This window comes from Mesorhizobium sp. M0037 (genome assembly GCF_040323635.1).
Taxonomy (GTDB): domain Bacteria; phylum Pseudomonadota; class Alphaproteobacteria; order Rhizobiales; family Rhizobiaceae; genus Mesorhizobium.
On the sequence record NZ_JAMYVB010000009.1, the window covers coordinates 1 to 54,748 of the forward strand.

A 54,748-nucleotide genomic window follows, 5' to 3' on the forward strand; every position below is an offset into this window, starting at 1 on the left:
CCTTACGTCAAGCCCTCCGAGACGTGTTTTTTTGCGCGTGTGCCGGCCGCCGCGTTGGCCGTCAAGGGGGTGTCTCTTTTCATCTGCGCCAATTTCCTCGTGCCGCCGGCGCCGGTCGAGGCCGCCCCCGCCAGGGCTGTGCCTTATTATGAGCGTGCCGCGGCGACAGGGCTTGCCGACGCCCAGTATGCGATGGCGCAGGTCTATGCCAATGGCGTCGGCGGCAAGACCCGCGACGATGGAAAGGCCCGCAGCTTGCTGGCACAGGCTGCCAGGCAGAACTACGACACCGCTCAGATCGATCTTGCCGCCTGGATGATCGAGGGCCGGGGCGGTGTTCGCGACCTGAAATCCGGCTTCAACTGGATGAAGCAGGCAGCTGAAGGCGGCAATGTCGCTGCCCAGAACCGGTTGGCAAAGCTCTATATGGGCGGCATCGGCACCGACCCCGACCTGATCCTGGCTGGGGCCTGGTATGTGGTCGCCCGCCGCGCCGGCCTTATCGATCCGGAGATGGACGATTTCCTGCAAGGGCTGACCGACGACCAGACAAAGCAAGCCTTGCAGAAGGCCAACCGCCTGCCCTGACACGCAACGTCACTGTGTATGATCCAGCACGACCTTGCCGAAGGGAGAGCCGTGTTCGAGATGGCGAAGGGCCTGTGCTGCCTCTGCCCAGGGGAAGACCCGGTCGATCACCGGCCGCAGCCGATGGACGGCGAGCGCCCGGTTCATCGCTTCGAAGGACTCGCGCGAGCCGACCGGTATGCCGCGTGCTTTCACCTGGCGGCGGAAGATGTCGAGCGGATTGATCACCCCTTCGCTGCCGCCGAGATAGCCGATGACGTTGATCTGGGCGCCGCGCGCCGACGCCTTGAGCGACTGCGCGAAACTTTGGGGACCACCGACTTCGATGATGTGGTCCGCGCCACGGCCATCGGTCAGCGCCAGCACGGCCGACGACCAGTCCGGATTGTCGCGGTAGTTGATGCCGTGATGCGCGCCGAGCTCTTTGGCCCGGACAAGTTTCTCATCGCTACTCGACGTAACGACGACCCGCGCGCCGGCCGCCTTCGCGAACTGCATGGCAAACAGCGATACGCCGCCCGTGCCGAGGCTGAGCACGGTCTCGCCCGGCTTGAGGTTGCCTTCCGTAAACAAGGCATGCCAAGCGGTGACGGCGGCGCAAGGCAATGTCGCCGCCTCTACGTCGCTGAGATGCGCCGGCGCGATGACAGCCGCCTGTTCGTCCAGCCGGGCGAATTCGCTCAGCAAACCGTCGATCGGGCCGCCGCGCTGGTAGGAAGGTTCGGCCATGGCGAAGCTGCCGCCGACCCATCGCTGCCAGAACGTGCCGCAGACCCGGTCGCCAACCTTGAAGCGGCTGACCTCGGGGCCAAGCCCGACGACCTCGCCGACGCCGTCGGAAAGCGGCACCAGCGGCAAGGGGAATGTCGTGTGATAGCTGCCGCGCGCGATCTCGACATCGCGATAGTTGAGCGCCGTCGCCTTGACGCGGACGATCATCTCCTGACGGCCGGGCTCCGGCATTGGTCGTTCGACAATCTTGAGATTGTCGATGCCGCCCGGCTTCTGCAGTTCGATTGCCTTCATTGTCGTCGTCCTTTCGTTTGAAAGGAAAATTGCTTGCCAGGCGATGGATTTCAAATTCATAATGTTTACAATGATTATGCTTACGAGACATGGTTCTAGCTATGCTTGAGGAATTGCGCACGCTCGCCCTGTTTGCCGAGGAGGGCTCGATCCAGAAGGTCGCCCGGCGCCTGCCGCTGACGCAGCCGGCTGTGACCCGGCAAATCCAGCGGCTGGAGGACATGCTTGGCACGACGCTGCTCGACCGCCGGCAAAAGCCGCCGCGACTGACGCCGACGGGGCTGGAAGTGCTGGCGCGCGGACGCGATATCATCGCTTCCGTAGAAGCGCTGAAATCCTTCGCCGGAAAGACCGAGCCGGAAGGACTGTTCCGCCTGGGTCTCGCCCATGGCCTCTCGGACCGCGATATCGCCGGGGCCATCGGCAACGCCGCGGCGGCGTTCCCGAAAGTGTCGCTACGGCTCAAGACCGGCTGGAGCGCCGAACTGATCGATCAATTCGAACGCGGCGAGCTCGATGTGACGATTGTTCTGCGATCGTCGGATAAGCCAGGCCCGGAAGCGCTTGGCACTGAACGTCTTGGCGTCATAGCTGCGTCCACCGTCCCCGATCCGGAAGACGGTGGCCGGACACCCATGCCGTGGGTGCTTAGTCCGGCCCCTTGCGACGCGCGCCAGAAACTCATGTCGGTTCTGGTCGGCGGAAGGCGTTGTTTCGAGATCGCGGCGGAGATACAGGATCCGGCCTTGCAGATGGAATGGGTCCGTCGGGGGCACGGCCTTGGGCTTGTGCCGTTGCGTCTTGCAAGGCGCGGACTTCCCGACCGCCTCATGCTGGTCAACACGGAAGATGTCGACCTTTCCTTGCAGGTCGCCGCACTTCGTTCGCCTCATCTCAACCGGCTGACTGAGGCTGCGGATGCCATAGTCGAGGCCGTCGGCAAAGTCATTGCAGCCCAGGTTTGAGGCTACCGGCCCTTGTCGGGCGATCTGGCATCCCTTGCCTCTCCTGCCGATTTGTGGTCTTGGGGGCCCGAAATCGCTTGTCCAGCGACCATCCCCATACCAACGGCCAAGCCGTTGGTAGCATCCCGGATCAATCTCATCATGGCCAAGATCAATGGCAACGAAATCCGTCCCGGCTATGTCATCGAGCACGATGGCGGCCTTTGGGTGGCGGTCAGGACCAACACCGTCAAGCCCGGCAAGGGCGGTGCCTACAACCAGGTCGAACTGAAGAACCTGATCAACGGCACCAAGCTCAACGAGCGCTTCCGCTCGGCCGAGACCGTCGAGCAGATCCGGCTCGACCTGAAGGATTTTTCCTTCCTCTACGCCCAGGACGACGCACTGGTGTTCATGGACACGCAGAGCTACGAGCAGCTCGAGCTGGCGAAGGATTTCGTCGGCGACCGCGCCGCCTTCCTGCAGGACGGCATGATGGTGACGGTCCAGCTCTATGAGGACAGGCCGATCGGCATTTCGCTGCCCGACCAGGTGACGCTGACTATCACCGAGGCCGACCCGGTGGTGAAGGGCCAGACGGCCGCGTCCTCGTACAAGCCGGCGGTCCTGGAAAACGGCATCCGCGTGCTGGTGCCGCCATTCATCGGCGCCGGCGAACGCATCGTCGTCGACACCAACGAACTCACCTACATGCGCCGCGCAGACTGACACGTAGGCAGGAACAGATACGATGGCACGCTCCGCACTTCTCAATGTCATGGTCCAGGCCGCCATGAAGGCCGGCCGCTCGCTGTCGCGCGACTTCGGCGAGGTGCAGAACCTGCAGGTGTCGATGAAGGGACCGGGCGACTATGTCAGCCAAGCCGACCGCAAGGCCGAGGACATCCTGTTTGCCGAACTGTCGAAGGCACGGCCGGGCTATGCCTTCCTGATGGAAGAGCGCGGCATGATCGCAGGGGACGACGACCAGCACCGTTGGATCGTCGACCCGCTCGACGGCACCACCAATTTCCTGCACGGCATTCCGATCTTTTCCATCTCGATCGCGCTGGAGCGACAGGGCCAGTTGGTCGCCGCCGTCATCTACAATCCGGCAATGGATGAGCTCTACACCGCCGAGCGCGGCGGCGGCGCCTTCATGAACGATCGCCGGCTGCGCGTTGCCGGCCGCAGCAAGCTCACCGACTGCGTCATCGGCTGCGGCGTGCCGCATCTCGGCCGCGGCCAGCACGGCAATTTCCTCGTCGAGTTGCGCAATGTGATGGCCGAGGTCTCGGGCGTGCGCCGCCTGGGTTCCGCGGCGCTCGATCTCGCTTATGTCGCGGCCGGCCGCATGGACGGCTTTTGGGAAACCGGCCTGTCGGCCTGGGACATTGCCGCCGGCCTGCTGCTGATCCGCGAGGCCGGTGGCTTCGTCTCCGACATGGATGGAGGCCAGGATATGCTCGAGGCGGGTTCGCTCGTCGCCGGCAACGAGGTCATCCAGCGCGCGCTGCTCAAGGCGGTGAAGAAGCCGCTTTCGGCGCGCTGATCACTTGGCATGCCGGCGCGGCGTGCTGAAGCGCCGCGGTCGCAAAACCGCAATCAAAGCTTGAAATACTGCCCGGCGGCCGCCCAGATAAGGGTGACGCAGGATTTTTTATGACGAGCATACCTTCACTATCCTCGCGAGAAGCGCAGCCAGACCAGCCAGTTGAAATCCCTTATGTCGGGCGTTGGCACTACTCGCGTGCGGAGATGATCGCCGATGGCATCGTCCATGCGGTCGGCATCGTGCTGGCGATAGCAGCCGGCTCGGCCTTGCTGGCACTGGCCGCCTTCCATGCCGGTCCCGGCGAATACATCGCCGCCGCCTTCTTTGTGGTGTCGCTGCTGACTGTGCTGTCGATTTCGCTGACCTACAATCTGTGGCCGGTGACGTCGCCGGCGAAGTGGATCTTGCGGCGCTTCGATCATGCGGCGATCTACCTCCTGATCGCCGCGACCTACACGCCCTTTCTGGCCCAGCTCGACGGCTCGCCGCTGGCGCTGCCGATGATTGTCCTTGTCTGGACCGCTGCTTTGACCGGCATTGCCATGAAAGTGTTCCTGCCCGGCCGCTTCGACCGTCTGGCCATTGTCTTCTATCTCGCCATCGGCTGGAGCGGCGTCGTCCTGGTCAAGCCGCTGGTGGCGACGTTGCCGACGACTTCGATCGCGCTGATTGTCGCCGGCGGCATCGTGTACTCCTGCGGCGTCATCTTCTTCGCCTGGAAACGCCTGCGCTTTCACAATGCCCTCTGGCACGGCTTTGTCGTCACCGGCGCCGGGCTGCATCTTGCCGCCATGGTCGACTGCCTGGTCGTCAACCGCCTCTGAACGGCGTGGTGCGGCCCGACAGTCGGGCAATATTGCCAAGCGCCATTCAATTTGGTCACAATTCCGTTTAGAGTCGCGAATTACGTGATCGGCGGCAATGGAGCGGTTCCAGGGAAGTATGAGCGGCTTCCCGTTCGGAATTGCGTCAAGGCAAATAGAGCATCGGAAACGGGGCACGAATGGCTTTTCTCAGATCCTTCGGCGTGGGCAGGCGTTCTGATGTCCTGATGTACGATCCGCACAAACTGTCGAGCCCGCAGGTCTTCCTCCTGACCATGGTCATCTTCCTGGTCATCGTCGCCTTCATCGCCGCCATCCTCACCCGCCAGATCTCGACCGCTTTCGGGAGCAATCCCGGCCTCAATGGCCTCATCGTCGGCGTCCTTGTGGTCGGCATCCTGCTTGCCTTCGCCCAGGTCGGACGACTGTTTCGCGAAGTGCGCTGGGTCAATTCCTTCCGCGCCGGTTCCGAAACCACCGAGCCGGTGCTGCTGGCGCCGATGAAGGCGATGATCGGCCGCTCCTCGACGGTCGCCTTCTCGACGTCTTCGATGCGCACCATGCTGGATTCGATCGCCACCCGCCTCGACGAAAGCCGCGACACCTCGCGCTATCTCGTCGGGTTGCTGGTGTTCCTCGGTCTGCTCGGCACCTTCTGGGGCCTGCTCAACACCATCGGCTCGATCCGCGAAACCATCGAATCGCTCGATCCCGGCACCGGCGACGCCGCCGCGGTGCTCGATTCGCTGAAGCAGGGGCTGTCGGCGCCGCTGGCCGGCATGGGTACGGCCTTTTCGTCCTCGCTGTTCGGCCTTTCCGGGTCGCTGGTGCTAGGCTTCCTCGACCTGCAGGCCGGCCGCGCGCAGACCCGCTTCTATACCGAGCTTGAAAACTGGCTGTCCTCGGTCACCGATCTCTCCTCCGACATCGCCGTCGCCGACCCGGCCAAGACTGAATCCTCCGACGAGATCCGGGTCCTGTCGGAACGGCTGCGCAGCATGCAGGAAAGCGGCGGCGGCTCCAATCCGCGCGTCGCCACCGCCATGGCCAATCTCGCCGACGGCATTTCCGGACTGGTCAAGAACATGCGCTCCGAGCAGCAGATCATGCGCGACTGGGTCGAGGCCCAATCGGACGAGCAGAAGGCGATGCGCAACACGCTGGAAAAGATCGCCGACGCGCTGAAGAAACCCGGGGTCCACTAGCATGGCTCTCGCCAGGGGCCGGCGCACCGATCGCCGGATCGACTATTGGCCGGGCTTCGTCGACGCGCTGTCGACGCTGCTGCTCGCCATCATGTTCCTGCTCACCGTTTTCGTGCTGGCGCAGTTCCTGCTCGGACGCGAACTCTCCGGCAAAGATACGGCGCTCACGCGCCTCAACTCGCAGATCAACGAACTGACGCAGTTGCTGGCGCTGGAGCGCTCGAGCGCGCAGGACAAGGACGATTCGCTGGCCAATCTGCAGGCGTCGCTGTCGGCCGCCGAAGCTGAGAAGAGCCGGCTCGAGCAGCTGCTGGCACAAGGTGCCGGCGCCGGCGACGCCGCCACCCAGCGCGCCGCGGAACTCGGCGGCGAACTCGACAGCCAGCGCCAGATCAGCCAGCAGGCGCTGAGCCAGGTCGAGATCCTGAACCAGCAGATCGCGGCACTGCGCAAGCAGATCGGCGCGCTCGAGGACGCCCTCAACGTGTCCGAAACGCGCGACCGCGATTCCAACACCAAGATCGCCGATCTCGGCCGTCGGCTCAACGTCGCGCTGGCGCAGCGCGTGCAGGAACTGAACCGGTACCGCTCCGACTTCTTCGGCCGCCTGCGCGAAATCCTCGCCGATCGCGAGAACATCCGCATCGTCGGCGACCGCTTCGTCTTCCAGTCGGAAGTTCTGTTCCCGACCGGCTCCGAAGTGATCAACGATGCCGGCAAGGTCGAGATGAAGAAGCTCGCCGACGCCATCATCGAGTTGCAAAAGGAAATCCCGCCCGAGATCAACTGGGTGCTGCGCGTCGACGGCCACACCGACAACAAGCCGCTGTCCGGCGCCGGCCGCTATCGCGACAATTGGGAATTGTCGACGGCGCGTTCGACCTCGGTGGTCAAGTTCCTGATCGAGAACGGCGTGCCCGCCAACCGGCTGGTTGCGGCCGGCTTCGGCGAATTCCAGCCGCTCGACCCCGCCGACACCGAAGACGCCCGCAACAAGAACCGACGCATTGAACTGAAACTCACCGAACGGTGATTTTCAGTCACGCGAAAATGTTTGCCAGCTCAACTCTAGGGCGAAACGCCAGGCCGGCAAGGCCTGAAAACATTATCTTTCTTTAATTACACTTCGCGTTTCCGGGCTCCTACTTTGACGCGCAGGGCCGAGAACCGCCGGCGATGCCTCCCATCGCGACGCGACGGAACCGGACGGCCCGCTTCCGGAAGGCGGAGCGAAAGCGCTTGCCCCTTCCATAGCAGGAGGAGACGCACATCATGCGCTCTTTGAAGACTCTCAGGACCGCAACCCTCACGACACTTCTGATCACTGTTCCACTCGCCGGCGCCTATGCCGCCGGACATCACAAGGGCGCCCTCGACGCCAGCGACCCGACCGACATGACCGGTCCGCGTGTGACCGGCCTGATCGAGCAGGTGCGGGGCGTCGAACAGGGCATCGCGGATGCGCGCGAAACCAAGGGCATCTCGACCTCGGAAGCGCAGTGGCTGCATCTGCGTGCGGCGCATATCGGCCAGGCCGCCGAACGGGTCGCCGCTTCGGACCATGGCCGGATCCCGGCCGCGCAATATCACGATCTGCTGCGCCGCCTCGACAATGTCGATCAGAGGCTGATGTCCGACACCGGCAGCGGCTTCATGATCGGTGATGGCTCCGACGGCGGGAATTATCCGAACGGCTGAGATCCGCTCTGATATCTCCAGGAATGAGGAAGGGACTGTCTGACGCCCCCGGATCTGGCTCCGAGGGCGTCTTTTTTGTCACCAGCCCAGCCACAGCGCAGCGAGGGCCAGCACCGCCGGCACGGTCTGAATATAGAGGATCTTCCGGCTGGCAGTCGCCGCGCCATAGAGGCCGGCGACGGCGATGCAAAGCAGGAAGAACACCTTGATCTGGAATCCCGCCGCGCCGAGATAGAGGCCCCAGATCAGCCCGGCGGCAAGGAAGCCGTTGTAGAGCCCCTGATTGGCGGCGAGCACCTTCGATGCGCTGGCGAAGTCCGGCTTGAGGTTGAACGCCCTGTGCCCGCGCGGTGTGTCCCACGCCACCATCTCCAGATAGACGATAAAGAGGTGGATCAGGGCCACCAGCCCGACCAGGATATTGCCGATCATCTTAGTCTCCCCTCCATGGCGGTGTTCCACCGTCAGCCAGCATTCCACGCACCAGCTCACCGGCGCAAGCTGCATAGCCACCTTTGAGGGTTGCCAATCCTGGCGCGTTGGTATCTTTTCCCGCGGTCCAAAACGCGGAACCTGTCATGTCTTTTCAGAAGCTCGATGATCTCGGCCACAAGCTCGAAGCGCTGGAACATGCGCTCGCTATCCTCGGCGCCGACGAGGCGACCCACATGGCCGTCGGCGGCGGCGAGAAGCGCGCCGAAGCCATGTCGTCCCTGGCCGGGATGCTGCATATCAGGGCAACGGCGCCGGAGATCGCCGACTGGCTCGCCGCCGCCGAACAGGAGGCGCTGAACGAGGAGCAGCAGGCGGCGGTCCGCGAACTGCGTCGCCAATACACCAACCTGACCTGCCTGCCGGTCGAATTCGTCGAGCGCCAGACGGTGGCGCGTATGCGCTCCGAGCAGCTCTGGCGCGACCTGCGCGGCAAGAATGACTGGGCCGGATTCCTGCCGGCGCTCGAAGGTGTCATCGCGCTGGTGCGCGAGGAAGCCGCCCTGCGCGCCGACGCGCTCGGCCTCGATCCCTACGACGCACTGATGGAGCAATACGATCCTGGCAACCGCGCCGCCGACTTCACGCCGGTCTTCACCGAGCTGAAGACATTCCTGAAGGGCTTCGTGCCGGAAGCGCTGGCCGTACAGGAAGCGCGACTGGCCAAGCGCCCGCTGAAGCCGCTCTCCGGCAGCTATGCGATCGACAAACAGCGCGAGCTTGGTCTCGCCATGATGGCTTCGGTCGGCTTCGACCTCACCCATGGTTCTCTGTCGGTATCGCACCATCCCTTCTGCGGCGGGGTGCCGAGCGACGTTCGCATCACCACCCGCTACAAAACGTCCGATTTCCTGTCGGCTTTGATGGGCGTGCTGCACGAGACCGGCCATGCGCTCTACGAGCAGAACCTACCGAAGGCCTGGGCGCACTGGCCGCTCGGCAAGGCGCGCGGCATGGCGGTGCATGAAAGCCAGAGCCTGTTCGTCGAAAAGCAGATCGGCCGCAACCCCGAATTCTGGCGCTGGGCGCTGCCGGTGGTGGAAAAGCATCTCGGCGAGGCCTGGTCGCTGGACGACATCCTGCCGCATGTGCACCGGGTCGAGCGCGGCCTGATCCGCGTCGACGCCGACGAGGTCACCTACCCGCTGCATGTCATCCTGCGCTACGAGTTGGAGCAGGAGCTGGTCTCGGGGCGGCTGCAGGCGGCCGACCTGCCCGAAGCCTGGGACGCCAAGATGCGGGAGTATCTTGGCCTTTCGACCATCGACAACCCAGCCGACGGACCGATGCAGGACGTGCATTGGCCGGGCGCCGCCTTCGGCTATTTCCCGTCCTATACGCTGGGCGCCATGATGGCGGCGCAGCAATGGGCTGCGCTGACGCGCGACCATCCTTCAGCCGACAGCGATCTCGCCAGGGGCAATTTCGCCGCCATCAATGACTGGCGCCGCGACAAGATCTGGTCGCAGGGATCGCGCTGGTCGACGCCCGAACTGCTTGAGCGCGCCACCGGCGAGAAACTGAATGCCGCGCATTTCACCGAGCATCTCCGCAAGCGGTATGGTCCCGCCTGATTGCGGGTTGCTACTCCGCGGCACCCCTGAAGGCGCTTGCTCCGGTTTCGAACTGCAGCTTGGCCAGCCTTGCATAGATTCCGCCCTTGGCGACCAGGCTCTGGTGCGTGCCTTCCTCGACGATGCGGCCGCCATCCATGACCAGGATGCGGTCGGCCTTCAGCACGGTCGCCAGCCGGTGGGCGATGACGATGGTGGTGCGGCCCTGCATCAGCCGTTCCAGCGCCGTCTGCACCAGCGTTTCGCTTTCGGCGTCGAGCGCCGACGTGGCCTCGTCGAGCAGCAGGATCGGCGCGTCGCGCAGGATGGCGCGGGCGATCGCCACGCGCTGGCGCTGGCCGCCGGACAAGGTGACGCCGCGCTCGCCGACCTGGCTGTCGTAGCCCTTGTCGAGCCTGAGGATGAACTCGTCGGCCAGCGCGTCCCTGGCGGCGGCCTCGATCTCGGCATTCGTCGCGCCCGGCCGGCCAAAGCCGATATTGTCGCGCGCGCTTGCCGCAAAGATGGTGACGTCCTGCGGCACGATCGCAATGCGCTCCCGCACTTCAGCCGGATCGGCTTCGCGCACGTCGACGCCGTCAATGGCGATGCGGCCGGTTTCTGGATCGTAGAAGCGCAGGATCAGCGAAAAGACGGTGCTCTTTCCGGCGCCCGACGGGCCGACGATCGCCACCGTCTCGCCGGGCTTGACCTGAAAACTCAAGCCGTGGACGGCGGCACGGTCCGGCCTTGCCGGGTAGGAGAAGGAGACGTCGTCGAAACTGATCGCGCCTGTCGCCTTGGCGGGCAGCGGCAGCGGATTGGCCGGCGGTTGAATCGCCGGCGTCTCGTCGAGTATCTCGGTCAGCCTTTCGGCCGCACCCGCCGCCTGGGCAAGCTCGCCCCAGACTTCCGACAGTGCGCCCAGCGCGCCTGCGGCAAACACGGAGTAAAGCAGGAACTGGCCGAGCGTGCCGGGCGACATCGTGCCGGCAAGCACGTCACGCGAGCCGAACCACAACACCGCCACGACCGAGGAAAAGATCATGAAGATGGCAAAGAAGGTGAGCAGCGAGCGGGAGAAGATCGACGAGCGCGCCGCCTGGAAGGCGGCTTCCACCGCGGCCGAGAACCGCCCGGTGACCAGCGTCTCGTTGGTGAACGCCTGCAGCGTGCGCACCGCGCCGATCTGCTCGCTGGCATAGGCGGTCGCTTGCGCCAGCGTGTCCTGCGCCTGCCGTGACCGGCGCCTCACCGAACGGCCGAACGCGACCAGCGGCAGCACGATGAGCGGAATGGCCGCGATCACCAGGCCCGACAGTTTCGGGCTGGTGACGACCATCATCGCCACCGCGCCAAGGCCGAGGATGACGTTGCGCAACGCCACGGAGGCGGTGGCGCCGACCGCGGATTTCACCTGCGTGGTGTCGGCGGCAAGCCGCGAGACGATCTCGCCCGATTGCGCGGTGTCGAAGAAGGACGGCGAAAGCGTCGTGACATGCGAAAACACGTCGCTGCGGATGTCGGCGACGACCCGCTCGCCGAGCGTGATGACGAAGTAGTAGCGTCCGGCCGACGCCGCCGCCAGAATGGCTGCCATCGCCACCAAAGCGGCGAAATATTCGGCGATGAAGACGGTGCCGGAAGCACTGAAACCGTGGTCGATCATGCGCCGCACGGCCAGCGGCAGCGCCAGCGTCGTCGCCGCGGCGATGGCGAGCGAAATGAGGGCGCCTATGACCAGTTTGCGGTAGCGGAATATATAGGGATACAGGCGCCTGAGCGGCCCGAGCGAGCGCCTGCGCCCGTCTTGCTCGCCGCTGATGTCCGCCATGACCGTTTCCTCTGGCCGCTTCCAGGTGGGCGCGTTCAATATGCGCCTGCCGTGGCCTTGTGATTCAATTCCGGCTGATGTATAGGCTCGCCGACCGTTTTAGAAGCCGTGGCTTTTCAATAGCTGCGGCTTCGAGTTTTAAAAAGGGGCGCATCGACGCAGGCCGCGGGCCAGTCTGTAGCGCCACAAGCCAGGAAGCACGACAATGAAGGCCGATATCCATCCCGACTACCACACCATCAAGGTCGTCATGACCGATGGCACCGAATACTCGACCCGTTCGACCTGGGGCAAGGAAGGCGATACGATGAACCTCGATATCGACCCGACCACGCACCCGGCCTGGACCGGCGGCCAGCAGACCCTGCTCGACCGCGGCGGCCGCCTGTCGAAGTTCAAGAAGCGCTTCGAAGGGTTCGGCCTTTAAAGTTTACCTGTATCGCTGAATCAAGAACCCGCCTTTGTGGCGGGTTTTTTGTTGCCGCCAAAGTCAGTCGCTTCAAGCTTACGCGCCGATACCGCCCGCTTGTGGGGAGGTCGGCCCAAGGGTCGGGTGCGGTCCGACGCCTCCACCCTGCTGCTTCGAAGCGACCCTTCCCAGAGTGGTGCGAGCCTACCCCTCCACCAATTCCCGCAGCGCCATGCGCTTGTAGGCGGCGACCAGCCTGTCGCCCTCCTGCCGGTCGACCGAGATCGCCAGCCGCACGGCAGCCTCGCCCATCTGCCAGACCAGAAACGCTGTGGTCTCCAGCGCCACCGGATCGGCGCCGGGATGCAGCCGCTTCAGCACCATGGTCAGGAATTCGGCATTTGCCCGGCTGTCGGCGAGTTCGAGCTGGCGCAGCGCCTTGTCGGCCTGCGTGCCCGACCAGATGTCGCGCATCACCGGCTCGGCCAGGAACAGCTGATAGTAGATATCCACCAGCTCCGAAAACGCCTGCCGCAGGCCCTCGGCGTCGACGACATCCTTGAGCGCCGAGGAGATGCAGGCCTGGCTTTCGGCGGTGTAGCGCTCGGCCAGCGCCCAGACGATCGCCCGCTTGTCGGGAAAGAACTGGTAGAGCGAGCCGATCGACACCGCGGCCCGTTCCGCCACCTCGCCCATGCGCATGGCGTCGCTGCCTTGCTCGGCAATCAGCGCCGAGGCTGCGGCCAGCATGCGCTCGACCCGCTCGCGGCTGCGCTGCTGGGTGGGCGCCCGTCGCGGCGATGCGACCTGCTCCTGGGCAGATGCGGGCGTTGCTGTGTCTTCCATGACGGCCTCCGGTCTCGACAAAATCTGCCAACAGACGGCTTGACTCCCAAAATACGAGGGTTTATCACGTTTTGCAAATGTGAGGATTACTCATATTTGTAAACAGAGGAAAACCACAATGACCGACACCAAACCAGTCCTGATCCTCGGTGGCACTGGCAAGACCGGCCGTCGCCTCGCCGGGCGGCTGACCTCACAGGGCATTCCCGTGCGCATCGGCTCGCGTTCCGGCAGCCCTCGCTTCGACTGGGAGGTTCCGGCGACCTGGGAGCCTGCCATGCAGGGCGTGGGCGCCGTCTACATCAGTTACTATCCCGACATCGCCGTGCCGGGCGCCGCCGAGACCGTCGGCGCCTTCGCCAGGCTTGCGGTGGCAAATGGCGTCACCCGCATGGTGCTGCTCTCCGGCCGCGGCGAGACCGAAGCCCAGCGCGCCGAAGAGATGGTCAAAGCCTCGGGCGCTGACTGGACCATCCTGCGTTGCGCTTGGTTTTCGCAGAATTTCAGTGAAGGTTTTCTCGTCGAGTCCTTGCGGCAAGGCGAAGTGGCTTTGCCTGTCGGCCCTGTTGGCGAGCCCTTCGTCGATGTCGACGACATCGCCGATGCTGCCTTCGTTGCGCTGACCGAACCGGGTCATGTCGGCCAGCTCTATGAGTTGACCGGGCCGCGGCTGCTAAGCTTCGCCGACGCGGTTGCCGAGATCGCCAAGGCGACCGGCCGCGACATCCGCTATATCAAGATCTCGCATGACGAATTCACCGCCGCGACGGCGGCATACGAACTGCCGCCCGAAATCGCCTGGCTGCTCAACGAGCTGTTCACCGAAGTGCTTGACGGCCGCAACGAGACGCTGACCGACGGCGTCCAGCGTGTGCTCGGCCGCGCGCCGAAAGACTTTTCCGCCTACGCAAATGAAACCGCTGCAACCGGCATCTGGAGCAACTGAGATGATCAAGCTTCTTCCCACCCTCACCATCATCGCCGCCATCGGCTCGGGCGTCGTCGGCGGCGTGTTCTTCGCCTTTTCCAACTTTATCATGGCGGCGCTTGCCCGGCTGCCGGTCCCCCAAGGCATCGCAGCGATGAATTCGATCAACATCACGGTGATCACGCCCACCTTCATGACGGCGCTGTTCGGCACCGGCCTGCTCTGTCTGGTGCTTATCGCCGCCGTTCTCATGGGGTGGCGCCAGTCCGGCTCATACTGGCTGCTTGCCGGCGCCGTGATCTATTTGATCGGCAACCCGATCGTGACCATGGTCTTCAATGTGCCGCTCAACGATGCGCTCGCCGCCGTCGACCCGGCCAGCGCCAATGGCGCAGCCGTGTGGGCGAACCATCTGAATCAATGGGTGATGTGGAACCACGTCCGCACCATCACCGCCATCGTGTCGATGGCCTGCTTCATGTTCGCATTGCTCTGAAAAATGACACTTCGCAAACGCAAGGACCTCGCCTCAAGCGGGGTCCTTTTGCGAGTGACCCTTGCGGTCGGAATGACCGAGATCGCGGCCCGGATCGATGACGTCGCCCACCAGCTGCTTGAGCTTGGCGGCATCGGGAAAGCCGCCGTCGCGCTTGCGGTCCCAGACCAGCACATCGTTGCAGGAAACGGTGAAGATGCCGCCTGTGCCCGGCACCAGCGTCACTTCACCAAGATCCGTGCCGAAGGTGGAGAGCAGTTCCTGCGCCATCCAGCCGGCCCGCAACAGCCACTGGCACTGCGTGCAATAGGTGATGACCACGCGGGGCCTCTCCGGCACACTCATGTCTGGGCCTCCTGTATGCGCACCGTGGTATTTGCGAATCGATCGTGTATCGGGTCGTCGCCCAGAGCTATGGATATCGCAATCCAGACCGGCCAGATCAGCACCAAAACGAGGGCAGCGGATGCAACCACTATTTCCAGGCTGGAGTAATCCTGCACGCCACCGGGAGCGGTGCCCCAAGCCTGAAAAGCATACCAGCTTCCCGTCAGGACGATCGGTAATGCGCCGAGAAACTTGATAAGTTGCCGCCGAACAGCCTTTCTCGCCGGCAGGCCGGCCCTATGTCTGTCGTCCTCATCATGTACAGTGAGCTCCGTGAGCCGCTTGCCGATTGATTGGCCGGACTTCAACTCCATAATGAGGAGATAAGACGCCAGAGCGATCAGCTCGAGGAAACCCAGGTCCAATGCTGCAGGCCTGAAATTCCCTTGCGAATCCAGATCGATCGAGATGGAGGAGGTTTCTCCAGGCTTTGAGCCCGGCGCCGTACCCACGCTCCATATGGCGACCGGCAAACCGAGTACTGATGTTCTACACACCTGCCAATCATAACGGGCAAGTGTCGGGGCACCGTGAACCGTACCCTCCTGGCATAGTTTCCAGTTCAGCCAAAAGCTGCCTTTTACGCCACCGTTGGTCAGCAGAAATAGAGCCCCTACGAGCAAATAGAGGGCGATCAGGATTACAAGGTAGTCGATGAGTGCAGCGAGAAACCGTCGCCATATGCCGGGCCGGCGAGGCCAGGCCACCGCATCGGCAAAACTTGCCTCTTTATAGTCGGTCATCGGCCCCCCCTGATAACTGACTAATCTATAGGCAGGCCGCCGTCATACAGCAATATTCGCATCCGACTGTATTGCACGGACCTACGCCGCGCTGAGCTTGGCCATGGTCTCGTCGTCGACCTCGAAATTGGCGTAGACGCTCTGCACGTCGTCATCGTCCTCGAGCGTTGCCACCAGTTTCATCAGCGATTGCGCCCGCTCTTCGTCGACCGGGACATTGTTCTGCGGCTGCCAGATCGGCTTCACCGATTCGGCCTCGCCAAGCGAGGCTTCCAGCGCCTTAGACACTTCGCCCATACTCTCGAACGCACAGTAGATGGTGTGGCCTTCCTCGTCGGACTCGACGTCATCGGCGCCGGCCTCGATCGCCGCGTCCATCACCTTGTCGGCGCTGCCGGCGGAGGCCGGATAGTAAATCTCGCCGGCGCGGTTCCACATGAACGACACCGAGCCGGTTTCACCAAGCGCACCGCCGGCTTTGGTGAAGGCGGCGCGCACATTCGAGGCCGAGCGGTTGCGGTTGTCGGTCAGCGCCTCGACGATCAGCGCCACGCCGCCCGGCCCATAGCCTTCATAGCGCACCGCTTCGTAATTCTCGGCATCGCCCATCGACGCCTTGTTAATGGCGCGCTGGATGTTGTCCTTCGGCATCGACACCGCCTTGGCGTTCTGAATGGCCAGGCGCAAACGCGGGTTCATCGACGGATCCGGTGTTCCGCTCTTGGCGGCGACGGTGATTTCGCGCGCCAGCTTGGAAAACATTTTCGACCGCACCGCATCCTGGCGGCCCTTGCGGTGCATGATGTTCTTGAACTGTGAATGGCCAGCCATGGCACCCCTGTCGTCTTAGGCTAAGAGCATCCCGAAACGAGGTGATCTCACCTCGTCTTCCGCGATACTCGAACTCAAATTTTCAGAGCCGTCCAAGGTGCAACGCGATGGATGCACGGCGTTCTCTGTCGGAATGGCCGGCTTATAGATAAATCGGCTCAATTCGTCCAGCCGCGCCGGTTCAGCCCTCCAGATCGGACTTCAGCCGGTCGATAATGCTGAGCGCATGGCCGGCATACTGGCTGATCCAGCGGTCGTGGATGTGCTTGATCGGCAGCGCGTTGAGATGGTTCCAGCGCTCGCGCCCTTGGCGCTTTGCCACCACCAGTTCGGCTTCTTCCAGCACCTTGAGATGCAGCATGACGGTGCAGCGATCGATGTCGGGAAACGCCTCGCACAACATGCCGGTCGTCTGCGGCGCATCCTTCAGCTGATCCAGCAATTCGCGACGGCGCGGATGCGCCAACGCCTTGAAAACGTGATCGTCCGCGGTTTGGCTTGACATGTTATGTTTATATAACATGTCGTCGAGCCAATCAAGGAAGGAGCTGTGGATATGTCTCTTGGATTCAGAGTTTCCGGACGCATCGGCAAACCGGTCGCAGAAGTCTTCGACGCAGTCGTCAATCCGGAGAAGCTCAGCGGCTATTTCACCACCATCGGCGGCGCCAGCGCGCCGCTGAAGGCCGGCACCGGGGTGGTCTGGTGGGGCAAGGTGCCCGTCGAAGTCGATGAGGTGATCAAGGACCGCCATATCGTGCTGCGCTGGGATGCCACCGATGCCGAAGGCAAGCCCGCCTACAAGACACGCATCGAGATGAACTTCGAGCCGCTGGACGATGGCGGCACCCTTGTGACCATTGCTGAATCCGGCTGGCCGGAAGGCGTGGTCGGCCTGCAGAAATCCTACCTCAATTGCGAGGGCTGGTCGCAGATGCTGGCCTGCATGAAGGCCTATGTCGAATACGGCATCAATCTGCGCGACGGCTACTACCGCGGCGAGATGAGGGGCGAGCCGGCCAACGAGACAAACAGATGAACCGCGCAACGGAGCCCGCAATGACCGCGAAGATCACCGGTGGCATCAACATCGCCATGAAGGTGCCGCCGCACCAGTACGAGGCGACGATCGCCTTCTATCGTGATGTCGTCGGCTTGAAGCCAGTCACCGCCAAGACGCCGGCCATCGGCTTCGAGCTTGGCCCAAACCGTCTGTGGATCGACGAGGCGCCGATGCTGAGCCAGGCCGAAGTCTGGCTTGAGCTTTTCACCGACGATTCTGCAGCCATTGCGGATCATCTCGCCAAGGCCGGCGTCGTCCGTTGCGACGCGGTCGAGCCCCTGGGCGAAGGCTTTCGCGGCTTCTGGATCGCCAACCCGGCCAGCATCGTTCACACGGTGCGCGAGCCTGACGCCTGGTGAGCGCAAACCGGACAAGAAGGAGCATCGATGGAAATTCACAAAACGCCGACTGCCGAAGCCGGCATGCTGATTAAGCGGCCGGTCGACGAGGTCTTCGAGGCGATCGTCAACCCGGCCATCACCACGAAATTCTGGTTTACCCACAGTAGCGGCCGGCTGGATAGCGGCAAAGAGGTTCGCTGGGAGTGGCGCATGTACGGCGCCTCGGCGATGGTCAATGTCAGCGAGATCGTCGAGAACAAGAAGATCGTCATGCAATGGAGCGATCCGCCGACCACTGTGGTGTGGACATTCACGGAGATGCCCGGCGCCGAAACGCCTGACGGTGCGACCTTTCTTGAGGTCAGCAATTTCGGCTTCGCCGGCACCGCCGACGAGCAGGTCAAGCAGGCGGTCGGCTCGACCGACGGCTTCGCACTGGTTCTTGCCGGCGCAAAGGCATGGCTGGAACAGGGCCTGTCGCTTGGCCTGATCGGCGACCGCTACCCAAACGGCATGCCGGGGCGCTAGGGCCGCCCCTGCGGCGCCAGCCTCAATGCCCGCCGCCGGATTTTTTGCGCCGCCGCGCCAGCATGTTCAGGCCCTCGACCAGGGCGGAAAAACCCATGGCGGCGTAGATGTAGCCCTTCGGCACATGATAGCTCATGCCGTCGGCGATCAGCGTCATGCCGATCATCAGCAGGAAGCCCAGCGCCAGCATGACGATGCTCGGGTTCTTGGCGATGAAGTTGGCCAGCGGCCCGGCCGCCAGCATCATCACGCTCACCGCCACGATCACGGCGATGTACATGATGGCAATCTCGTCGGTCATGCCGACGGCGGTGATGATCGAATCGATCGAAAAGACGAGATCGAGCAGCAGGATCTGGAAGATGGCGCCGGCAAGCGAGATCTGCAGCGTCTCGCCCATCATCGTATCCTTGTGGTCGTCGGGATCGACGGTGTGGTGGATTTCCTTGGTCGCCTTCCAGACCAGGAACAGGCCGCCGGCAATCAGGATCAGGTCGCGCCAGGAAAAGCCATGGCCGAACGCTGTGAACACCGGCGTCGTCAGCTGCACGATGATGGAGATGGTTGCGAGCAGCACCAGCCGCATGATCAGCGCCGCCGAGATGCCGAGACGGCGGGCGCGGGCGCGCTGCGCCTCAGGCAATTTGTTGGTCAGGATCGAGATGAAGATCAGATTGTCGATGCCGAGCACGACCTCGAGGACGATCAGCGTCAGCAACGCGACCCACGCGGTGGGGTCGGAAACAAATTGAAAATGCGGCGCCAGGAATTCAACGAGCTGCATGGAGGTCGTCCCCTCTACGATCTAGAGCAGTTTCGTCGCCAGTTAGGTACTATATTCCACCATATCAATGTCACGACCAGAAGGATGGCGCGGTTTCTTCAAGCCGCGGCCCGCGACGAAACGGCGCGATCTTTTCGGCCAGGCCCGTCCGGTCGGAAATGTCGACGCCGACGCCGCACAATGTCGCCGGTCCGGTGGCCGCCTCGAAGCGGCCTTTCGGAACTTTCGACAGGAAGCGGTTGAGCGGCTCTTCCTTGTCCATGCCGAGCGAGGAATCATAGTCTCCGCACATGCCGGCATCGGACATGTAGCCGGTGCCGCCATTGAGGATCTGGTGGTCCGCCGTCGGCTGGTGCGTATGGGTGCCGATGACGAGGCTGGCGCGGCCGTCGACGAAATGCGCGAAGCACATTTTCTCCGACGTCGCTTCGGCATGGAAGTCGATCACCACGGCATCGGCCTGCTCGCCCAGCGGACAGGCGGCAAGCTCGCGCTCGCCGGCCTGGAACGGATCGTCGAGCTCGGGATGCATGAACACCCGGCCCATGATGTTGGCGACCAGCACGCGCGCACCGTTTTTGGCGATATAGACGCCGGAACCGCGCCCCGGCGTGCCCTTGGGGAAGTTGGACGGGCGCAAGAAGCGCTCCTCGCGCGGCGCGAAGACCAGTGCGTCGCGCTGGTCCCAGACATGGTTGCCGGTGGTGACGACATCCGCACCGGCGGCGATGGTGTCGCGAAAAATGTCTTCGGTGATGCCGAAGCCGCCGGCGGCGTTCTCGCCATTGACGATGACGAAGTCGAGTTTGAAATCCGAGATCAGGCCGGGCAGTTGTTCCCACACCGCCGTACGTCCCGATTTGCCCACCATGTCGCCGAGGAAGAGAAGTCTCATGCCCACTTCTATCCAGAGGCACGGACGCTAGGCAAGCGCTACCCGGGCGATTGGCGCTAACGCCGGCCGAAAGTACCACGCTGCTGTTGAGGCGGCTTGGCGCTCGCGCCCGCAACGCGAACTGCCGAAGGCATCATCGGTGACGCCGGCGGTGCGGTGCGTCCGCGCAGCCAGAAGAACCACACGTAAAAAACAGTGAACCCACCAGTAGCGGCCAGGAGCAACAGCCCGCCGCGCCAGCCCTTCATCGCCGCGGTATCGAGGATCGATGGATTGGCAGGGTTGTAATACAACTTCACCGCGTCGCCTTTGGACGCCTTGTAGAGGCCGATGTCCTTTCCCTTGCCGGACCACGTCATCGGTGCATCGTTCGCGACATAGGTGACAGCGACGTTGATGCCTTTCGTGGTGAGGCCATTACCCTGGGCTTCGCTGTAGGAACTGACATCCGTCACTGTGGCAACCGTCTGATGCCAGGCGAACTGGTGGTGCAGGGCCGTTCCGGAAATGTGCAATGCCATCGCGAACAGCGTCACTGCTATGAGGACGAACGGCATCAGCAGGAAGCGTGCGAAGACAAACATGATGGCCGCCATCGGCTCGGACTGTGTTGCCGGAATACTATCCGGCACGTCTTGGAAACGCGTTAAGCGGGATCGCGGTCTTTTAAGCGATGTCGAAGCGGCGCAAACCGCTCTCGGTCAGTATTTCCGGGATGATGACGTCGTGCGCCTCATCCGGCACGAGACCCACCTCCTGGCAATCGAAAGCGATGCCGATCAGTCGTGGCGGCTGGCCCTTGTCGATCAGCCTGGCGATGGCGCGGTCGTAATAGCCGGCGCCATACCCGATGCGATGACCGCGGCTGTCGAAGGCCGCGAGCGGCACCAGCATCACCGCGGGATCGAGAACCTCGGCCTCCGCATGCGGACCGACCGTGCCAAAACCCATCTCGACCATCGGCGCGCCGCGCACCAGTTCGCGAAAGACGATGGTGGTCTTGTCGAGGATGGCCGGCAGGCAAAGCCTGGCCCCCTTCTCGCGCAAGGCGAACATCAGCGGCCTGATGTCGACTTCCGATCGCATCGGCCAGAAAGCTGAAACGATCTGACCCGGCTCGATGGCGAGGTGGTCGCGCGCCGTCTCGGCCATCTCAAGCGCGATCTCCACCCGCCACAGCGGATCGAGCGCATCGCGGCGGCCGAGTGCCTCGAGGCGCAGCTGCTTTTTCAGGGCTTTGGGAGATGTCATGCGCGGACGATAGAAAAGGTCGGATCTGGGTGACGTTTCATGAGCGACGTTTTCTACCACATCATCCGCCAAACTGGGCGGATACAGGTAAGTGACGATCCACACAACCGGTGGAGAGAGCGATCCCGGGAACCTACAAAGTAGGTGGGCGCCGTATGAGAAAACCCACGGGTCTTCCCAGGGACAGCTCCCTAAGGATCGTTAAGGCCCCGGGGAAAATGTTCTCCTGCCGGGAAGCGCAGACCGCCAAGCCCAATATAGGCGGCTGGTCGGTCAAGCGCTAGTGACATGAGCCGATGTTTCCATTTCGATCTCACACGCTTGCGTCGCAGCCGGCTCGCCCTTGCACAGGTCAAGCAGCGTCCTTACGGTCGCGCTCACCAACCGAGGAGCAAGTATGCGTTTCGAAGGCACGGCGGCCTATGTCGCCGACAAGGATCTGATGGTGGCGGTGAACGCCGCGATCGCGCTGGAGCGGCCATTGCTGGTCAAGGGCGAGCCGGGCACCGGCAAGACCGAGCTTGCCCGCCAGGTGGCATCGGCGCTCGGCCTCGACCTGATCGAATGGCACGTCAAGTCGACCACCCGTGCGCAGCAGGGACTGTATGAATATGATGCTGTCTCGCGGCTGCGCGACAGCCAGCTCGGCGATGCCAGGTTCAACGACATCAAAAACTACATCAAGCGCGGCAAGCTCTGGGACGCCTTCGCGGCCGGTAAGAAGGTCGTGCTGTTGATCGACGAGATCGACAAGGCCGATATCGAATTCCCCAACGACCTGCTGCAGGAACTCGATCGGATGGAGTTCTTCGTCTACGAAACCGGCGAAACGATCCGCGCCGCTGTGCGCCCCATCGTCATCATCACTTCCAACAATGAGAAGGAACTGCCCGACGCCTTTCTGCGCCGGTGCTTCTTCCACTACATCCGCTTTCCCGATGTCGACACGCTGCACAAAATCGTCGACGTGCACTATCCCGGCATAAAGCAGAATTTGGTGCGTGCTGCCCTGACCCAGTTCTACGAAATCCGCGACGTGCAGGGGTTGAAGAAGAAGCCGTCGACCTCCGAGGTGCTCGACTGGATCCGCCTGCTGGTCGCCGACGACATCGCACCCGAGGATCTGCGCGCCGACCCCAGGAACGCGCTGCCGAAACTGCACGGCGCGCTGCTGAAGAACGAGCAGGACGTGCATCTGTTTGAGCGCCTTGCTTTCATGGCCAGGCGGCAGGGATAAGGATCGGCGGGCGGGCTGAGCGCTATGAGCGGGCTTCGGCCGATCACTCGGCCGCCGCAAGCCCTGTCTCCTGCGGCGCGACGCGCTTCGGCCCGAAGATGACGAAGCCGATGACCGACAGGGCGAGAACGCCTATCCCGCAATAGAGCATGACCCAGCCGAAACCGTTGACCAGGGCGGCATACACGATGGCGCCGGACGGGTCGAGGGCTGCGAGCTTCGGCGTCCCCTGCGCAAGGCCGTCCAGATTGCCGGTGGCGATCCTTTCCGCCAGCGCCCGCAACTCATCCGGCTCCAAAGCCGCGCCGAGTGTGGTCCGCAGGTAGGAAACGATACCTTGCGTCAGCAGCAGGCCGAGCACCGCGATGTTGATAGCGAGCGTGATCAGGCGTGCGCTGATGTCGATGCCGGACGCCATGCCGGCGCGATCCGGCGATACCGCGCCGGTCGTGGTGTTTGTGGTCGGCGAATTGGTGAGACCGATGCCGATGCCAGCAATCAGGGTGCCCGGCAGCATGGTCAGCCAGGTGGCGCCCTCGAGCCTGGAGCCGATCCACATGGCGATGAAACCGATCGCTAGCGTCAGCAGACCGAGCGGGATGGCAATTCGCGCCTGATAGCGCGCGCGAATGCGCTCGGCGATCGGCGGCATCACCATGAACGGCAGCGTGTAGACGAGCAACAGCAGGCCGGTCGTCGTGCTGTCGTAGCCGAGAACGCCGGAATAATAGATCGGCAGATAGATGATGAACGGCCAGTAGCTGAAATTCATGCCGATGGCGCCCATGATCGCGCCGGAAAACTGGCGGATGCGGAACACGGAGAAATCGAACATCGGATAGGGATTGACCCTCTCGGCGACAAGGAAAGCGATGAACGCAGCCACGGAGGCTGATATCACGCCGATGCGGGCGCTGGTCCCGAGATCCGCACCCTGCGTGATCAGATAGGAGAAGCCGAACACAGAAGCCGACAGCGTCAGCATGCCGGCCCAGTCGAGTTTCTGGGCATTGTGATCGCGCGATTGCGTGACGCCGGCGCCGATAAAGGCGAGCGCCAGGAGCGCCAGCGGCACGTGGATGAGGAACACCCACTGCCAGTTCGACAGCGCCACGATCAGGCCGCCAATGGCGGGACCGAAACCAAGCCCGATGCCTGAGACGACGCTCCAGGCAACAAAAGCCTTGCCGCGTTCGCGGCCATCCTGGAACTGATGCGACAGCACGGCGACGCTGCAGGTCAGCATCGCGCCGCCGGCGAGACCTTGCAGGAAGCGGGCGGCGATCAGCAGCGCCGCACTCGGCGCCAGACCGCACAGCAGCGAGGAGAGGCCGAAGGCGACGGTGGTGATCACCATCACGCTCTTGCGGCCGAAACGGTCGGCCAATGTCCCTGTCGCCATCAGCACCGTGGTGCAGGCAATGGTGTAGGCGTTCATGATCCATTGCAGGTCTTTGAAATCGGCGGCGAGCACGCTTTCCAGTTTCGGCAGGATCACCGGCACGCTGGAGATTTCGAGCCCGAACAAGAGCGACGCCAAGCACACGCCGGTGAGCGCGATGGTGTTTCGTTGAATTGGCATATCGATCTCTTTCCATCGGAACATGCGGCGCTCTTCAAACCGCGACCAGTTTGACATAGAGGAGACTTGACCATGAAAAAAGACTATGCTCGGCTATATCAGAAATGACAAAATCGAATGGTTGGCCAATGGAGTGCTGCGATGACCAGTCTTGATGTGGACGCCGTACGAACCTTTGTGATGGTGGCCGATCTGCAGAGCTTCACCCAGGCGGCCACGGCGCTGGGCAGCACGCAGGCGACGATCAGCGTCAAGCTGCGCCGCCTTGAGGAGAAGCTGGGCGCGCGATTGATTGAAAGAACGCCGCGCCGCGTCAGCCTGTCGGCACGAGGCGCCGTCTTCCTCCCCGCCGCGCGCGACTTCCTTGCCGCGCACGAGCGCGCCATGGCGGAGTTTGCGTCAGCACCGTGCCGGCTTGCGCTCGGCTTTGTCGATCATGCCGCCGGTCCGGCGCTGTCCATTCTGATTGCCCAGCTCCATGCGCACGATCCATCGCTGACGCTCAGTTTGAGGATCGATACCAGCACGGTGCTCAAGGAAGCTTTCGATCACGGCGAGCTCGACGCGGTTATCGTGCACCGCGAAGGCGACAGCCGTCCTGGCCGGACCTTGTCGCGCAACCACTATGGCTGGTTCGCCGCACCTTCCTTCGAGTGGCAGCGCGGAACGCCGTTGCGCCTCGCGCTCTTAAGCACCGTGTGCAACTGTCCGGATCGTGTGCGGGCGGTCGAGGCGCTGGACAAAGCAGGCATCGCCTGGGAGGAGGCCTTCGTCGGCGGCGGCGGCGCGGCCGTCAACATTGCGATATCGGCGGGCTTTGCCGTTTCGGCGCTGGCTCACTGCGTCGCTCCGCCCGGCCTGATCGAGGTTGGCCGCAAACTTGGTCTTCCATCGCTTGACCCTTCCGAAGTGGTGCTGCATTCGCACAATCTGGCGCCGCGCGCGCGTGACGCGCTGCAGATGCTGGCAACCGCATTTCGCGAGTACAATTCGCCGGTGGATTAGGCGATGGTGTTTCCGATCTGATTCCGCCGGAATCCGATAAGGCTTTGGAGGAACCGAAATGACCGAGATCACCGTCCGCCCGCTGGCGCTGGCCGACCATGCCGACTGGCGGCGGCTGTGGACTGCCTACCTCACCTTCTACGAGACCAAGCTGCCGGACGAGGTCTACGACATCACCTGGAAACGACTGTTCACGGAAGGTGAATTCGAACCGAAGGGGTTTATCGCCACGCTCGACGGCAAGGCGGTCGGCCTGACCCATTATCTCTATCACCGCTCCGGCTGGTCGGAGAAAAACAACTGCTACCTGCAGGACCTGTTCGCCGACCCTGATGTGCGCGGCAAGGGCATCGGTGCGGCCCTCATTGAAGCGGTCAAGCAGGAAGCCGACAAGATCGGCGTCAAGAACGTCTATTGGATGACCCACGAAACCAACGCCACAGCGCGCAAGCTCTACGACCATGTCGCGCGGCGGACAGGTTTTATCGAGTATGATCTGCTATGATGCGAGCGCGATCGATATAACGCGGAAGGAGCCGAATGATCCGCTATGTCGGAATCCTGGATGGCAGTGACGGCGTTTGGGGAGTGCGGATGCCCGATCTCGCCGGCTGCCACGGGGCCGGCGCAAACCCGGCGGAAGCGATAGCCGATGCCGCCTCGGCTATGCGCGAATGGGCGGAAGCCCGCATCGCAAAGCACTTGCCCATGCCCAACCCACGTACTGTGGCAAATCTTCTGCAATCCGGCGAAATCGACAGTGCCCGTGGCGACTCAGCCGTGACCGTTCGGCATAGATAACGGCCAACCATGTTCCTCCCCTTCTTTCTCGAACTAAAGGCCGCGCGCGTTCCCGTTTCGCTCAGGGAATATCTGTCGCTGCTGGAAGGGCTGGAGGCCGGGCTGGTCGACTATGACGTCGAGGGTTTTTACTACCTCGCCCGCGCCGCGCTTGTGAAGGACGAACGCCATATCGACCGCTTCGACCAGGTGTTTGCGCATGTCTTCAAGGGGATCGAGGCGCTCACCGGCCCCGATGCCGTCGGTGTCGCCAACATCCCTGAGGAATGGCTGCGCCGGCTCGCCGAAAAGCACCTGACCGAGGAAGAGAAGAAACTGATCGAGGCGCTCGGCGGTTTCGACAAGCTGATGGAGACACTGAAGGAGCGGCTGGAGGAACAGAAAGGCCGCCACCAGGGCGGCTCGAAATGGATCGGCACCGGCGGCACTTCGCCTTTCGGCGCCTATGGCTACAATCCCGAAGGCGTGCGCATCGGCCAGCATGAAAGCCGCAATCGCCGTGCGGTGAAAGTCTGGGACAAGCGCGAGTTCAAAAATTTCGACGACGCCGTCGAGCTCGGCACCCGCAACATCAAGGTGGCGCTGAAGCGCCTGCGTCGCTGGGTGCGCGAGGGTGCGGAGGAAGAGTTCGACCTGCCCGGCACCATCCATGCCACCGCCGAGCACGGCTATCTCGATGTGCAGACGCGCCCCGAACGGCGCAACGCCGTGAAGCTCTTGATGTTCTTCGATGTCGGCGGCTCGATGGACGACCACATCAAAAGCGTCGAGGAGCTGTTTTCGGCCGCCCGCGCCGAATTCCGCCGGCTCGAATATTTTTACTTCCACAACTGCCTTTACGAGGGCGTCTGGAAGGACAACCGGCGCAGGCATGCCGAGGCCATCCCGACCTTCGATCTGCTTCACAAATACGGCCCCGACTACAAGGTGATCGTCGTCGGCGATGCCTCGATGAGCCCTTACGAGATCGCGCATCCCGGCGGTTCGGTCGAGCATTGGAACCCGGAAGCCGGCAGTGTCTGGCTTGGCCGCCTCATCCAGCAATGGCCGAATGCGGTCTGGCTGAACCCCGAAAACCAGAAAAACTGGGGCTTCACCCATTCGATCGCGATGATCCGCGATCTCTTCGGCGGCCGCATGTTCCCACTGACGCTGGCCGGGTTGGAAGCCGCGACGAAGCAGCTCTCACGCAAGCATTGATATGAGAGGAAAACCGATGACCTGCTTTCTTTGCCCGCAATGCGGCGTCCAGTTCGCGGCAACGCAGACCCCTCCAGAAAATTGCCCGATCTGCGAGGACGAGCGGCAATATGTGCGCTGGGAAGGCCAGGCCTGGACCACTGGGGAAGAACTCTCTGCCGGGCATAGGCTTGTGATGAAGGACGATGCCGGCGTTCTCGCTTTCGGCATCGAGCCGCGCTTTGCTATCGGCCAGCGGGCGCTGCTGGCGCAGACGCCGCACGGCAATGTGCTGTGGGATTGCATCTCGATGGTGAGCGACGAGGCGGTAGCCGAAATCAACCGTCGCGGCGGCCTGGCCGCGATCGCCATTTCGCACTGCCACTATTATTCGGTGATGGTCGAGTGGTGCGAGGCGTTTGGCGGCGTGCCGATCTATCTCCATGCCGACGACCGCCAGTGGATCATGCGGCCGCACAACGCCATCGTCAGCTGGGCGGGCGAGACGCTGGCCATAAACCCGTCGCTGACACTCGTGCGTTGCGGTGGCCATTTTGCCGGCGGCCAGGTGCTGCATTGGAAACGCGATGGCGGTAACGCCCTGCTGTCCGGCGACATATTGCAGGTGACGCCGACGCGTCGCCATGTCAGCTTCATGTACAGCTATCCGAACTACATTCCGCTCAATGCGCCGGCCGTGCGACGCATCGCGGCGGCACTTGAGCCTTTCGAATTCGACGACATCTACGGCGCGTGGTGGCAGCAGAACATCATCGGCGGCGCAAGAACGGCATTTCATGCGTCGATCGCCCGCTATCTTCAGGCGATTGGGTAGGAGCTCGGCTGAAAATGCGAGCAAAACACGTAACAAACGCCTATCTCTAAGCGAATATAGCTTGCAACCAACAACAAGCCGCCAAGGCTGAGGAGATCAAATGGACACCCACACCTACCCTATCACCCGCACCGACGCCGAATGGCGCGCCCGCCTGACGCCCGAGCAATATGCGGTCATGCGCGGCCATGGCACCGAACGGCCCGGAAGCTGCGCGCTGCTCTACGAAAAGCGCGCCGGCACCTTTTCCTGCGTCGGCTGCGACCAGCCGCTGTTCGAATCCAAGCTCAAGTTCGAGAGCGGCACCGGCTGGCCGAGCTTCAATGATCCGGTGCCCGGTTCGGTCGAAAACACCGTCGACCGCAGCTACGGCATGGTCCGCACCGAATGCCACTGCGCCCGCTGCGGCAGCCATCTCGGCCATGTCTTCGAGGACGGCCCGCCGCCGACCGGCCTGCGCTATTGCATCAACGGCGTGGCGCTGAAATTCGAGCCGGCGGCTTAAGCCGCGGCTTGACCACCATCTTCAAAGGGCGGCTTCGGCCGCCCTTTTTCGTGTCAATCTTCTCAGACAACCACCACCAGGATCAGCCAAAGCGTAGCCCCGAGCGTCATCAACGAAGCCTTGGCGCCACTGGATTTTTCCGTGGTTCGCCAGACGGCAAAGGTCAGAAAGATGTTGTAGGGCACGGGCGCGAAATGCACCGCCAGGACGACGGCGAGCGGCAGCTTCAAGCCGAGCAGAATGAGCGCGGCCACCGACGAGGTGATGTTGATCGCCGTGCCGACAAGGACTAGATCGCGCCAGAACAACCGCTCGACCGGAACCGCGCCTTGCCAGCGCGAGCCGAAGAAGGATCCGATGCTTTGCACCAACACCTGATAGCTATCCCTCTCTCAGCACGTCGGTGACGGCGCGCTCGAAGCGCGAGCATTCCGTCACCAGCCAGTCGGCCATGGCCGGCCAGTTGTCCTCGGCATAGCAGTTCACCCGCCACATCGAATTGATGCCGAGGGCCTCGCAGCTCTGCTCCGGCCTGAGCTTCAGCCTGTCTTCGATTGCCGGTTGGAACGGCTTCAGCCGCGACCAGACCCCGGTCGCGCCGAACATCTCGTTACGGCCGAAAAAGACGCCAACTTGGCTTTGCGCCGGCGCGACATACATGGACAGGACCAGAGCGAAGTCAGGCAGCCCGCGCTGCCAGAACCAGGGTCCGCGCCGCGCCATGGAAGCGCGTTCCTCCGGATGCCGTTCGGCGAACAGCGCCCAGAAGCTGCGTTGGCGGAATTCAGAGGCGCGGCGGGCGCCGAAGTCGAATTCGCTCATGGTTCGATGCCCGTTCCAGCATCATTCCTTGGCCCGAGACTGTTTCGAAATTCGCTCCGGCGATATCAGCCGGAGTAGAATTTCCAGACAGCCTTACACCATGCCGAGCGCGGCCTTGTAGAGATCGAGGATGGTTTCCTCTTCCTGGCGCTCGGCCTGGTCCTTCTTGCGCAGCCGGATGATCGACCGCATCGCCTTGGTGTCGAAGCCGGTGCCCTTGGCCTCGGCGAACACTTCCTTGATGTCGTCGGCGATGGTCTTCTTTTCTTCCTCGAGCCGCTCGATGCGCTCGATGAAGGCGCGCAACTGGCCGGCGGCAACAGTCTGGCTGGTATCTGTGATGTCGTCGGCCATGTTTTTTCTCCGCTACTTTTTAAGCACCGCGATTCTGGCGCGGTAAATTGGGAGCGGGTTCGATGCCCGAGCAGGCGCGGCGGGTCAAGCCATTATCGGCGCTTCGTGAACGGCTGCTGCCAGCCGTCCCCAGTGTGATGGATCCGCGCGTCAGCCAAACGCGATCAACAGATCCTTCGCATCGATCTGATCGCCGGCCTTGACCAGCACTTCGGCCACGGTGCCGTCGCGCTCGGCATGCAGGGCCGTCTCCATCTTCATGGCTTCGATCGACAACAGCACGTCGCCGGCCTTGACCGCTTGGCCGGCGGCAACCGAAAGGGCGGAGACCACGCCCGGCATCGGCGCGCCGACATGCGCCTCGTTGCCGGGCTCGGCCTTGCGCCGAGCCTTGGCCGCCGAGGCACCATGCGCCCTGTCAGGCACCCGGACACGGCGCGGCTGGCCGTTGAGCTCGAAGAACACGGTGACCATGCCCTTCTCATCGACGTCGCCGATCGCAAGGCAGCGCACTACAAGCGTCTTGCCTTTTTCGATGTCCAGGAAGATCTCGTCTTCGGACTTCATGCCGTAGAAATAGGTCGGCGTCGGCAGCACACTGACCGGCCCGTAGGTTTCCTGCGCGGCGGCGAAGTCGGTGAACACCTTCGGATACATCAGCCAGGACGCGAATTCGTACTCCGAAAGCTTGCGCTCCAGCTTCGCCTCGATCTCCTTGCGGCTGGCCTTGAGGTCGGCCGGTTTGAGCAGCGAGCCCGGCCGCACGGTGATCGGCTTGTTTTCCTTCAGCGCCTTCTTCTGCAGCTTCTCAGGCCAGCCGCCGGGCGACTGGCCGAGATCGCCGCGCAGCATCGAGACGACCGAGTCCGGGAAGGCGATGTCCTTGGCCGGGTTTTCGACGTCGGCAACGGTCAGATCCTGGCTCACCATCATCAGCGCCATGTCGCCGACCACCTTGGACGACGGCGTCACCTTGACGATGTCACCGAACATCAAATTGACGTCGTGATAGGCTTGTGCCACCTCGTGCCAACGCGTTTCCAGCCCCAGCGAACGCGCCTGTTCCTTGAGGTTGGTGAACTGGCCGCCCGGCATTTCGTGCAGATAGACTTCCGAGGCTGGCCCCTTGAGGTCGCTTTCGAAGGCCGCATACTGGTTGCGCACCGCTTCCCAGTAGAAGGAGATGTTGCGGATCCATTGCGGATCGAGGCCGGGATCGCGCTCGGTTCCCTTCAGCGCCTCGACGATCGAGCCCAGGCAAGGCTGCGAGGTGTTGCCGGAGAAGGAATCCATCGCCGCGTCGATGGCGTCGACGCCACTTTCCACGCCCGCCAGCACCGTCGCCGCCGATAGGCCTGACGTGTCGTGGGTATGGAAATGGATCGGCAGGTCGGTGGCTTCGCGCAGCGCCTTGAACAGCACGCGGGCGGCGGCAGGCTTCAAAAGCCCGGCCATGTCCTTGACGGCGATGATATGGGCGCCGGCTGCCTGCAATTCTTTCGCCAACCCGACATAGTATTTGAGATCGTATTTGGCGCGCGCCGGATCGAGGATGTCGCCGGTGTAGCAGATCGCCGCTTCGACCAGCTTGCCCTCGGCGCCCACCGCGTCCATGGCGACGCGCATATTCTCGACCCAGTTCAGGCAGTCGAAGACGCGGAACAGGTCGACGCCGCCGGCCGCTGCCTGGCTGACGAAATGTTGCACGACATTGTCGGGATAGTTGGTGTAGCCGACGCCATTGGCGCCGCGCAGAAGCATCTGCAGCAAAAGGTTGGGGGCCGCTTCGCGCACTTTGCTCAGCCGCTCCCACGGATCCTCGGTGAGGAAGCGCATGGCGACATCGAAAGTGGCGCCGCCCCAGCATTCCAGCGACAGCAGCCGCGGCAGCGCCCGCGCATAGGTGCCGGCAATGCCGGCAATGTCATGCGTGCGCATGCGGGTGGCGAGCAGCGACTGGTGACCGTCGCGCATCGTCGTGTCGGTGACAAGCACCTCTTTTTGCTCACGCATCCAGGCAGCGAATTTCTCCGGCCCCAACGCGTCTAGCTTCTGCTTGCTGCCATCAGGCACATTGCCGTTGAGATAGGGCACGACAGGCGCTGCCGCATCGGTCTTGGGCATCGGTCGGCCGCGGGTTTCGGGATGGCCGTTGACGCTGACGTCGGCCAGATAGTTGAGCAGCTTGGTGGCGCGGTCCTGCCGCTTCACCTGCGCGAACAGCTCCGGCGTCGTGTCGATGAACCTGGTCGTGTAGGAATTGTCGGCGAAGCGCGGGTGGTTGATGATTGCCTCGAGGAAGGTGAGGTTGGTGGCCACGCCGCGGATGCGGAACTCGCGCAGGGCCCGATTCATGCGGGCGATCGCCTCGGCCGGTGTCGGGGCCCAGGCAGTCACCTTCTCCAGCAGCGGATCGTAGAAGCGGGTGATGACCGCGCCCGAATAGGCGGTGCCGCCGTCGAGGCGGATGCCGAAACCGGCGGCTTCGCGATAAGCGGTGATGCGGCCGTAGTCCGGAATGAAACTATGCTCCGGATCCTCGGTCGTGATGCGGCACTGCAGCGCGTGACCGTTCAGCCTGATGTCGGCCTGCGCCGGCACGCCCGACTCTTTCGTGCCTATGGCAAAGCCGTCCAGTATGTGGATCTGCGCCTTGACGATGTCGATGCCGGTCACCTGCTCGGTGACGGTGTGCTCGACCTGGATGCGCGGATTGACCTCGATGAAGTAGAATTTGCCGGTGTCGGCGTCCTGCAGGAATTCCACCGTACCGGCGCCGATATAGCTGGTCTCGCGCGCGATCTTGAGCGCATAGCCGCAAAGCTCCTGGCGCAATGCCTCGCTGAGATAGGGCGCCGGCGCCCGTTCGACGACCTTCTGGTTGCGGCGCTGGATCGAGCAGTCGCGCTCGAACAGATGTACAGCGTTGCCATGCGTGTCGCCGAGCACCTGGACCTCGACATGGCGAGCGCGCTCGATCAGCTTTTCGAGATAGACCTCGTCCTTGCCGAAGGCGGCCTTGGCCTCGCGCTTGCCTTCCATCACCTCGCGGGCGAGGTCGGCTTCCGCGCGGATGGCGCGCATGCCGCGCCCGCCGCCGCCCCATGATGCCTTGAGCATCACCGGATAGCCGACTGTCTTGGCGAGCTGCTTGACTGCTTCCATGTCGTCCGGCAGCGGTTCGGTTGCCGGCACCACCGGCACGCCGACCTCGATGGCCAGATTGCGCGCGGCGACCTTGTTGCCGAGCCGGCGCATCGTGTCGGGCTTCGGCCCTATGAAAGTGATGCCGGCCTCGGCGCAGGCATCTGCGAATTCAGGGCTTTCCGACAGGAGGCCATAGCCCGGATGGATGGCGTCGGCGCCGGACAGTCTGGCGACCCGGATCACTTCCTCGATCGACAGATAGCTTTCGATCGGCCCCATGTCCCTGGCCAGATGCGGGCCGCGCCCGACCTGGTAGCTTTCATCGGCCTTGAACCGATGAAGCGAATATTTGTCCTCCTCGGCCCAGATCGCCACGGTTTTGAGGCCGAGCTCGTTGGCCGCGCGAAAGACGCGGATGGCAATTTCGGACCTGTTGGCGACGAGGATCTTCGTGATGGCCAAGGAAGGAGGCTCCGGACAGGGAGGGATGAGGCAGAGGCATGATTAACGCGAAAATGCTGCAGTGCAACCAAAATCGGGGAGAGATTAAACCGATTTAAATGCGATTCTAGCACAACGGCTCGAAAAGCTGCGTGCGATTGGCGTCGCGAGCTGACGCTAATTGTCGTGCCCGCACAAATTCGACCCGGCTAACGGCTTGTCCAGCCACCCTCGCTGCCGCCCTGCACCAAAGAAAAATGCCCGGCGCGAGCGCCGGGCATTCCATAGAGCTGTGTTCCGAATTACGACTTCGGGAACCAGGAGATCTTGCCGTCCGGACCCTTCTTCCATTCGTACATGATGTAGCCCGGGAGCTTCGGATCGCCCTTCGCGTCATAGGCGAGATCGCCCAGAACGGTCTTGAACGGGCCCTTCTCGTGCAGCGCCTTGGCCACTTCCACGGGGTCGTTCGACTTGGCCACGGCAGCAGCCTCGGCGATCACCTGCATGGCGGCGTAGGAGTAGAGAGTGTACGCTTCCGGCTCGAAGCCCTGAGCGCGGAACTTCTCGACCAGTGCCTTGTTCTCGGGGATCAGACGCGGATCCGGACCGAAGGTGTTGAGCGTACCGATAACCGCATCGCCGGCGATCGCAGCCAACTCGTCGGTAACGATGCCGTCACCTGACATCAGGGTAGCCTTGAGGCCCTGGTCCGCCGACTGGCGGATGATCAGGCCGGCTTCGGTGTGCAGGCCGCCCCAATAGATCAGGGTAACACCGGCGTCCTTCATCTTGGCAATCAGCGCCGAGAAGTCCTTGTCGCCGACATTGACGCCTTCGTACATGACTTCGGTCAGGCCGGCTGCGTTCATCGCCTTCTTGGTCTCGTCGGCAAGGCCCTGACCATAGGGGGTCTTGTCGTGGATGACGGCAACTTTGGCGTCCTTGAAGTTGGTCGCGATATAGCCGCCGGCGATGCCGCCCTGCTGGTCATCGCGTCCGCAGGTGCGGAACACGTTCCACAGGCCGCGCTCGGTGAATTTCGGGTTGGTCGCCGCCGGGGTTACTTCGACGATGTTGTTGTCGACGTAGACTTCCTGCGAAACCGGGATCGAGACGCCCGAGTTGAAGTGGCCGATCACGAACTTCACGCCGTCGCCGACGAACTTGTTGCCGACTGAAATGCCCTGCTTCGGATCGGAGACGTCGTCGCCGACTTCGAGCTTGATCTGCTCGCCGTTCATGCCGCCTGCTGCGTTGATGTCGGCAACGGCCGCTTCCGCACCCTTCTGCAGCTGCGCACCGAAGGCCGCATTCGGACCGGTGATCGGACCTGCGACGCCGACGATAACGTCAGCCCATGCATTGCCACCGAACGCGACAAGCGCGGTCAGGGCAACGGCGGACAAAAGTGATTTCTTCATTTAAACGCTCCCATTTACGAGGTGGGCGTGGATGAAACTTTCATGCGATGCCCACCCTTATCGCAGAAAGCGTACTTTGCCGATTTTCAGGCCCTTGTCACGCCGATTCATCCCCGGAACGGCGTTAATGATGAACGTCAACCTTTCGGTTTCCAGCTTAAGATCGAAGCACGTTCGTAAAGCCAATTATACTGCGTCACCATCTGGTTCGTGCGCGTGTATTGATAGCCGACAAACCCCAATATCATGAGCACGATTGTGTCCACGACATAGTATTGCAGCGAAAACATCGTGCCGCCGAACAGGGCATGATGGATGAACCTGATGCCTATGCCGAGGCCCAGCAGATAGGCGAACAGCGCCGGCAGGCTGCGCCATGTCTGGGCGCTGGCCTTGCCGGTCATCCATGCCGCCCAGCCGCCGAGTAGACAGGTGACGAAGAAGAACTGCCAGATGGAAGGTTCCTCGTGAAGAATGCCTTGCATGATGAAGACTCCCTAGCATGATCCCGAAAAGTTGCAGACTTTTCGGACAAAGGTCATGCGACAAACAAACAAGTTGGAGCGGAATACCGTTTGCATACATTCCGCTCCAAAATCAGTGATGGCCGCCTTCGAGATAGGCCGCGCGCACTTCCGGATTGGCGAGCAATTCCTTGCCTGTGCCGCTCATGGTCACGTTGCCGTTGACCATGACGTAGCCGCGCGTGGCGAGCTTGAGCGCGCCGAAGGCGTTCTGCTCGACCAGGAACACGGTCAGCCCTTGCGTGCGGTTCAGTTCGCGGATGGCATCGAAGATCTGCTTGACGATCAGCGGCGCCAGACCCAGCGACGGCTCGTCGAGCAGCAGCAGCTTCGGCCGCGCCATCAGCGCACGTCCGATCGACAGCATCTGCTGCTCGCCGCCCGACAGCGTGCCGCCGCGCTGGGCAATGCGCTCCTTGAGGCGCGGGAACAGCGCGAACACCTTCTCGGCATCCTCGTCATAGTGCTTGAGGTTGTCGAGACCGGCGCCCATCTGCAGGTTTTCCATCACCGTCATACGCGGGAAAATGCGCCTGCCTTCCGGCGACTGCGCAATGCGCATGCGAGCGATCTCGTGCGTCGGCATCTGGGTGATGTCGGTGCCGGCGAAAGTGATTGAGCCGGCACGAGCGCGCGGCGCACCGAAGATGGTCATCATCAGCGTTGACTTGCCGGCGCCGTTGGCGCCGATCAGCGCGACGATCTCGCCTTGGTTGACGTGGACATCGACGCCGTTCAGCGCCTTGATGTTGCCGTAGTAGGTCTCGACGCCCTTGATGTCGAGCAGCGTTGTCTCGGCCATCACTTACGCCCTCCGCGCGGCTTGCCTGTCGGGGATTTGGTGGCCGCCGGTTTGGACTTGGCCGTTAGACGCTCGGACGGTGCTCTTGGCGCGGAGTTGGCTCTTGTATCGTATTGGGTGGCCTTTGAAGCTCCCTTCGACACTGTGACCCGCTCGCCCTGGCTGTGGCCGATCGTGTCGCTTACCGGGCCGGCGAGATAGGAAGACGATGTGCCTGGTCCGTGAGCCGAATCCGGCCCGATGTCCAGCTGCTCGATGACGTCTTCATCGCCGACCTCGGTCAGCACCGTCTCGACCTCCTCGTCGTCGACGCCGAGATAGGCGGCGATGACGCGCGGGTCGGTACGCACCGATTGCGGGCTGCCGTCGGAAATCTTGCGGCCATATTCAAGCACCACGACATGGTCGGAAATCTGCATGACCACCGACATGTCATGTTCGATCAGCAGGATCGAGGTACTGCTCTTGATGTCCATCAGCAGCGAATTCAGCGCTGCCGATTCCTTCGGATTGAGACCGGCCGCAGGCTCGTCGAGGCACAGAAGTTCGGGCCCTGTGCACATGGCGCGCGCAATCTCGAGGCGCCGCTGCGCGCCATAGGGCAGGTCGCCGGCCGGATCGTCGGCGCGATCGACAAGGTCGGCCTTCTCCAGCCAGTGCTTGGCAAGCTCCACCGATTCAGCCGAGGCCCTGCGGTAGCCGCCGATCCCGAATAGGCCCAAGATCGTGTAGCCGGATGCCTTCATCAGCTTGTTGTGCTGGGCAACCAGCAGATTCTCCAGCAGCGTCATGCCCGAGAACAGGCGGATGTTCTGGAAGGTGCGCGCCACCTTGGCGCGCGCCGGGATCTCATGATTGGGCAGCCGTTCGAGCAGGAAGCTCGAGCCGTCGGCCCGGTTGAGCGTAATCATGCCTTCCGACGGCTTGTAGAAGCCGGTGATGCAATTGAAGACGGTGGTCTTGCCGGCGCCATTGGGTCCGATCAGCGCGGTGATCTCGCCGCGCTTGGCCTGGAACGACAGGTCGCCGATGGCGATCAGGCCGCCGAACTTCATCGAAAGATGCTCGACCTGGAGGATGGCGTCTTTCATACCCGGATTGGTCTTCTGAATGGAGGTCGCGCTCATCAGCCGTGCCCTTCCTTGGTGAAGGAGGAGGAGACCGCTTTTCGTTCACTGAGGAAGGCCGTCGGTTCACGGCTGCCGACAAAGCCGCGCGGCTTCCACAGCATGACGATGACCATCGCCATGCCGAACAAAAGCATGCGGTAAAGCTCCGGCGTGAAATCTTTTCCGAAGACACTTTTCAGGAAATCGAGTTCGCGCAGCGCCTCGGTGCCGCCGATCATCACCAGCGCGGCGACCGCGATGCCGACCAGCGAGCCCATGCCGCCGAGCACCACGATGGCCAGGATGATCGCCGATTCCAGGAAGACGAAGGATTCAGGGCTGACGAAGCCTTGCCGTGCGGCGAAGAAGGCGCCGGCAAAACCGCCGAACATGGCGCCGGTGGCAAAGGCGGTGAGCTTGGTGGTGGTGGTGTTGATGCCAAGCGAGCGGCAGGCAATCTCGTCCTCGCGCAGCGCCTCCCAGGCGCGGCCGACAGGCATGCGCCTGAGCCTGATGGTGACGAAGGCGGTCAGCAGCGCCAGCCCGAGAATGAGATAGTAGAGGAAGATCTTGTAGTAGGCGCTTGACTGGGCGATGTGCAGCACCTTGCCGATATAGTTCGGGTCGGTCGAATTAAACGTCATCAGGCCGAAGAAGGTGACCTTCGGGATGCCGGAGATGCCGGCCGAGCCGTTGGTGACTTCACGCCAGTTGATCAGCACCAGGCGGATGATCTCGCCGAAGGCCAGCGTCACGATCGCCAGGTAATCGCCACGAAGCCTGAGCACCGGAAAGCCGAGCATAACGCCCCAGAAGGCGGCCATGGCGCCGGCGGCGGGCAGCAGGATCCAGAACGACAGGCCGTATTGCGAACCGAGCAACGCATAGGCATAGGCGCCGACCGCGTAAAAGGCGACGTAGCCGAGATCGAGCAGGCCGGCGAGGCCGACGACGATGTTCAGTCCCCAGGCCAGCATCACATAGATCAGGATCTGGATGCCGAAATTGTCGACCCACTTCAACGAGCCCTGCAGGCCGCCGGTTATCGACCACGCGTAGATCGACAGCACCACGACGACGAGGATCGGGTATAGCACCAGCGCCGCAATCCCGAGCTTGGTGAAATTGGCGTGGATGAAGGAGCGGAAATAGAAGATCACGCAAGCGAGCGCGTAAATGACGGCCAATGCGCGCAGGAACTGAAGGTAGCCGGCCAGATCGGGTCCCACCAACACCGGCAGGGCGCTGCCGAACGCAACCAGGACAACCGCCAGCACGACGGCGACGATGAAGGCCGGAAGCAGGAAGAAGCGCGACGCGACGCTCGCCGGCAACAGGCCGGTGGCGACATTGGTGATCTTCTGATTGGCCATGAACGGCTGGCCATAGGCAATGTAGAAGAAGCGGCCGAGCATGGTCAGCACGACCACGGTGATGAGCAGCAACCAGCGCTGCACCAGGATCAGCTGGTTGCTTATGTTCTGGTCGGTCTTCAGGCCGATGAAGAGAATGAACAACCCTAGCGAGATGGCGCCGGCATAGAACGCTTCGCGCAATGCACGCTGCACGGGGGAGGCGACGGTGTCGCGCTCCGAGGATACGGAAACCGCCATTGTCTCAGACCTTTTCGACTTCTGGCCGGCCCAAAATGCCGGAAGGCAGGAAGATCAGCACGATCGCCAGGATCGAGAACGCCGCGACGTCCTTGTAGTCGATCGAGAAATACGCCGACCACATGCTCTCGATGAAGCCGATCAAAAGCCCGCCAAGCACGGCGCCCGGCAGAGACCCGATGCCGCCGAGAACGGCCGCAGTGAAGGCCTTGACCCCCGGCACAAAGCCGTCGGAAAAGGCGATGACGCCGTAATACATCAGGAATAACGTGCCCGCGACGGCCGCAAGCGCTGCACCCATGATGAAAGTGATCGAGATCGTACGGTCGACATCGACGCCGAGCAGCGCCGCCATCTTGCGGTCCTGCTCGCACGCCCTTTGCGCCCGGCCGAGGGAAGTCCTGTTGACCAGGTACCAGAACAGCGCCAGCAGCAGGGCGGTGACGACGACGATGATGATCTGCTTCAGCGACACGCTGATGCCGTTGATGTTGTAGACTTGGCTGACCATCGGCGGGATCGGCTTGTTGCGCGGGCCTTGCGTCACCTGGATGAAGTTCGACAGCGCGATCGACATGCCGATGGCGGTGATCAGCGGCGCCAGCCGGAACGAACCGCGCAGCGGCCGGTAGGCCACCTTCTCGATCGTCCAGTTGTAGAGGCTGGTGAGCAGCATCGCCACGATCATCATGATCAGCAGCGCCAGGACGACCGGCACTGAATAGAACAAGGAGCCGAGGATGAGGAAGACGACGAGGGCGGCGAATGCCCCGACCATGAAAATGTCGCCGTGGGCGAAGTTGATCATGCCGATGATGCCGTAGACCATCGTGTAGCCGATTGCGATCAGCCCATAGATCGATCCCAGCGTCAGCCCATTGATAAGCTGCTGGACAAAGTACTGCATGTGTACATGGCTCCCCTGGAATGTCGCCCATGCAGACGCATTCCTTTTCGTATTTCCCCTAGTCGTAAAGTGTCGAGCCCGGATTGCAACGTGATTTTTCAAACGTTGAGCGTGTTTTGCCGGCACGCCTTCCGATTGCCCGTTTTTTTGCTCCCCACCCCTGGACTATCGCGGACCCTATCATTGGCATAACGCAATGTCTTTGACGATTCAGCCGGACCAGCGACCTCATTTCGAAGAAATCCCGGTCAAAATTAGGTGATGAGACGAATCTTTGCGTTGTTGGCGGGCTTCGTTTTTAGCCACATTCCGTACTGACCAGCTGCAACATGGGTTACTTCCCGACTATGGCGGTCGATGCCTCGCACAACGCGCTAACCTTTCGCTGACTGGTTTCGCCAAGAGGTCCCGCCCTGGGTCCAAGTCCTGGTCTCGGTGGATGATCGGCAGCCTACCGTATCACTTAACCACAAAACCGTGCGCGAACGGATCGCGGTCGTCGATGAAGATGGTGTTCAGGCCGGTCATCCGCGCCCAGCCGCCGATCGAGGGAATGATGGCCGGCTTGCCGGCAACAGTGACGTCCTTCTCGACCTTGCCCTTGAACAGCGAGCCGATGATCGATTCGTGGACAAAACTGTCGCCGGCCTTGAGCTTGCCCTTGGCATGGAGCTGCGCCATGCGCGCCGAGGTGCCGGTGCCGCAAGGTGAGCGGTCGATCGCCTTGTCGCCATAGAAGACGGCGTTGCGCGCATCCGCGCCCGCCACTGTCGGCTCGCCGGTCCACAGCATGTGGGACAGCCGGTTGATGCCGGGGTTTTCCGGATGCACGAACGAGTACTTCTCGTTGAGCCGCTGCCGCACCACAGGGCTCCAGGCGATGAAATCGCCGGCGGAATAATCAGCCATGTCGCGAAAATTCGCCTGCGGCTCGACGATGGCGTAGAAATTGCCGCCATAGGCGACATCGACAGTGATCTCGCCAAGCTGCGGGCAGTCGACCGTTAGTCCCTCGGCATAAAGGAAGGACGGTACATTGGTGATGCGCACCTCCTCGACATAGTCGCCGACTTGCTTGTATTCGGCGATGACCAGCCCGGCCGGTGTGTCGAGCCGGAGCACGCCGGGTGTCTTCGGCTTGATCAGCCCATGTTCGATGGCCATCGTCACCGTGCCGATCGTGCCGTGGCCGCACATCGGCAGGCAGCCCGACGTCTCGATGAACAGGATGGCTATGTCGCAATCCTCGCGCGTCGGCGGATAGAGGATCGAGCCCGACATGACATCGTGGCCGCGCGGCTCGAACATCAGCCCGGTGCGGATCCAGTCATACTCCGCCAGGAAATGCGCCCGCCGCTCCATCATCGTCGACCCCTCGAGCAAGGGACCGCCGCCGGCCACCAGCCGCACCGGATTGCCGCAGGTATGGCCGTCGATGCAAAAGAAGGATTTTCTGGCCATGATTTCCTCGAACTCAAAACCGTTGCGGGCTGAAGGGGGCAAGATCGATCGGCGAAGTCTGCCCGAGAACAAGATCGCGGATCAAGCGGCCGGTGGCCGCCGCCTGGGTCAGGCCGAGATGGCCATGGCCGAAGGCGTAGACAACGTTGGGCGCGGTTCGCGCCGTGCCGATCGCCGGGAGCGAATCCGGCAGCGACGGGCGATAGCCCATCCATTCGCGGCCACCTGACGCGTCCAGCCCCGGAAGGAACTGTCTGGCTTTTTCCAGCATGGCCTTCGAGCGCGCAAAATTCGGCGGCCGGTCGAGACCGCCCAACTCGACGGCGCCGCCGACGCGCAAGCCCGTCTCGAGTGGCGTGATGACGAAGCCATGGCCGGAAAAGATCAGCATCCGCTGCACGTCGAAAGCGGTCTTCGGCAGTGTGGTGTTGTAGCCGCGCTCGGTTTCGAGCGGGATGGTGTCGCCAAGCGCCTTCGCCAGCCGATGCGACCATGCCCCGGCGGCCACGACAAGATGTCTTGCCTGCCTGGTCGTGCCGTCGGTCAGCGCCAGCGTCGCGCCATCAGGATTGGCGGCGACGCGCTCTATGCGCGCCTTTTCGAAACGCGCGCCCAACCCTTCGGCATAGGCCCACACCCCCTTGCCGAGCAGTTTCGGATCGGCGACGGTCTTCCAGCCCGGCACGAAGGTGCCCTTGATGAAGCGCGGCGACAGTCCCGGCTGCAGCCGCGCCAGTTCGTCGCCTTCGACATGGCGAAAGCCGATGCCGAAGCGCTCGCGCGCCGCCCAGCCCGGCAGCCCGGCCTGAAATTCGGCCTCGCTTTCATAAAGCTCCAGCGAGCCGTCCTCGCGCAGCATCAGCCGCGTGCCGGAACGGTCGAGCAGGCCCATCCATTCAGCCTCGGCGAGCTTCATCATGCCTGCCTGAGCAGCAAGGCTCGCCTCATATTTTTCTGGTGCGCCAGCGCGCCAGAAGCGCAACAGCCAAGGCGACAGCTTCGGCAGATAGGCTGGCGGGATGCTGAGTGGCCCGAGCGGATCGGCAAGCCATTTCGGCAAGTGCCGCATCATGCCCTTATGCGCCAGCGGCAGCACGTCGGAGAAGGCGAAGGCGGCGGCATTGCCGGAGCTCGTCTCCTCGCAGATGCCGGTGCGGTCGAAGACCGTGACGCTGCGCCCGGCCTCGGCCAGCATGGCCGCCGCGCAGATGCCGACAATGCCGCCACCGACAATGGCGATATCTACCCCTTCTCCCCGTTCACGGGGAGAAGGGGCCCGAAGGGCGGATGAGGGGCGGCGGCCCTCCTCTGTGTCCCTGGAATTTCCTTGCACGTCGGCGCTGCCCCTCATCTGGCTGCAGCCATCTTCTCCCCGTGCACGTGCACGGGGAGAAGAAAGCCTTCAGAACTGCGGCAGCTTGGGCCGTACCGCCAGCGCGTCCTTGACGATCTTCTCGACCGCTTTGCGGCGCTCGCCCGACAGCGGCTGGCGCGGCATGCGCACGCGGTCATTTGTGTCGATCGCGAGCACTTCGGCAAGCTTGATGTTTTGGACCAGATAGGTCGAGACATCGAGATCCAGCAGCGGCCGGAACCAGCGGTAGATCGAAAGCGCCTCCTCGCGGCGGCCCTGCTTCATCAGCTGGTAGATGGCGACTGTCTCGCGCGGGAAGGCGACGACCAGACCCGCCACCCAGCCGATGGCGCCCACCGACAGCGCCTCGAAGGCGAGATTGTCGACGCCGGTGAACAGATCGTAGCGGTCGCCGAAGCGGTTGATGATCTCTGTCGAGCGGCGGATGTCGTCGGAGGACTCCTTGATGGCGACGAAGCGCTTGTCGGCGGCCAGTTCCTCCATCTGGTCGACGGTGACGTCGACGCGGTAGGCGAGGCGGTTGGAGTAGATCATCACCGGCAGGTCGCCGGCCTGAGCGACGGCGCGCAAGGCGGCGACCGTCTCTTCCGGGTTGGTGTGATAGATCGGGCTCGGTACCACCATCAGCCCGTTGGCGCCTTCCCGGCTCGCGCGCTTTGCGATGCTCGCCGCCTCGCGGGTGCCCGCCTCGTTGACCGTCAGCAGCACCGGCTTGTTGCCTGCAACTTTCTGGGCAGTCTTCAGCACCTCGATCTTCTCGTCATGCGACAGCATCGGCCCTTCGCCGAGCGAACCGCAGACGATGATACCGTCGCAGCCTGCCTCCATCTGCAAAGCAAAGCAGCGCTCCATCTCGGCATGATCGAGGCGGTCGTCATCAGTAAACTTGGTCGTGACGGCGGGGAAAACTCCGGTCCACATGATCGTCTCCATCTGATATATCAGCCGTATATCTATTTGAAAACCGGCTGTCAACGCGGAGTTCGTTATGATATATGTAAGATATATCAGGAGCCCGCCTTTGATATCCAGTGAGACAGCATACCCCGAGCCGGCCGCCGCCAAGGCCTACCATGTACTCGAGCATATGATCGTGACGTTGGAACTGGCGCCGGCGAGCTTTGTCACCGAAGGCGCCCTCATCGAGAAGCTGGCGCTAGGACGCACGCCGGTGCGCGAAGCGATCCAGCGCCTCGCCTGGGAAGGACTGCTGGATGTCAGGCCACGCGCCGGCATCGCCATTGCCCCGCTTCATCCCGGCGACTGGCTGCGCGTGCTGGATGCCAGGCGCGGCGTCGAGGTGGTGCTGGCGCGCTCGGCCGCCCGCTTCGTCACCCGTGAGGCCGCCGACCTGTTTCATGAGGCAGCCCTTGCCATGCAGAAGGCCGTCATCTCGGGCAATGTGCTGGCCTTCATCCAGGCCGACAAGGCGCTCGACGAGGCCTTGGCGATGGCCGCCGACAACCCGTTTGCGGCCCGTCTGGCCGCGCCCCTGCAGACCCACAGCCGCCGCTTCTGGTTCCGCTACAAGGCCGACACAGGACTGGCCGAATCGGCTGAGCACCACGTCGCGCTAATCCGCTCGATCCTGGCTGGTGACGAAGAGGCTGCCGCCAAGGACGCCAAACGCCTGATGGCACTGCTGCGCGGCCATGCCGAAGTGGCCGCCACACGCTGAACTCCGTCTCTGCTCCAGACTTCCGACCGGTCTTTTATCAGGTGCCCGGCAAGACTGCGGCCATAGCCGCCCCGTCCCAGCCTTCGCCAGCCGTGATGATGCAGCTTTGGCCGTGTGTGTCGGTGGCCAGGATGGTCCAGGTGCCCTGGTCGGAGACGAATATCTCCAGCACCACATTTGGGTTCACCAGGCCACGTGCGGCTTGGCTTTCGTGGAACTTCTCGCCGAGCGCCTTGACCAGGTCGGTCCGCGCCGCGCATTGATCGGCTTTGGCCTGGGCGATGCCGGACATCGCGAACACCGCAAAGAACATCGCCGCCACAAGACGTCGTGTCATCTGACACCTCCTTGCGCCAGACGAGAACCCCGGCTGCTACCGGCGCTATTATGATGGCCTGCACCACGGCAGGAATGCAATTTAAGGCAGATGACAGGCTCTTGGTTCCATCGCTTAAACGTGATGACCAATGTCGGTTTCGTACAAAGAAAGGCCCGGGCTTTGAACCCCGGGCCTTCTTGCCGATCTTCGAAATCGTCCGGTCAGTTCATCGTGGGGATGACGAACTCGGCACCGTCCTTGACGCCTGAGGGCCAGCGCGAGGTCACCGTCTTGGTCTTGGTGTAGAAGCGGAACGCGTCCGGGCCGTGCTGGTTGAGGTCGCCGAAGGACGACGCCTTCCAGCCGCCGAACGTGTAGTAAGCGATCGGAACCGGGATCGGCACGTTGATGCCGACCATGCCGACCTGGACGCGCGAAGCAAAATCACGAGCAGCATCACCGTCACGGGTGAAGATGGCGACGCCATTGCCCATCTCATGATCGTTGGCGAGCTTGATGGCGCTCTCATAGGTCGGCGCACGCACCACCGACAGCACCGGACCAAAGATCTCTTCCTTGTAGATGCGCATGTCGGCGGTCACATTGTCGAACAGGCAGCCGCCCATATAGTAGCCATCCTCGTAGCCCTGCATGGAGAAGCCGCGGCCATCGACGACCAGCTTGGCGCCTTCCTTGACGCCGGTGTCGACATAACCCTTGACGCGTTCCAATGCCTGCGCCGTGACCAGCGGGCCGAAATCGGCGGACGAATCCGTCGACGGGCCGACTTTGAGGCTTTCGACACGCGGGATGAGCTTTTCCATCAGCCGGTTGGCGGTGTCGTTGCCGACGGGAACGGCAACCGAGATCGCCATGCAGCGCTCGCCGGCCGAGCCGTAGCCCGCGCCGATCAGCGCATCGACGGTCTGGTCCATGTCGGCATCGGGCATGATGATCATGTGGTTCTTGGCGCCGCCGAAGCACTGCACGCGTTTTCCCGCGGCCGTGCCGCGCGAATAGATGTAATGCGCGATCGGCGTCGAGCCGACAAAGCCGATAGCCTTGATATCAGGATCGTCGAGGATGGCGTCGACGACATCCTTGTCGCCATTGACGACGTTGAGAACGCCAGCCGGCAGGCCAGCCTCGAGGAACAGTTCGGCGATGCGCATCGGCACGCCAGGGTCGCGCTCGGAAGGCTTCAGGATAAAGGCGTTGCCGCAGGCCAGCGCCGGGGCAATCTTCCACAGCGGGATCATCGCCGGGAAATTGAACGGGGTGATGCCGGCAACGACGCCGAGGGGCTGGCGCATCGAATAGACATCGATGCCGGGGCCGGCGCCGTCGGTGAACTCGCCCTTCATCATGTGCGGCGCACCGATGCAGACTTCGACCACTTCGAGGCCGCGCTGGATGTCGCCCTTGGCGTCGGCAATGGTCTTGCCGTGCTCGCGCGCCAGGAGATCGGCCAGTTCGTCATAGTCGCGAGCAACCAGTTCAAGAAACTTCATCAGCACGCGCACGCGCCGCTGCGGGTTGGTCGCAGCCCATTTGATCTGTGCTTCCTTGGCATTCAGGACAGCCGCACGCAGTTCAGCCGGCGAAGCCAGCGCCGCCGTGCCGCGCACCGAGCCGTCCATCGGCTGCATGACGTCCTGCTTGCGCCCGCTGGTCCCGGCGACATGCTTGCCGCCAATGAAATGACCGTATTCGATCATGGTTTCTCTCCCTGAGTTTGTGATGAAGCATTCAACGCCTTTGCAGGCGCGAAGGCAACGCGAGGGGAAACGCAACCGTTGTGCGGGAAATAGACAACGAAGGACGAGTGTGCATTAATTGCCGCAAATTACAGATTGCTGAAAGGCCCGAAGGTTGCGCTCCGTCACACCCCCCTCTGTCCTGCCGGACATCTCCCCCGCAAGGGGGGATATCAGATGTGGCTGCCGCCTTCGCAAATCTTCAACGCACCAAAAGAGACGCAGGTGGCGGAGCTGCCAATCTCCCTCCTTGCGGGGGAGATGGCCGGCAGGCCAGAGGGGGGTGGGCGGGAACGCCGCGTTCGCCGCTAGCCCGGACCACCCCCATGAACTGGGATGACGTCCGCATCTTCCTCGCCGTGGCCCGCGCCGGGCAGATCCTTGGCGCCGCCAAGCGGCTGGAACTCAATCACGCCACCGTCTCGCGCCGCATCGCAGCGTTTGAGGATGCGTTACGGACAAAACTGTTTCGCCGGCTTACCACCGGCAGCGAGCTGACGCCGGCCGGCCAGCGCTTTCTCGACATTGCCGAGCGCATGGAAGCCGACATGATCGCCGCGCGCTCCGCCGTGTCGGGCGAAGGCGACGATATCTCAGGCACGGTGCGCATCGGCGCGCCCGACGGGTTTGGCGTTGCATTCCTCGCCACGCGTCTTGGCGCGCTGACCGCGCTGCACCGCGAACTCACCATCCAGCTGGTGCCGGTGCCGCGTTCCTTCTCGCTGTCGCGGCGCGAGGCCGACATCGCCATCACCGTCGAGCGGCCGAGCGAAGGCAGGCTGGTGGCGGGAAAGCTGGTCGACTACACCCTCGGCCTGTTTGCCTCGCGCGACTATGCGCAGGCGCACGGCTTACCCGAGACCGCTGCCGAACTCGGCCAGCATACGCTGATCGGCTATGTCCCAGACCTGATCGTCAGCCCGTCGCTCGACTATGCGGCGGAGTTCAGCCCGGACTGGCGCACCAGCTTCGCCATCTCCTCAGCGCTGGGCCAGGCCGAAGCGGTGCGCTCGGGCGCTGGCATCGGCATCTTGCACACCTTTGTCGCCCGCTCGATGCCGGAGCTGATCCCGCTCGACATCGTGACGCCTATCCGCCGCGCCTACTGGCTGGTCTATCATGAATCGGTCCGGCCGCTGCGCCGCGTGCAGATCGTCGCCAACTTCATCACCAAGGCGGTCGAGAGAGAGCGCGGGCTGTTTGTCTGATGGCCGCGCCGCCTTGCCCTCGCCACAAAATCGGCCAGTGTGGCAACAAGCGCGATGTCGCCTATCATTAAGGATTGGCTGCGCCGGGTGGGACACTTTTTTGCAAAGCTGGTGCGGATCAAAATGCGAGCGGTGCTCGCCATCTTGCCATTTGTCGCGCTTTCCGCCTGCGCCAATCCATGGACCGAAGTTCCGGAAGCCGAATTGCCCAAGCCGGTCCGCATCGCAATGGCCCGCCCGTCGCCTTTCGTCTTCGGCAATTACTGCGGTCCCGGCACCCGCACCGGCGACCTCTCGGCTCGCCCTGTCAATCGCCTCGACAGCGCCTGCCAAATCCATGACGCCTGCTACATCGCGCGCCATAATCATTGCGACTGCGACGGCGCGCTCGTCGGCTCGGCAAAGGCGATCCGTGATGACAAGACAGCGCCGAAAAAGATGCGCGGCGAGGCCGAGTTTTTGATCGCCACTTTCGCGCTTCCCGTCTGCAAGGTGTTTCCGCAAGGCTTCCTGCCGCCGCGCGATCCGGCTGAACTGAAGACGATGAACGGTGCGACCGGATGAACCGCGCCATCTGCCTGGCCTTGGCCGGGCTGGGGCTGGCGGCCCTTGCCGGTTGCGCCGCCCCGATCCGGCACAGCTGCGATTTCTTTCCCGATGCGAAGGATTGCGGCCGGCCGTCGCTATCGGCCGACACGCCGGGACCGCAGACTGCAGCAGCAGCGTTTTTCGGCGATGCCGGTGCCAGCGACTATGAAAGGCAGTTTCTGGCGCTGCTCGCCCACAACCAGATCGGCGCCATCGACAGGGCGAACGGCACCGGTCCGTTCGGACATGACCGCCACGCCATCGCCAACCGCGATTTCCAGGCCACCTACCGGACGCTGGAACGGCTGGCGAAGCCGGTTACCGCCGAACAGATGCCGGCAGTGAGCGGCACAGCCGGCGAAGGCCATTTCGACGGCCGCTGGCGGGTGTCGCGGCAGACGCTCTATGTCGACGCCGCCGCGCGGCCCTCCGCGCCAAAGACGTTCAGCTTTTCCGGCCTGCAGGCGCGCTCGGTCGAGATCGTGATGCGCCAGGCGGGAAAGCAGCCGGTTGAGATATCGGGCGTCTGCGACGGTGCGCTGGCGATTCGCGCCGGCGGTAGCTCGCGTGGCGTAACGAGCGGCGCCGCCTTCCGGCTCCGCCTGTCGGCCGGGCAAACCGCCAGCCTGTTAACCAGCGATGGTTTGAACCGCTGCAGCCTCAAGCTCAGTTCCAGCCTCGCACCGGCAGGCGCCCCGCTCACCATCCTGCGCGAAGAGGTTGCCTATCCGGCGATAGCCGCGCTCGACAGCCGCTACGAGCGTTGTCCAGCGCCCGATCCATCCGGCATGGATAAGCTTGCCAGCGTCTTCTACGCCGGCCGCTGGCTGTCGCAGACCTGTTCGCTGCCGCTCGGGTCACCGCGCCTGTTGCGCAAGTCGCGCGACGGCTTCAACGCCAAGGTCGAAGCGCTGCTCGGCGCGCCTTTACCCGACAGCGCCTTCGACAAGGCCGACCCCGAACTGCCGCTAGATTTCGCGCGCGCGCCGAAACTCAAGCTGGTCTATCTGTCGTCGCTGGAGTTCAAGGCCGATTTTTCCGGCCGCGTCATCGAGCGGCTGATCCGCCATCACGCAGGCCTCGGTACCAAAGTGCGCATCATGGTCACAGACGTGCTGGAGCGCGACAAGGACGACGCGCTGCTGCACCGGCTGGCGGCCGATTATCCCAATGTCGAGTTGCAGGAATATCGTTGGCGGGCCGACCACGGCGCGCCGGTCGACGAGCAGCTGTCACAGCTGCACAAGACCCATCACGTCAAGATGCTGGCGACACTTGCCGAGGATCCCGCCCGCTCGCGCGTCATCATCGGCGGCCGCAACATTCATGACGGCTTCCTGTTCCACAGGCCGATCGACCTGTCGCGCTATCCGAACCTCGAGCAATACGGCAAGACCGACGGCCTCTCGCTCAACTACTATTCGAACTGGAGCGATTTCGACATCGAGTTTGCCGACCCGGCCACGGTCGAGACGCTGGCCGCGCATCTCTCGACATTGTGGCTGCGCGACGCCGACACCAACATCGCTAGACCCTTCTCCATTCCGGTGCGCTCCGACAGCCGGCGCCCGCCGGGCACGGTGCGCCATTTCATTTCCGTGCCCTACGAGGACAACCATGCGCTAGAGACCTATTTCGTCGAGCTGATCGACACTGCCCGGCACCATATCGAGATCGTCAATCCCTACCTTAATCTGACGCCGAAGCTCAGCCTGGCCATCGAGCGGGCGCTGGCGCGCGGCGTCAGGATCGACATTGTCGGCCGCATCGACCTCAAGGGCGATATTGGCGGCAAGCTGCTGACCGCGCTCAACAAGCTGTTCGTCGAGAGATATGGCGACCGCATCAACATCCGCGAATTCAAGGCGCCCGATGTCGTGCTGCACTCCAAGATCATGATGATCGACGAAAGGCTGGTGACGATCTCGTCGGTCAATCTCAACAACCGCAGTTTCTTCCACGATCTGGAGAACGGCATGACGGTGCTCGACCCTGCCTTCTACGCCAGGATGCAGCCGGTCTATGACGACTATGTCGCCCATTCGAACCCGGTATCGACCAAGGTGACGATACCGTGGGCCTACCGATGGCTGTTCTCGAAGGGTTGGGTGAAGGAGGCGTTTTGAGGGGCTGGCGAGGCTGAAGGAATGCCGTTCTGTAGCGATCCTTTACACCCCCTCTGTCCGGTAGGACAGAGGGGGTGCTGGCCCGCGAGCTTTAAAAAGCACCCCTACCTCAAATACCGCTCCGGCCCCAGCTCCCGCACATCGATATCAGGCACCTTGCTGGAGATGATGTCGGACAGCACCTTGGCCGAGCCGCAGGCCATGGTCCAGCCAAGCGTGCCGTGCCCGGTGTTGAGATAGAGGTTGGAGAACTCGGTGCGGCCGACCAACGGCGGCCCGTCCGGCGTCATCGGCCGCAGTCCGCACCAGAAGGACGCCGCCTTGAGGTCGCCGCCATCCGGGAACAGATCGCCGACCGAATGTTCGAGGGTGCGCCGGCGCGATTCGTGCAGCCTGAGATCGAAGCCGGAAATCTCCGCCGTGCCGCCGACGCGGATGCGGTCGCCGAGCCTGGTGATCGCCACCTTGTAGGTCTCGTCCATTACCGTCGACACCGGGGCGGCGACCGCGTCCTTGATAGGAACGGTGATCGAATAGCCCTTGACCGGATAGACCGGGATCGGGCGCCTGAGCAGGCGCATGAAGCGCGCCGAATAGCTGCCCAGCGCCAGCACATAAGCGTCAGCCGCGCGCGAGCGCTGGTCGGTGCCGACGCTGACGATGCGATTGCGGTTCTTGGAGAAGCGCCGGATCTGCGTGCCGTACTCGAACGTGACGCCGCGCGCCACGCAGAGTTCGGCCAGCCGATCGGTGAACATCTTGCAGTCGCCAGTTTCGTCGCCGGGCAATCTCAGCCCACCGACAAACTTTTCCCGCACGCCGGCCAGCGCCGGCTCGGCCCCAATGCAGCCTTCGGGATCGAGCAACTCGTAGGGAACGCCATATTTCTTCAGCACTTCGACATCGCCGCCGGTGCCGTCGAGCTGCTTTTGCGTGCGAAACAGCTGCAGCGTGCCCTTGGTCCGCTCATCATAAGCGATGCCGGTCGCCTCGCGCAGCGCCTTCAGCGTGTCGCGGCTGTATTCGGCGAGCGGCACCATGCGCGCCTTGTTGATGGCATAGCGATCCGCCGTGCAGTTGCGCAGCATCTTGATGAGCCATGTCCACATATACGGATCGAAGGCCGGCCGCACCACCAGCGGGCCATGCTTCATCAACAGCCACTTGATTGCCTTCAGCGGAATGCCGGGGCCGGCCCAGGGCGAGGCATACCCTGGCGAGATCTCGCCGGCATTGGCGAAGCTGGTTTCCAGCGCCGGCCCTTTCTGGCGGTCGAACACCGTCACCTCGTGGCCGGCCTCAGCGAGATAATAGGCAGTGGTGACCCCGATAACGCCGCCGCCCAACACGAAGATCTTCATCGCATCACTCTCCACGACGACTTCCGTCAGAGGGCCGCCGCCTCCTGTCTGCCGGATTCTGCGGCGTCCGCCAAGGGGCGGCGTGTCGCGGCTCTATTCGTTGATATAGCGGCGGTGGAAGCGGGGGCCGAGACTGGTCAGGATTTCATAACCGATCGTGCCGGCATGACCGGCGGCGTCATCGACGCTCTGCGAGGGGCCCAGGAGTTCGACAAGGTCGCCCTCGCGCAGCCGGCCGGCCGGCAGGGCCGAGATGTCGAGTATGATCGAATCCATCGACACCCGCCCGACAAAGGGCAGTCGCACGCCGTCGAGCCAGGCAGCCGAAGCCGCGCGCCGGTGCCAGCCATCGGCATAGCCGAGCGAGATCGTGGCCGCGCGCAAGGGACCGCTGGCCAGAAACGCATGTCCGTAGCCGACGCCCGCGCCCTTATCGATGCCGCGTGTCTGGATGATCTTTGCCTCGAGCCGCACCACCGGCAGCATCGGGTTCGCCTCATCAGGCGTCGGATTGATGCCGTAGAGCGCAGCGCCCGGACGCGCGAGGTCGTACTGATAGCGCGGCCCAAGAAAGATGCCGGAGGAATTGTCGAGCGACGCCGGCGCCTTGGGCAGCATTTTGCGCAGCCGTTCGAACTCCCTGAGTTGCGCGTCATTGGCCGCATTGGTCGGTTCGTCCGCACGGGCCAGATGGCTCATGACGAGGACGACATCGACGCCGGCGAAAGCATCGGCCGTAAGCGCCTCGACCTCTGCCGGCGCCATGCCCAGCCGCGACATGCCGCTGTCGACCTGGATGGCGGCCTTGAGCTTGCGGCCGGCCTTTTGGCCTGCCTCGCTCCACGCCTTCAGTTGCCCGGTGCTGTTGATGACGGGAACAAGGTCGGCGGCCACCGCTTCGGGTTCCGAGCCCGGCGGCAGGCCGTTCAGCACATGGATTTCCAGCTTCGGTCCGAGTGCGTCGCGCAGCGCGACACCCTCGGTGAGATGAGCGACAAAGAAGCTGTCGCAGCCTTCGGCAACCAGTGCCGCCGCCACTTGCCGCGCGCCGAGCCCGTAACCGTCGGCCTTGACGACGCCGGCGCAGCGCACGCCGCCGAGCTTTGCCTTGAGCCGCCGGTAATTCTCCCTGACCGCGCCGAGATCGATGGTGAGAATGGCGCCGGCCGCCGCTTCGCTGATCGTATCTTTGGCTTTATGCATCGCAGATCCGACGAAGTCGGCGCTGCCCCTCATTGTCCTGCCGGACATTTCTCCCCGTCCCAATACGGGGAGTTGAAGAGCGGTCCGCGTAAGGCGGACGAAAAGCCACCTGCTTGGCTTTTCGAGTGACGAAAGCCGGCAGGCAGGTGAGGGGCAGCCCATACGCTGCGCTAAGAGGCCATTGCCCGGCGTCGTTCATATGGGTCTCGTGGCTGCGGGTGTCCCGATCAATAAAGCACGAATCAGGTGCCGTGCGAACCGTCACATCCAGCTAGGCAAGATGACGGAACGTCGCCACCACATCCTCATAGACCTTGCGTTTGAACGGCACTATCAGATCGGGCAGGTCCTGCATCGGCCGCCATGCCCATTCATCGAATTCGGCGGTGTGGCCGCCCGGCGGCGGATTGATCTGGATCTCTCTGGTCTCGCCGTGAAAGCGGTAGGCGAACCATTTCTGCGTCTGGCCGCGATAGCGGCCCTTGAGGGCGATGCCGACCAGATCGGGCGGCAGGTCGTAGTTGATCCAGTGCGGCGCCTCGGCCAGCAGCGTGACCGAGCGCATGCCGGTCTCTTCATAGAGCTCGCGCCCGGCCGCCTGCAGCGGCTCCTCGCCCTCGTCGATGCCGCCTTGCGGCATCTGCCAGAGCTGCGTGGTCCCGGCAAATTCGCTGTCCGGTTCGGCGATGCGGTGCCCGACCCAGACCAGCCCGTCGCCATTGAGGATCATCAGTCCTACGCAAGGGCGGTAAGGCAGCGTCTCGGGGTCGACAGGTTTCTTCGTCATGATCAGCCTTTTTCCGGGTCGATGGCCACCGCCGAGATCGGCACGATCTCGATACCGCGCTTTTTCGCTTCGACCGCCCAGGACGCCACGGTATCGACGGTGAGGTCGAAGGCCGAGCCGATGCCGACGGCGGAGCCTTTGGCGCGCGCGGTCGCTTCCAGCGCGTCGAGCTTTTTCAGGATGGCGCCGCGGTCCTGCACGGCGTCGATTGCCGTATCGCCGGCGACGAACGGCACACCGTCCTTCAAGGCGAGATCGGACGCCAGGCTCCGTGCGGACGAGCCGTCATCGACATAGGCAAGGCCGCGCTTGCCGAGTTCGGCCATGAACGGCCCCATCGCCGTCGCGTCGGCCGAAAAGCGAGCCCCCATATAGTTCATGACGCCGGTATAGTTGGTGGTCCGCGACAGCGCCCAGCGCAGATTCTTCAGATTCTCGTCCGGGCTTGCCGCCACTGTCAGCGTATTGCGGCCAGGATTGACATTGGGATAGTCGAACGGTTCGAGCGGCACCTGCATGACCACTTCATGCCCGCTCTGCCGTGCCGCCTGCATCCACCGGCCAATGCTGTTGCCTTGCGGCGCAAAAGCCAGCGTCACTTCGGCCGGCAGCTTGGCGATCGCCGCCTGCGTGCCGGTCTGCGACACGGCAAGCCCGCCGATGACGATTGCCACTCGAGCGCCACGCGAACCCGACCACGGCCGCGCATAGACATCGAACGGCCGCCGGCCGTCAGCGGCGCGAACCGGCAGCGGGCCGGTGTCGCTGGCCTCGATCAGCGCCCTGTCGGGGATATGCGCGATCTTCAGGTTCTGGCCGATCGTCGACGGGTCATGGATGACAATGGCTGCATTGGGCGGGCCGTCACCCTCCTGGGTTTGCACATGGATGATCTGCGGGCCGCTGGCTTTGGGCGTTTCCGCCTTCGGCGCTGCCGCCGTGGCTTGAGCAGTGGGCGCTGCGGCCGCGGGTTCGGCCGCCGCCGTCACCTTCGGCGTCGAGACCGCGATTGCTTCCGGTTTGCGGAACGGCTTCTCGCGCAGCGCGATCGCGCCGGAGATGCCGACCGCGGCCAGCACGACCAGCGTCGCCGCGACGGCGCCAGCGCTGATCCCGCGCGACGCGGCACGCGGTCGGACGGTCTGTCCGAGCGGGCGTTCGATGTCCTTGCCGACGTCAGCCAAGCCGCATCCCCCGGCGCGTGATCAGCGAAATCTTTTCGCCATGCGCAGATCCAAAACTGACGGCGCGTCCCCTGCGCCTTTTGAGGCACAGCGCCCAGCTGCCCCCGAATCAAACTGCCGGAACCTCACGGTCCCGGCAGCATTGCATCGCTTCGATTGGGCAGCCAGAGCTACCAGTCGATTTTACTGGTTA

The 54,748-nt window shown here is 63.2% G+C and carries 58 protein-coding genes, 1 other RNA gene and 1 pseudogene (1 of these 60 cut by a window edge); 26 read left to right on the forward strand and 34 right to left on the reverse strand.

From position 1 onward, the window contains the following. Nucleotides 1-588 (forward strand): tetratricopeptide repeat protein (locus NKJ78_RS15190; RefSeq protein ID WP_352562497.1); only part of this gene is annotated, 588 nt, incomplete at its 5' end. Between the two features lie 9 nt (nt 589-597). On the opposite strand, the gene NKJ78_RS15195 is transcribed toward NKJ78_RS15190, so the two are convergent. After that, on the reverse strand, nt 598-1,614 hold the full coding sequence (locus NKJ78_RS15195; RefSeq protein WP_352459883.1) for a zinc-dependent alcohol dehydrogenase family protein: 1,017 nt from the start codon (nt 1,612-1,614) through the stop codon (nt 598-600). 101 nt (nt 1,615-1,715) lie between these two features. Between NKJ78_RS15195 and NKJ78_RS15200 the strand changes: the two genes are divergently transcribed. The 7 genes from NKJ78_RS15200 to NKJ78_RS15230 all read left to right on the forward strand — a co-directional run bounded on the left by NKJ78_RS15200 (nt 1,716) and on the right by NKJ78_RS15230 (nt 7,840). After that, nucleotides 1,716-2,579: a LysR family transcriptional regulator gene (locus NKJ78_RS15200; protein ID WP_352459884.1), complete on the forward strand. Its 864-nt coding sequence runs from the start codon at nt 1,716-1,718 to the stop codon at nt 2,577-2,579. Between the two features lie 141 nt (nt 2,580-2,720). Continuing rightward, complete coding sequence (gene efp, locus NKJ78_RS15205) at nt 2,721-3,287, forward strand: elongation factor P (protein ID WP_023668757.1); 567 nt, start codon at nt 2,721-2,723, stop codon at nt 3,285-3,287. A 22-nt stretch (nt 3,288-3,309) separates the two neighbouring features. Beyond that, complete coding sequence (locus tag NKJ78_RS15210) at nt 3,310-4,110, forward strand: inositol monophosphatase family protein (protein WP_023684166.1); 801 nt, start codon at nt 3,310-3,312, stop codon at nt 4,108-4,110. A gap of 206 nt (nt 4,111-4,316) precedes the next feature. Next, a complete protein-coding gene (gene trhA, locus NKJ78_RS15215; RefSeq protein WP_023694587.1) occupies nt 4,317-4,937 on the forward strand; it encodes a PAQR family membrane homeostasis protein TrhA in 621 nt (206 codons plus the stop codon). Between the two features lie 179 nt (nt 4,938-5,116). Further along, entirely contained in the window at nt 5,117-6,142 is a 1,026-nt protein-coding gene (locus tag NKJ78_RS15220; protein WP_023668754.1) for a MotA/TolQ/ExbB proton channel family protein, read from the forward strand. Between the two features lies 1 nt (nt 6,143). Continuing rightward, nucleotides 6,144-7,175 (forward strand): peptidoglycan -binding protein, encoded by a 1,032-nt coding sequence (locus NKJ78_RS15225; protein ID WP_023684164.1) that lies wholly within the window; start codon nt 6,144-6,146, stop codon nt 7,173-7,175. Between the two features lie 239 nt (nt 7,176-7,414). Further along, nucleotides 7,415-7,840, forward strand: a complete 426-nt coding sequence (locus NKJ78_RS15230) for a hypothetical protein (RefSeq protein ID WP_023737876.1) — start codon at nt 7,415-7,417, stop codon at nt 7,838-7,840. A gap of 78 nt (nt 7,841-7,918) precedes the next feature. On the opposite strand, the gene NKJ78_RS15235 is transcribed toward NKJ78_RS15230, so the two are convergent. Continuing rightward, nucleotides 7,919-8,272 (reverse strand): DUF1304 domain-containing protein, encoded by a 354-nt coding sequence (locus NKJ78_RS15235; protein ID WP_023668751.1) that lies wholly within the window; start codon nt 8,270-8,272, stop codon nt 7,919-7,921. Nucleotides 8,273-8,418: 146 nt separating this feature from the next. Here NKJ78_RS15235 and NKJ78_RS15240 point away from each other — a divergent pair, with 146 nt between their 5' ends. Then, entirely contained in the window at nt 8,419-9,906 is a 1,488-nt protein-coding gene (locus NKJ78_RS15240; RefSeq protein ID WP_352459885.1) for a carboxypeptidase M32, read from the forward strand. Nucleotides 9,907-9,916: 10 nt separating this feature from the next. On the opposite strand, the gene NKJ78_RS15245 is transcribed toward NKJ78_RS15240, so the two are convergent. Then, a complete protein-coding gene (locus NKJ78_RS15245; RefSeq protein ID WP_023668749.1) occupies nt 9,917-11,719 on the reverse strand; it encodes an ABC transporter transmembrane domain-containing protein in 1,803 nt (600 codons plus the stop codon). Between the two features lie 205 nt (nt 11,720-11,924). Here NKJ78_RS15245 and rpmE point away from each other — a divergent pair, with 205 nt between their 5' ends. Continuing rightward, nucleotides 11,925-12,146: a 50S ribosomal protein L31 gene (rpmE, locus tag NKJ78_RS15250; protein ID WP_023668748.1), complete on the forward strand. Its 222-nt coding sequence runs from the start codon at nt 11,925-11,927 to the stop codon at nt 12,144-12,146. 186 nt (nt 12,147-12,332) lie between these two features. Here the strand turns inward: rpmE and NKJ78_RS15255 are convergent, their stop codons facing one another. After that, the gene (locus NKJ78_RS15255) at nt 12,333-12,974 is read right to left on the reverse strand and encodes a TetR/AcrR family transcriptional regulator (protein ID WP_352459887.1); all 642 of its coding nucleotides are present in this window, start codon (nt 12,972-12,974) and stop codon (nt 12,333-12,335) included. A gap of 118 nt (nt 12,975-13,092) precedes the next feature. Between NKJ78_RS15255 and NKJ78_RS15260 the strand changes: the two genes are divergently transcribed. Next, complete coding sequence (locus tag NKJ78_RS15260) at nt 13,093-13,920, forward strand: NAD(P)H-binding protein (protein ID WP_023668744.1); 828 nt, start codon at nt 13,093-13,095, stop codon at nt 13,918-13,920. A 1-nt stretch (nt 13,921) separates the two neighbouring features. Beyond that, nucleotides 13,922-14,398 (forward strand): anthrone oxygenase family protein, encoded by a 477-nt coding sequence (locus tag NKJ78_RS15265; protein WP_352459888.1) that lies wholly within the window; start codon nt 13,922-13,924, stop codon nt 14,396-14,398. Between the two features lie 33 nt (nt 14,399-14,431). Here the strand turns inward: NKJ78_RS15265 and NKJ78_RS15270 are convergent, their stop codons facing one another. The 4 genes from NKJ78_RS15270 to NKJ78_RS15285 all read right to left on the reverse strand — a co-directional run bounded on the left by NKJ78_RS15270 (nt 14,432) and on the right by NKJ78_RS15285 (nt 16,864). Further along, a complete protein-coding gene (locus tag NKJ78_RS15270; protein WP_352459889.1) occupies nt 14,432-14,743 on the reverse strand; it encodes an Rdx family protein in 312 nt (103 codons plus the stop codon). After that, complete coding sequence (locus NKJ78_RS15275; RefSeq protein ID WP_023829287.1) at nt 14,740-15,528, reverse strand: RDD family protein; 789 nt, start codon at nt 15,526-15,528, stop codon at nt 14,740-14,742. Before NKJ78_RS15275 ends, NKJ78_RS15270 begins: the two co-directional genes overlap by 4 nt. A gap of 81 nt (nt 15,529-15,609) precedes the next feature. Next, complete coding sequence (locus tag NKJ78_RS15280) at nt 15,610-16,359, reverse strand: YebC/PmpR family DNA-binding transcriptional regulator (protein ID WP_023668740.1); 750 nt, start codon at nt 16,357-16,359, stop codon at nt 15,610-15,612. A 181-nt stretch (nt 16,360-16,540) separates the two neighbouring features. Then, the gene (locus tag NKJ78_RS15285) at nt 16,541-16,864 is read right to left on the reverse strand and encodes an ArsR/SmtB family transcription factor (protein WP_023684155.1); all 324 of its coding nucleotides are present in this window, start codon (nt 16,862-16,864) and stop codon (nt 16,541-16,543) included. A 51-nt stretch (nt 16,865-16,915) separates the two neighbouring features. Here NKJ78_RS15285 and NKJ78_RS15290 point away from each other — a divergent pair, with 51 nt between their 5' ends. From NKJ78_RS15290 to NKJ78_RS15300, 3 genes are read left to right on the forward strand one after another with little or no spacing between them, the layout of a single operon-like run. Next, nucleotides 16,916-17,398 carry an SRPBCC domain-containing protein gene (locus NKJ78_RS15290; RefSeq protein ID WP_352459890.1) on the forward strand — a complete coding sequence of 161 codons (483 nt, stop codon included), beginning with the start codon at nt 16,916-16,918 and terminating at the stop codon, nt 17,396-17,398. A 20-nt stretch (nt 17,399-17,418) separates the two neighbouring features. After that, entirely contained in the window at nt 17,419-17,781 is a 363-nt protein-coding gene (locus NKJ78_RS15295) for a VOC family protein (RefSeq protein ID WP_352459891.1), read from the forward strand. Between the two features lie 27 nt (nt 17,782-17,808). Further along, the gene (locus NKJ78_RS15300) at nt 17,809-18,291 is read left to right on the forward strand and encodes an SRPBCC family protein (RefSeq protein ID WP_023684152.1); all 483 of its coding nucleotides are present in this window, start codon (nt 17,809-17,811) and stop codon (nt 18,289-18,291) included. Between the two features lie 22 nt (nt 18,292-18,313). On the opposite strand, the gene NKJ78_RS15305 is transcribed toward NKJ78_RS15300, so the two are convergent. From NKJ78_RS15305 to ssrS, 5 genes are all read right to left on the reverse strand, one after another. Further along, the gene (locus NKJ78_RS15305; RefSeq protein ID WP_352459892.1) at nt 18,314-19,075 is read right to left on the reverse strand and encodes a TerC family protein; all 762 of its coding nucleotides are present in this window, start codon (nt 19,073-19,075) and stop codon (nt 18,314-18,316) included. A gap of 70 nt (nt 19,076-19,145) precedes the next feature. Continuing rightward, nucleotides 19,146-19,970: a TIGR00282 family metallophosphoesterase gene (locus tag NKJ78_RS15310; RefSeq protein ID WP_023726164.1), complete on the reverse strand. Its 825-nt coding sequence runs from the start codon at nt 19,968-19,970 to the stop codon at nt 19,146-19,148. A gap of 56 nt (nt 19,971-20,026) precedes the next feature. Next, nucleotides 20,027-20,554 (reverse strand): DUF3592 domain-containing protein, encoded by a 528-nt coding sequence (locus NKJ78_RS15315; protein WP_352459893.1) that lies wholly within the window; start codon nt 20,552-20,554, stop codon nt 20,027-20,029. An 82-nt stretch (nt 20,555-20,636) separates the two neighbouring features. Further along, complete coding sequence (locus NKJ78_RS15320; RefSeq protein ID WP_023832606.1) at nt 20,637-21,221, reverse strand: 5-formyltetrahydrofolate cyclo-ligase; 585 nt, start codon at nt 21,219-21,221, stop codon at nt 20,637-20,639. A 92-nt stretch (nt 21,222-21,313) separates the two neighbouring features. Then, nucleotides 21,314-21,469, reverse strand: a non-coding RNA gene (ssrS, locus tag NKJ78_RS15325) — 6S RNA. A gap of 149 nt (nt 21,470-21,618) precedes the next feature. Here ssrS and NKJ78_RS15330 point away from each other — a divergent pair. Next, nucleotides 21,619-22,458 (forward strand): AAA family ATPase, encoded by an 840-nt coding sequence (locus tag NKJ78_RS15330; protein WP_352459894.1) that lies wholly within the window; start codon nt 21,619-21,621, stop codon nt 22,456-22,458. Between the two features lie 43 nt (nt 22,459-22,501). Here NKJ78_RS15330 and NKJ78_RS15335 read toward each other — a convergent pair whose 3' ends face one another. Beyond that, nucleotides 22,502-24,040: an MFS transporter gene (locus tag NKJ78_RS15335; protein WP_023737886.1), complete on the reverse strand. Its 1,539-nt coding sequence runs from the start codon at nt 24,038-24,040 to the stop codon at nt 22,502-22,504. A 141-nt stretch (nt 24,041-24,181) separates the two neighbouring features. Between NKJ78_RS15335 and NKJ78_RS15340 the strand changes: the two genes are divergently transcribed. From NKJ78_RS15340 to msrB, 6 genes are all read left to right on the forward strand, one after another. Next, entirely contained in the window at nt 24,182-25,045 is an 864-nt protein-coding gene (locus NKJ78_RS15340; protein WP_023737887.1) for a LysR family transcriptional regulator, read from the forward strand. A gap of 58 nt (nt 25,046-25,103) precedes the next feature. After that, entirely contained in the window at nt 25,104-25,550 is a 447-nt protein-coding gene (locus NKJ78_RS15345) for a GNAT family N-acetyltransferase (RefSeq protein WP_023684144.1), read from the forward strand. A gap of 35 nt (nt 25,551-25,585) precedes the next feature. Beyond that, nucleotides 25,586-25,846, forward strand: coding sequence for a type II toxin-antitoxin system HicB family antitoxin (locus tag NKJ78_RS15350; RefSeq protein WP_050485875.1), 261 nt, complete (start codon nt 25,586-25,588; stop codon nt 25,844-25,846). 9 nt (nt 25,847-25,855) lie between these two features. Further along, a complete protein-coding gene (locus NKJ78_RS15355; RefSeq protein ID WP_352459895.1) occupies nt 25,856-27,046 on the forward strand; it encodes a vWA domain-containing protein in 1,191 nt (396 codons plus the stop codon). 16 nt (nt 27,047-27,062) lie between these two features. After that, nucleotides 27,063-27,860 carry an MBL fold metallo-hydrolase gene (locus NKJ78_RS15360; RefSeq protein WP_023737889.1) on the forward strand — a complete coding sequence of 266 codons (798 nt, stop codon included), beginning with the start codon at nt 27,063-27,065 and terminating at the stop codon, nt 27,858-27,860. A gap of 100 nt (nt 27,861-27,960) precedes the next feature. Beyond that, nucleotides 27,961-28,365, forward strand: a complete 405-nt coding sequence (msrB, locus tag NKJ78_RS15365; protein ID WP_023698422.1) for a peptide-methionine (R)-S-oxide reductase MsrB — start codon at nt 27,961-27,963, stop codon at nt 28,363-28,365. A 62-nt stretch (nt 28,366-28,427) separates the two neighbouring features. On the opposite strand, the gene NKJ78_RS15370 is transcribed toward msrB, so the two are convergent. The 13 genes and pseudogenes from NKJ78_RS15370 to NKJ78_RS15430 all read right to left on the reverse strand — a co-directional run bounded on the left by NKJ78_RS15370 (nt 28,428) and on the right by NKJ78_RS15430 (nt 43,265). Beyond that, nucleotides 28,428-28,739 carry a hypothetical protein gene (locus NKJ78_RS15370; protein ID WP_031196451.1) on the reverse strand — a complete coding sequence of 104 codons (312 nt, stop codon included), beginning with the start codon at nt 28,737-28,739 and terminating at the stop codon, nt 28,428-28,430. 7 nt (nt 28,740-28,746) lie between these two features. Beyond that, on the reverse strand, nt 28,747-29,187 hold the full coding sequence (locus NKJ78_RS15375) for a hypothetical protein (RefSeq protein ID WP_023737890.1): 441 nt from the start codon (nt 29,185-29,187) through the stop codon (nt 28,747-28,749). Between the two features lie 93 nt (nt 29,188-29,280). Further along, nucleotides 29,281-29,541 (reverse strand): DUF2312 domain-containing protein, encoded by a 261-nt coding sequence (locus NKJ78_RS15380; protein ID WP_023668722.1) that lies wholly within the window; start codon nt 29,539-29,541, stop codon nt 29,281-29,283. Between the two features lie 150 nt (nt 29,542-29,691). Then, nucleotides 29,692-33,150: a pyruvate carboxylase gene (gene pyc / locus NKJ78_RS15385; RefSeq protein ID WP_023737891.1), complete on the reverse strand. Its 3,459-nt coding sequence runs from the start codon at nt 33,148-33,150 to the stop codon at nt 29,692-29,694. A gap of 281 nt (nt 33,151-33,431) precedes the next feature. Next, nucleotides 33,432-34,553: a branched-chain amino acid ABC transporter substrate-binding protein gene (locus NKJ78_RS15390; protein ID WP_023668720.1), complete on the reverse strand. Its 1,122-nt coding sequence runs from the start codon at nt 34,551-34,553 to the stop codon at nt 33,432-33,434. Between the two features lie 137 nt (nt 34,554-34,690). Further along, the gene (locus tag NKJ78_RS15395; RefSeq protein ID WP_023668719.1) at nt 34,691-35,038 is read right to left on the reverse strand and encodes a DUF6867 family protein; all 348 of its coding nucleotides are present in this window, start codon (nt 35,036-35,038) and stop codon (nt 34,691-34,693) included. Nucleotides 35,039-35,150: 112 nt separating this feature from the next. Then, complete coding sequence (locus tag NKJ78_RS15400) at nt 35,151-35,879, reverse strand: ABC transporter ATP-binding protein (RefSeq protein ID WP_023668718.1); 729 nt, start codon at nt 35,877-35,879, stop codon at nt 35,151-35,153. A gap of 20 nt (nt 35,880-35,899) precedes the next feature. Further along, nucleotides 35,900-37,006 (reverse strand): annotated as a pseudogene (locus NKJ78_RS15405) (ABC transporter ATP-binding protein); the annotation flags it as partial. Continuing rightward, nucleotides 37,006-38,601, reverse strand: coding sequence for a high-affinity branched-chain amino acid ABC transporter permease LivM (gene livM / locus NKJ78_RS15410; protein WP_023668716.1), 1,596 nt, complete (start codon nt 38,599-38,601; stop codon nt 37,006-37,008). The gene livM and the pseudogene NKJ78_RS15405, both read right to left, overlap by 1 nt. 4 nt (nt 38,602-38,605) lie before the next feature. Continuing rightward, on the reverse strand, nt 38,606-39,508 hold the full coding sequence (locus tag NKJ78_RS15415) for a branched-chain amino acid ABC transporter permease (RefSeq protein WP_023668715.1): 903 nt from the start codon (nt 39,506-39,508) through the stop codon (nt 38,606-38,608). A 459-nt stretch (nt 39,509-39,967) separates the two neighbouring features. Next, nucleotides 39,968-40,969, reverse strand: a complete 1,002-nt coding sequence (locus NKJ78_RS15420; RefSeq protein ID WP_352459897.1) for a 4-hydroxyproline epimerase — start codon at nt 40,967-40,969, stop codon at nt 39,968-39,970. A 13-nt stretch (nt 40,970-40,982) separates the two neighbouring features. Then, nucleotides 40,983-42,320 carry an NAD(P)/FAD-dependent oxidoreductase gene (locus tag NKJ78_RS15425; RefSeq protein WP_352459898.1) on the reverse strand — a complete coding sequence of 446 codons (1,338 nt, stop codon included), beginning with the start codon at nt 42,318-42,320 and terminating at the stop codon, nt 40,983-40,985. A gap of 51 nt (nt 42,321-42,371) precedes the next feature. Beyond that, nucleotides 42,372-43,265: a dihydrodipicolinate synthase family protein gene (locus NKJ78_RS15430; RefSeq protein ID WP_023700249.1), complete on the reverse strand. Its 894-nt coding sequence runs from the start codon at nt 43,263-43,265 to the stop codon at nt 42,372-42,374. A 67-nt stretch (nt 43,266-43,332) separates the two neighbouring features. Here NKJ78_RS15430 and NKJ78_RS15435 point away from each other — a divergent pair, with 67 nt between their 5' ends. Continuing rightward, the gene (locus tag NKJ78_RS15435) at nt 43,333-44,022 is read left to right on the forward strand and encodes a GntR family transcriptional regulator (RefSeq protein WP_050588433.1); all 690 of its coding nucleotides are present in this window, start codon (nt 43,333-43,335) and stop codon (nt 44,020-44,022) included. 37 nt (nt 44,023-44,059) lie between these two features. Here NKJ78_RS15435 and NKJ78_RS15440 read toward each other — a convergent pair whose 3' ends face one another. Together NKJ78_RS15440 and NKJ78_RS15445 are read right to left on the reverse strand one after the other, a co-directional pair. After that, entirely contained in the window at nt 44,060-44,359 is a 300-nt protein-coding gene (locus tag NKJ78_RS15440) for a hypothetical protein (protein WP_352459899.1), read from the reverse strand. A 203-nt stretch (nt 44,360-44,562) separates the two neighbouring features. After that, nucleotides 44,563-46,059, reverse strand: a complete 1,497-nt coding sequence (locus NKJ78_RS15445) for a CoA-acylating methylmalonate-semialdehyde dehydrogenase (protein WP_352459900.1) — start codon at nt 46,057-46,059, stop codon at nt 44,563-44,565. 365 nt (nt 46,060-46,424) lie between these two features. Here NKJ78_RS15445 and NKJ78_RS15450 point away from each other — a divergent pair, with 365 nt between their 5' ends. The 3 genes from NKJ78_RS15450 (at nt 46,425) to NKJ78_RS15460 (ending at nt 50,020) form a co-directional block, all read left to right on the forward strand. Further along, complete coding sequence (locus NKJ78_RS15450; protein ID WP_352459901.1) at nt 46,425-47,306, forward strand: LysR family transcriptional regulator; 882 nt, start codon at nt 46,425-46,427, stop codon at nt 47,304-47,306. Between the two features lie 123 nt (nt 47,307-47,429). Beyond that, nucleotides 47,430-47,870, forward strand: a complete 441-nt coding sequence (locus tag NKJ78_RS15455) for a phospholipase A2 family protein (protein ID WP_352459950.1) — start codon at nt 47,430-47,432, stop codon at nt 47,868-47,870. Continuing rightward, nucleotides 47,867-50,020, forward strand: a complete 2,154-nt coding sequence (locus NKJ78_RS15460) for a phospholipase D-like domain-containing protein (RefSeq protein ID WP_352459902.1) — start codon at nt 47,867-47,869, stop codon at nt 50,018-50,020. Before NKJ78_RS15455 ends, NKJ78_RS15460 begins: the two co-directional genes overlap by 4 nt. A 104-nt stretch (nt 50,021-50,124) precedes the next feature. Here the strand turns inward: NKJ78_RS15460 and NKJ78_RS15465 are convergent, their stop codons facing one another. The 5 genes from NKJ78_RS15465 to NKJ78_RS15485 all read right to left on the reverse strand — a co-directional run. Further along, the gene (locus NKJ78_RS15465; protein ID WP_023668705.1) at nt 50,125-51,381 is read right to left on the reverse strand and encodes a D-amino acid dehydrogenase; all 1,257 of its coding nucleotides are present in this window, start codon (nt 51,379-51,381) and stop codon (nt 50,125-50,127) included. 93 nt (nt 51,382-51,474) lie between these two features. Beyond that, nucleotides 51,475-52,584 (reverse strand): alanine racemase, encoded by a 1,110-nt coding sequence (gene alr, locus NKJ78_RS15470; RefSeq protein ID WP_352459903.1) that lies wholly within the window; start codon nt 52,582-52,584, stop codon nt 51,475-51,477. 271 nt (nt 52,585-52,855) lie between these two features. Continuing rightward, nucleotides 52,856-53,371: an RNA pyrophosphohydrolase gene (locus NKJ78_RS15475; protein ID WP_352459904.1), complete on the reverse strand. Its 516-nt coding sequence runs from the start codon at nt 53,369-53,371 to the stop codon at nt 52,856-52,858. A gap of 2 nt (nt 53,372-53,373) precedes the next feature. Next, a complete protein-coding gene (locus NKJ78_RS15480) occupies nt 53,374-54,555 on the reverse strand; it encodes a divergent polysaccharide deacetylase family protein (RefSeq protein ID WP_352459905.1) in 1,182 nt (393 codons plus the stop codon). 183 nt (nt 54,556-54,738) lie between these two features. After that, nucleotides 54,739-54,748, reverse strand: partial view of a S41 family peptidase gene (locus NKJ78_RS15485; RefSeq protein WP_023668701.1) — the 3' end only. Its footprint extends 1,316 nt past the window's final position; only the last 10 of its 1,326 coding nucleotides appear in the window; its start codon lies beyond the right edge, outside the window; it ends in the stop codon at nt 54,739-54,741.

Coding starts and splice junctions, on each gene's coding strand:
- NKJ78_RS15195 (WP_352459883.1), bottom strand. CDS start 1,614: ATGAAGGCAATCGAACTGCAGAAGCCGGGCGGCATCGACAATCTCAAG.
- NKJ78_RS15200 (WP_352459884.1), top strand. CDS start 1,716: ATGCTTGAGGAATTGCGCACGCTCGCCCTGTTTGCCGAGGAGGGCTCG.
- efp (WP_023668757.1), top strand. CDS start 2,721: ATGGCCAAGATCAATGGCAACGAAATCCGTCCCGGCTATGTCATCGAG.
- NKJ78_RS15210 (WP_023684166.1), top strand. CDS start 3,310: ATGGCACGCTCCGCACTTCTCAATGTCATGGTCCAGGCCGCCATGAAG.
- trhA (WP_023694587.1), top strand. CDS start 4,317: ATGATCGCCGATGGCATCGTCCATGCGGTCGGCATCGTGCTGGCGATA.
- NKJ78_RS15220 (WP_023668754.1), top strand. CDS start 5,117: ATGGCTTTTCTCAGATCCTTCGGCGTGGGCAGGCGTTCTGATGTCCTG.
- NKJ78_RS15225 (WP_023684164.1), top strand. CDS start 6,144: ATGGCTCTCGCCAGGGGCCGGCGCACCGATCGCCGGATCGACTATTGG.
- NKJ78_RS15230 (WP_023737876.1), top strand. CDS start 7,415: ATGCGCTCTTTGAAGACTCTCAGGACCGCAACCCTCACGACACTTCTG.
- NKJ78_RS15235 (WP_023668751.1), bottom strand. CDS start 8,272: ATGATCGGCAATATCCTGGTCGGGCTGGTGGCCCTGATCCACCTCTTT.
- NKJ78_RS15240 (WP_352459885.1), top strand. CDS start 8,419: ATGTCTTTTCAGAAGCTCGATGATCTCGGCCACAAGCTCGAAGCGCTG.
- NKJ78_RS15245 (WP_023668749.1), bottom strand. CDS start 11,719: ATGGCGGACATCAGCGGCGAGCAAGACGGGCGCAGGCGCTCGCTCGGG.
- rpmE (WP_023668748.1), top strand. CDS start 11,925: ATGAAGGCCGATATCCATCCCGACTACCACACCATCAAGGTCGTCATG.
- NKJ78_RS15255 (WP_352459887.1), bottom strand. CDS start 12,974: ATGGAAGACACAGCAACGCCCGCATCTGCCCAGGAGCAGGTCGCATCG.
- NKJ78_RS15260 (WP_023668744.1), top strand. CDS start 13,093: ATGACCGACACCAAACCAGTCCTGATCCTCGGTGGCACTGGCAAGACC.
- NKJ78_RS15265 (WP_352459888.1), top strand. CDS start 13,922: ATGATCAAGCTTCTTCCCACCCTCACCATCATCGCCGCCATCGGCTCG.
- NKJ78_RS15270 (WP_352459889.1), bottom strand. CDS start 14,743: ATGAGTGTGCCGGAGAGGCCCCGCGTGGTCATCACCTATTGCACGCAG.
- NKJ78_RS15275 (WP_023829287.1), bottom strand. CDS start 15,528: ATGACCGACTATAAAGAGGCAAGTTTTGCCGATGCGGTGGCCTGGCCT.
- NKJ78_RS15280 (WP_023668740.1), bottom strand. CDS start 16,359: ATGGCTGGCCATTCACAGTTCAAGAACATCATGCACCGCAAGGGCCGC.
- NKJ78_RS15285 (WP_023684155.1), bottom strand. CDS start 16,864: ATGTCAAGCCAAACCGCGGACGATCACGTTTTCAAGGCGTTGGCGCAT.
- NKJ78_RS15290 (WP_352459890.1), top strand. CDS start 16,916: ATGTCTCTTGGATTCAGAGTTTCCGGACGCATCGGCAAACCGGTCGCA.
- NKJ78_RS15295 (WP_352459891.1), top strand. CDS start 17,419: ATGACCGCGAAGATCACCGGTGGCATCAACATCGCCATGAAGGTGCCG.
- NKJ78_RS15300 (WP_023684152.1), top strand. CDS start 17,809: ATGGAAATTCACAAAACGCCGACTGCCGAAGCCGGCATGCTGATTAAG.
- NKJ78_RS15305 (WP_352459892.1), bottom strand. CDS start 19,075: ATGCAGCTCGTTGAATTCCTGGCGCCGCATTTTCAATTTGTTTCCGAC.
- NKJ78_RS15310 (WP_023726164.1), bottom strand. CDS start 19,970: ATGAGACTTCTCTTCCTCGGCGACATGGTGGGCAAATCGGGACGTACG.
- NKJ78_RS15315 (WP_352459893.1), bottom strand. CDS start 20,554: ATGTTTGTCTTCGCACGCTTCCTGCTGATGCCGTTCGTCCTCATAGCA.
- NKJ78_RS15320 (WP_023832606.1), bottom strand. CDS start 21,221: ATGACATCTCCCAAAGCCCTGAAAAAGCAGCTGCGCCTCGAGGCACTC.
- NKJ78_RS15330 (WP_352459894.1), top strand. CDS start 21,619: ATGCGTTTCGAAGGCACGGCGGCCTATGTCGCCGACAAGGATCTGATG.
- NKJ78_RS15335 (WP_023737886.1), bottom strand. CDS start 24,040: ATGCCAATTCAACGAAACACCATCGCGCTCACCGGCGTGTGCTTGGCG.
- NKJ78_RS15340 (WP_023737887.1), top strand. CDS start 24,182: ATGACCAGTCTTGATGTGGACGCCGTACGAACCTTTGTGATGGTGGCC.
- NKJ78_RS15345 (WP_023684144.1), top strand. CDS start 25,104: ATGACCGAGATCACCGTCCGCCCGCTGGCGCTGGCCGACCATGCCGAC.
- NKJ78_RS15350 (WP_050485875.1), top strand. CDS start 25,586: ATGATCCGCTATGTCGGAATCCTGGATGGCAGTGACGGCGTTTGGGGA.
- NKJ78_RS15355 (WP_352459895.1), top strand. CDS start 25,856: ATGTTCCTCCCCTTCTTTCTCGAACTAAAGGCCGCGCGCGTTCCCGTT.
- NKJ78_RS15360 (WP_023737889.1), top strand. CDS start 27,063: ATGACCTGCTTTCTTTGCCCGCAATGCGGCGTCCAGTTCGCGGCAACG.
- msrB (WP_023698422.1), top strand. CDS start 27,961: ATGGACACCCACACCTACCCTATCACCCGCACCGACGCCGAATGGCGC.
- NKJ78_RS15375 (WP_023737890.1), bottom strand. CDS start 29,187: ATGAGCGAATTCGACTTCGGCGCCCGCCGCGCCTCTGAATTCCGCCAA.
- NKJ78_RS15380 (WP_023668722.1), bottom strand. CDS start 29,541: ATGGCCGACGACATCACAGATACCAGCCAGACTGTTGCCGCCGGCCAG.
- NKJ78_RS15390 (WP_023668720.1), bottom strand. CDS start 34,553: ATGAAGAAATCACTTTTGTCCGCCGTTGCCCTGACCGCGCTTGTCGCG.
- NKJ78_RS15395 (WP_023668719.1), bottom strand. CDS start 35,038: ATGCAAGGCATTCTTCACGAGGAACCTTCCATCTGGCAGTTCTTCTTC.
- NKJ78_RS15400 (WP_023668718.1), bottom strand. CDS start 35,879: ATGGCCGAGACAACGCTGCTCGACATCAAGGGCGTCGAGACCTACTAC.
- livM (WP_023668716.1), bottom strand. CDS start 38,601: ATGGCGGTTTCCGTATCCTCGGAGCGCGACACCGTCGCCTCCCCCGTG.
- NKJ78_RS15415 (WP_023668715.1), bottom strand. CDS start 39,508: ATGCAGTACTTTGTCCAGCAGCTTATCAATGGGCTGACGCTGGGATCG.
- NKJ78_RS15420 (WP_352459897.1), bottom strand. CDS start 40,969: ATGGCCAGAAAATCCTTCTTTTGCATCGACGGCCATACCTGCGGCAAT.
- NKJ78_RS15425 (WP_352459898.1), bottom strand. CDS start 42,320: ATGAGGGGCAGCGCCGACGTGCAAGGAAATTCCAGGGACACAGAGGAG.
- NKJ78_RS15430 (WP_023700249.1), bottom strand. CDS start 43,265: ATGTGGACCGGAGTTTTCCCCGCCGTCACGACCAAGTTTACTGATGAC.
- NKJ78_RS15435 (WP_050588433.1), top strand. CDS start 43,333: ATGATATATGTAAGATATATCAGGAGCCCGCCTTTGATATCCAGTGAG.
- NKJ78_RS15440 (WP_352459899.1), bottom strand. CDS start 44,359: ATGACACGACGTCTTGTGGCGGCGATGTTCTTTGCGGTGTTCGCGATG.
- NKJ78_RS15445 (WP_352459900.1), bottom strand. CDS start 46,059: ATGATCGAATACGGTCATTTCATTGGCGGCAAGCATGTCGCCGGGACC.
- NKJ78_RS15450 (WP_352459901.1), top strand. CDS start 46,425: ATGAACTGGGATGACGTCCGCATCTTCCTCGCCGTGGCCCGCGCCGGG.
- NKJ78_RS15455 (WP_352459950.1), top strand. CDS start 47,430: ATGCGAGCGGTGCTCGCCATCTTGCCATTTGTCGCGCTTTCCGCCTGC.
- NKJ78_RS15460 (WP_352459902.1), top strand. CDS start 47,867: ATGAACCGCGCCATCTGCCTGGCCTTGGCCGGGCTGGGGCTGGCGGCC.
- NKJ78_RS15465 (WP_023668705.1), bottom strand. CDS start 51,381: ATGAAGATCTTCGTGTTGGGCGGCGGCGTTATCGGGGTCACCACTGCC.
- alr (WP_352459903.1), bottom strand. CDS start 52,584: ATGCATAAAGCCAAAGATACGATCAGCGAAGCGGCGGCCGGCGCCATT.
- NKJ78_RS15475 (WP_352459904.1), bottom strand. CDS start 53,371: ATGACGAAGAAACCTGTCGACCCCGAGACGCTGCCTTACCGCCCTTGC.